This is a genomic window from Roseateles albus (genome assembly GCF_028595345.1).
Lineage (GTDB): Bacteria > Pseudomonadota > Gammaproteobacteria > Burkholderiales > Burkholderiaceae_C > Paucibacter_A > Paucibacter_A albus.
In genome coordinates this window covers 1-56572 of sequence record NZ_JAQQXT010000020.1, presented here as the reverse complement: position 1 = coordinate 56572, position 56572 = coordinate 1, and the positions used below count along the sequence as shown (strand labels likewise).

Genomic DNA, 56572 nt, shown 5'->3' with positions numbered 1-56572 from the left:
TCCACCAAGGCGCCCATCACGGTGGCGGCGTCGAGCGGATCGCCCGCTTGATACTGAGGCACTTGCGCCGCCACCAAGGTGGCAAACTCATCGGCGATGTCTTCGTGCACCAGCACGCGCGAGGGCGCGTTGCAGGACTCGCCTTGGTTGAAGAACATGCTGCCGGCCACGGTCTGCGCGGCGCGCTGAAGATCGTCAAAGTCCGGGAAGACCAAAAAAGCCGATTTGCCGCCGAGTTCGTTATAGACCCGCTTCAGATTCGAGCGGCCGGCGTATTCCAGCATCTTGCGCCCGACCCGGGTCGAGCCGGTGAAGCCAATCGCGTCCACGTCCATGTGCAGGGCCAAAGCCTCACCAGCCTCATGGCCGAAGCCGGGCACCACATTGAAAACCCCAGGCGGCAAGCCGGCCTCCATGGCCAGCTCGGCCAAGCGCAGCGCGGTCAGTGGGGATTTCTCGCTAGGTTTAAGCACCACCGAGTTGCCGGCGGCCAGCGCGGGCCCCAACTTCCAGGCCGACATGATCATCGGATAGTTCCAGGGCACGATGGCGCCGATCACGCCCATGGGTTCGCGCTGTATCAAGGCCAGTGCTGTCGGGCCAGTGGGCGCAATCTCGTCGTAAATCTTGTCGACCGCTTCCGCGTACCAGGCGATGCAGCGGGCTGCTGCCGGTACATCGACGCTGAGCGAATACTGGATGGGCTTGCCCATATCCAGCGTTTCCAGCAGGGCCAATTCCTCTTTGGCGGCCAGGATCAGATCGGCAAACTTGAGCAACACGCGCTTGCGCGCTGCGGGTGGGCGCCTGGACCAGCGGCCGTCATCAAAGGCGGCGCGGGCGGCGGCCACCGCCGCGTCGATATCGGCCCCTTGACCCCTGGCTACCGCCCCCAAGCTCTTGCCATTGATGGGCGAGATGCAGTCGAACTGCTCACCGCTCAGGCACTCGACTCGGCGCCCGCCAATGAAGGGGCGTCCATCGATTTTCAATAGGGCGGCGCGTTCATGCCAGTTGATGGAGGGTTTGCTCATGAATTTGCCTTTTGCTCTATTTAGAACTTCACCACCACCGACGCGCCAAGCAGGTTGTTGCTCTTAGAGAAGCTGCCGTCCTTGACCAACTCGAACACCGAGCGGTCGGCGCGGTCGTAGCGATACTCCAGCTTGAACGTGGTGTTGAGGTCGTAGAGGTAGTTGATGCCCAGTGCCAGCGCCATTCGATTGGCACCGCGCTCGGTGTCGGTCAGCAACAGATCGCCGGTGTCGCCGTCGCGGCCCGTCATGGTCGGGCCAATGCCGTTGCGTGCGTCGGCGCCGAAGCCCAAGAGGCCGCCGCCGTTCTTGCTGTTCTTCAGGTAGTCAAGCCGCCCGACGGTCTCGAACCTTGGGTTGAACTTGTAGGCCACCAGGCCCGACAGACCCCACCATTCGGAGTTGCGCAAGGCGCCGGTGTCCGGGTTGGGGCTGATCGAGGCCTGCTTTTGGCCACCGTAGCTGACCTGCCCCTGCATCGTCCAGTCGCCGCGAATGTAGTAGCCATCGACTTCGAACAGATTCAGCATGGTGCTGCCGGTGCCGCCTATGCCGTTGGCGGCCTTGCCATGCACGCCGGCAAATCCAAAGCCGTCAAACTCGCCCTTGGCATAGTCGACCCGGTAGGCAATCACCGGTGACTTCTCGCCCGCCGGCAGCATCGAGGCATTCAAATTGGCCAAAACTGCCTTGGTGATCCATTTGCCGCTGGTCACCTCAAGGCCGGCGCCGGTGTAGGCGGTGGGCAGGGTGAAGTCGAATAACAAGTTATGGGTGACTAGCTTGTTCAGCGTCGGCTGCAACATCTCATAGCCCGACCAATCCGGCATATGGCCGGCAATCAGGCGCGTCTGCAAGTCGCCCAAGGGTATCGACACGCTGGCTTCTTGGATCACGCTGCCGTTGCCAATCACCGCATCGGTGCCGCGGTTGGGTGACAGGGTCAGGTGCCAGCGCGTGCCGCCTTCGGTCTCCTTGAGCAGGTCAAGGGCGACCGTGCCGATATAGGAGTTGTCATAGTGGTAGCCGCCATTGGCCACATTGTTCAGGAACTGGAAACCTGCGCGGTTCTGATTGCGGTTATAGATATAGCTCGGGTCCATATAGCCGCTGATCTTCAGGTTCTTCAGGCCAAAGGCTTCCATGCTGTCTTCCAGCGCCTCGGTCTTGACGGCGATGCGGTTGAAGTCCTGCGCCTGCTGCGGAGTCATGCCCCATTGCGCGGTGGCCGGCGCTGCAGCCGTGGCGGCCGGCTTGGCTTCATTGGCCTTGAGCTTTTCTTCCAACTGATTGACGCGATCGCGTAAAGCGCGCAGCTCCTTCAGCAGTTCTTCATTGGTTTGCGCCAAAGCTGCGCTGGGATAGGCGCTTGCAATTGCCAGAGTCAATGCTGCGAATATTGGGAATTTCATCAGGTTCTCCGGTTTACATCTATCAAATTCGTCAGTGGTATTCATTGGCCGCATCATTGGCCGCACTCAGTTGCCACGTTGTGCCGCAGCCATCTCTGCGCTGCGGCGGCGCTCTGCCCGTGCAATCAAGTAACTCGCCAGCACCACGCCTATTGCCACCACCACGATGATGACGGTCGCCACCGCATTGATGCTGGGGCTGACACCCAGGCGGGCACGGTTGAAGATCACCAAGGGCAGGGTCGTCGAGCCCGGGCCGCTCAAAAAGGCCGACAGCACCACGTCGTCAAGCGACAAAGTGAAGGTCAAAAGCCAAGCCGAAAACATCGACTGCGTGATCATCGGCAGCGTCACCAGCAAGAACACCTGCAAGGGCTTGGCGCCGAGATCCATCGCGGCTTCTTCCAACTGCGGATTCAGTTCCGACAAGCGCGCCTGAATCACCACCGTCGCATAAGCCATGCCCAGCAGCAGATGGCCGAACCAGATCGTCAGCACTCCCTTGGGCAGGCTCCAGCCCAGGCTGGCCTCCATCGCGCGCTGCAGCGTCACCAGCATCAGCAGCAGCGACAAGCCAACGATCACCTCGGGCATCACCAGGGGCGCATTGACCATGCCCGCGAAAAGCGTGCGGCCCTTGAAGCGCTTGTACTTGACCAAGGCGAAGGCCGCAAAAGTACCCAAGAGCACCGAGGCGCAGGCGGTCGCAAAGGCAATCTCCATCGAGAGCCTGAGACCCGTCAGCATCTCGGTGTCGCTGCTCAACTCCCGATACCACTTCAGCGTGAAACCACCCCAGACCGAGGGCAGCTTGGAGTCGTTGAAGGAGTAGACGATCAGCGCCACGATGGGCAGAAAGAGGAAGGCAAAGCCCAACAGCAACCAGATTCGGCCAAACCAGATCGTCGCCTTGGGGCCGAGCAGCGCGCGTGTCACTCGCGCGTTAGCGGCTTGGGCGCTCATGATTTGCCTCCTGTGCCGGATTGACTTTCGGCTTGATACTTATTGAACAGCGCCAAGGGCACGATGATCAAGAGCACCATCACGACGGCGACGGCCGAGGCCATAGGCCAGTCGTTGTTGCTGAAGAACTCATCCCACAGCACGCGGCCAATCATCAGCGTTTGCGGGCCGCCGAGCAGCTCTGGGATGACGAACTCACCGACACAGGGGATGAACACCAGCATCGCCCCGGCAATGATGCCGGCCTTGGACAGCGGCACCGTGATGCGCCAAAACGCTTGCCAGGGCGTGGCGCCGAGGTCGCTGGCGGCTTCGAGCAAACGCAGATCCATCTTGGCCAAGTTGGCGTACAGCGGCAAGATCATGAAGGGCAGGTAGGTGTAGACCATGCCGATGACCAAGGAGAAGGGCGAGTTCATCAGCTTGCCCGCAGCCGGAATCATGCCGGCGGCCAGCAGCAGTTGGTCGAGCCCCAGACCGATGATGGCCTCGGACACCCAGCCATGCTCGCCCAACAAGCCCTTCCAGGCATAGACACGCAACAAGAAGCTGGTCCAAAACGGCAGCATCACCAGCATCAGCAAGGCCGGTTGCAGCGAGGTCTTGGCCCGCGCCATGAAATAGGCAAAGGGGTAGCCGATGAACAGGCAGCCCACCGTCGTGATGGCGGCGTACTTGAGGCTGGCCATATAGGCCTTGACGTAAAGATCGTCCTGGGTGATGAAGACGTAATTGCTGGTCTTGATGGCCAAGCGCCAGACACCGTCCGCATAACTGAGCAGATCCTTGAAATGCACTGTCTCCATCTCGGAGACGCTGATCTTCAAGACGATCAGAAACGGCAGGGCAAAGAAGGCCAGCAGCCAGGCATAGGGCAGTGCGATGACCGCGCTGCGGCCATTTATCCAAGCCTGAAACCAGCTTTGAAGAAACTTTGGGGTCCGCACGATCAAGGGCCTCAGTGCACCAGCACGACTTGTGCCGTGGGGGACCAAGAAGCCCAGACCTGCTGATCCCAGGTCAGCGGGTCGGCACGGTGACGTGCCAGGTTACTTTCACTGACTTTGATCATCTGCCCGCTGGGCAGCTGCAAGTGGTAGACGGTGAAGGCACCAAAATAGGACAGCTCACGCACCTTGGCGAGCACCTGATTGAACTCACCCTCGGGCTTTTCGCTGCTCAGGCGAATTTTCTCGGGTCGCAGCGCCACACCGACCGCCATGCCGGCCGTGCCGGTGATGCCGTGGCCGACATAATGTTTGCAATCAGCGCATTCGATGACGACATGGTCTGGCTCGTCGACGGCCAGCGTGCCTTCCATCATATTGACGTTGCCGATGAAGTCAGCGACGAAGCGGGTGGAGGGTGTCTCGTAGATATCGGCCGGCGCGCCGATCTGCATGATGCGGCCCTCGCTCATCACCGCGATACGGGTGGCCATGGTCATCGCTTCTTCTTGGTCATGCGTCACCATCACGCAGGTCACGCCGACGCTTTCGATGATGTTGACCAGCTCGATCTGCGTTTGTTCGCGCAATTTCTTGTCCAAGGCGCCCAGAGGTTCGTCCAGCAGCAGCAGTTGCGGCTTTTTGGCCAAGCTGCGCGCCAAGGCCACACGTTGCTGCTGGCCACCTGAGAGCTGATGCGGCTTGCGCTTGGCGAACTTGCCTAACTGCACCAGCTTGAGCATGGCCTCGACGCGGGCGGCGGTTTCCTCTTTGGGCAGGCCGTCGCGCCTCAAGCCGAAGGCAATGTTGTCCCACACGGTTAGATGCGGGAACAGCGCATAGCTCTGGAACATCATATTGATGGGCCGCGCATAGGGCGGCAGGCCGGCCAGGTCTTGGCCGTTCAAGATGATGCGACCGCTGGTGGGCGTCTCAAAGCCCGCCAGCATGCGTAAGAGCGTCGTCTTGCCGCAGCCTGAAGAACCCAGCAGCGCAAAGATCTCGCCCTTGGCAATGTCGATCGAAACCCTGTCCACGGCGACCGCGCCGCCGCCGAAGTCCTTCACCACGTTGTCGATTTGCAGATAGCTGCTCGTTGCCGTGGAGGCTGCTTGCGCTGCGTTGGCCATCTTTACAGCCCTGTTTTGAAGGATGTGTAGATGCGCGTCATCTGGCGGCGGATGTCGTTGTTGATCGCGTCCGGTGCAGCCATCTTTTTCAGATCGGCCTCGCTCAAGAAGACGCTGGGGTTGTTGGCCACCTCGGGCTTGACGAATTTTTTAGATTCCTTGTTCGGGTTGGCGTAGAACACCTTGTTGCTCAAGGACGCATGGACCTCGGGGCGCAAGATGTAGTTGATGAATTTATGCGCATTGCCGGGGCGCGGCGCGTCCGCCGGGATCACCATCACGTCCATGAAGATGATGCCGCCGGTCTTGGGGATCAAGGCCTGGATGTTCTGGCCGGTCTTGCCGTCAATGGCGCGCTGGCGGGCGATATTGATGTCGCCGGAGAAGCCCAGCGCCAGGCAGATCGAGCCATTGGCAAGGTCATTGATATAGCCGGAGCTGCTGAACAGGGTCACATAGGGGCGGATGGACTTCAACAGGGCGGGCACCTGCGCAAAGTCCGCCACCGACTTGGTGTAAGGCGGCTTGCCCAGATAGTGCAGGGCTGCGGGCACGACCTCGGTGGCCGAGTCCAGCATGCTGACGCCGCAGCTCTTGAGCTTGGACACGTACTCGGGTTTGAACAAGAGGTCCCAGGCGTTCTCGGGCATGGGCGTGCTGCCCAAAGCGGCCTTGACCTTGTCGACATTGATGCCGATGGTGGTGTATCCCCACAGCCAGTTGACGAAGAACTCGTTGCCCGGGTCCAACTTGGCCAACTGGGCCTGCACATCGGGGTCTAGATTCTTGTAGTTGGGGATCTGCGACTTGTCGATCTTGCGCAGCAAGCCGCCATCCGCTTGCAGCTTGGCCCAATAGCTGGACGGCACAACGATGTCATAACCGGTCTTGCCGGCAACCAGCTTGGCGTGGACGATTTCGTTATTGTCGAAATTGTCATAACGCACCTTGATGCCGGTTTCTTTCTCGAAGTTCTTGATCGTGTCTTCGGCGATGTAGTCGGACCAGTTATAGACGTTGAGGACTTTTTCTTCCTCCTGGGCCCGCGCGGCTTGCCCAAACATCAGGGCCAGGGCCGCAGCCCCAACAGAAGTGACGGTGCGAAGCGTGCTCAGTTTCATGGAAATCATCCTCAGCAATTGCAAATGAAAAGTGAATCTCTATCGCTTGACAGTCTAGGCACAGGCGGGTCGCTGCCCATCCGACTAAACCCGCAGATGTGGCGGGCGCGACACCATCGCCGCGCTCCAAGGTCTCGCCTGGTTCAGAGCAAGCCTGATTGACTCAACTCTTCCCAGGTCTGGTCCAGGCAACGCCTGATCAAGCCCATCATTTCGTCGATCTGCGTGCGTGTCATCACCAGCGGCGGTGCCACGATCATGCGGTCGCCCACGGCCCGCATGATCAGGCCGTTAGCGAAACAGTACTTGCGGCAGATCATGCCCACTTCCAACTCACTAGCAAAAGCCGTGCCTGTCGGCTTGTCCGGCGTCTTGCCCTTGACCAACTGAAGCGCGGCCATCATGCCGCAGCTCTGGGTTTCGCCGACCAGCGGGTGCTCGTTCAGCTCGGCAAAGCGCTGTGCCAGGTAGGGGCCGATATCGTCGCGCACATGCTCCACCACATGCTGCTCCCGCAAGAGCTTCAAGTTAGCCAGCGCCACCGCGCAGGCGGTGGGGTGGCCGGAATAGGTGAAGCCATGGTTGAACTCGCCGCCCTCTTCAATCAAGACCTTGGCCACGCGCGCGCCGACTAGCACGCCGCCCAGCGGGATGTAGCCGGAGCTGACACCCTTGGCAAAGGTCATCAGGTCGGGTTTGAAACCCATGGTCTCGCAGCCAAACCAGTTGCCGGTGCGCCCGAAGCCGCAAATCACCTCGTCGCTGACCAAGAGAATGCCGTATTTGTCACAGATGCGCTGGATCTCGGGCCAGTAGGTCGAGGGCGGCACGATCACGCCGCCGGCCCCTTGCACGGGCTCGCCGATGAAGGCCGCTACCTTGTCGGCGCCTAGGGCCAGAATCTTCTCTTCCAGCCAGCCAGCCGCCTTGAGTCCAAAGTCCTCGCGGCTCATGTCTTGGCCATGTTCGAACCAATGCGGCTGTTCGATATGGGAAATGTTCGGGATGGGCAGGCCGCCTTGTGCGTGCATGCCGCTCATGCCGCCCAAGGAGGCGCCGGCCATGGTGGAGCCGTGATAGCCGTTGATGCGGCCGATGATGATCTGGCGCTCGGGGCTTCCTTTCAGATCCCAGTAACGACGCACCATGCGCACAATCGTGTCGTTACCTTCGGAGCCCGAGCCGGTGAAGAACACATGCTCGAAGCCGGGTGGGCTGATCTCGGCCAGCACCTCGGCCAGCTCGATCGCCGGCATGGTGGCGGTCTGGAAAAAAGCGTTGTAGAAAGGCAGCTCGGCCATCTGCTTGGCAGCCGCCTCGATCAGGCTTTGCTGCCCATAGCCAACATTGACGCACCACAGGCCACTCATGCCGTCGAGGATTTTGTGGCCCTCGCTGTCCCAGAGGTAGATGTTGTCGGCCTTGCTGATGATGCGCGAGCCTTTTGCTGCCAGGCCTTTGAAGTCGGTGAAGGGGTGGAGGAAATGGCGGGCGTCTGCGGCCTGCCATTCTTGGGTTGTGCGGTTTGACTTGCTCATGGTGCTTCCTGTGCTGGGCTTGGCGTTGACTTAGACGTGCAGCAGCAAATGCTCACGCTCCCAAGGCGAGATCACTTTCATGTATTCCGCATACTCGATTTCCTTGACTTCGGAATACACGGTCACAAAAGATTCGCCCAGAATCGCGGCTAACTCTTTTTCTGCACGTAGAAGATTGAGCGCCTCGTGCAAGCTGCGCGGCAGCTGGAAGTCGCCCAGATAGGCGTCGCCCTTGCACTCGGGCGCAGGCTCGATTTTGTTTTTGATGCCCAGGTAGCCGCAGGCCAGGGTGGCGGCCAGGGCGACATAGGGGTTGGCGTCGGCGCCGATGACGCGGTTCTCGACCCGGCGCGCTGCCGGGTCGGCCAGCGGCGAGCGGATGCCGACGGTGCGGTTATCCGTGCCCCATTGAATATTGATGGGTGCGGCGGTAAAGCGGGCCAAGCGGCGGTAGCTGTTCACATAAGGCGCAAACAAGGCCATCGCAGCCGGGATGTATTTCTGCAAGCCGCCGATGTACCAGAAGAACTCTTTGCTGGGGCTGCCGTCCTCGTTGCTGAAGAGGTTGCGTCCTGTGGCCTTGTTGATCACGCTTTGGTGCACATGCATGGCACTGCCGGGCTCGCCCGCGATGGGCTTGGCCATGAAGGTGGCGAACATATCGTGGCGCAGCGCCGCCTCACGCACCGTGCGCTTGAAGAAGAACACCTCGTCGGCCAGGCCCAGCGGATGGGCGTGGAAGAAGTTGATCTCCATTTGCCCGGCACCGACCTCATGGATCAAGGTGTCAACATTGAGCTCCATCTTTTCGCAGTAGTCATAGACATCTTCGAACAGCGGATCGAACTCGTTGACGGCGTCGATCGAATAGGCCTGACGCGAGGTTTCGGCGCGCCCCGAGCGCCCCACAGGGGGCTTGAGCGGCTGGTTCGGGTCGGTGTTGCGCGCGACCAGATAGAACTCCAACTCGGGCGCCACGACCGGGTCCCAGCCTTCGGCTTCGAACAAGCCGCAAACACGGCGCAGCACCGAGCGCGGCGCAAACGGCACCAGCACGCCATGCCTGTCGTAGCAGTCGTGGATGATTTGCGCGGTCGGGTCTATCGCCCAGGGCACCAGGCGCGCGGTGGTCGGGTCAGCGCGCAAATGCATATCGCGGTCATTCGGGCTGATGACGTCGTAGTAGGGGCCTTCCTCGGGGAACTCTCCCGTCACGCCCATCGCCACCACCGCCTCGGGCAGGCGCATGCCGCGGTCTTCGGTGAATTTTTGGCGCGGCAATATCTTGCCGCGCGCCACACCGGTCAAGTCCGGCACCAGACATTCGATCTCGGTGACGCGCTGCTGGCGGAACCAGTTTTCCAGTTCGCTGAAAGTGAAATTGCTTCTATCGACCATGGTGTTTCTCCGACTTTTCTTGGGTTCCGCAGAGTGCGGGGAATGATGATGAAAAAGGCGTTGAAACTGGGCGCTAGGTCTCCGGGTCGCGCAAGGAGTCATGGCGCAGCGGATGGATCTGGTCCCGGTAGTCTCGGCAGGCTTGGCCGAAGGCTTGCAGCAATGCCATCGAATGCGGGTTTTGCGCCGCCTGCCATTCGGGGTGCCATTGCACGCAGAGCGCAAATTGGCTGCTGTCTGCCACCACGCTGAAGGCTTCCACCAAGCCGTCGGGCGCCACCGCTTCGATGCGCAGGCCCGGCGCCAAGGTTTTCACACCTTGGCCATGCAGCGAATTGACTTGAATGTGCGCGTGACCCAGCAGCGCCTCGAGTTGCCCGCCGGGCAGCACTTGCACCGGATGGGTGTCGGCATAAGCGATCTCATTCGGCTGCCCTTCGGGCGCGCGGTGGTCCTGCAGGCCGGGCTGCTCCTGCACCGCCTGATGCAAGCTGCCGCCCAAAGCAACATTGGTTTCTTGAAAGCCTCGACAGACCGCAAACAGTGGCAGGCCGGCGGCTACCGCACGGCGAATAAGCGGCAGCGTCAGCGCGTCGCGCTCGGGGTCCAGCGGCAGGGCGGGGTTGTGTACCGCCTCGCCGAAATGGTTCGGATGCACATTCGACGGCGAGCCGGTCAGAAAGATGCCGTCGGCCAGACTTAAAAGCTGCTCCAAGTCCTCCAGCGCCGTCGATGGCACGACCAGTGGCAGGCAGCCGGCCAGGCGCACGGCGTCGAGATACTTCTTGCCCGCGATATGAAAGGGGTGGCCATTCAGCGGCAAGTTGCAGGCCGGCACCAGCACGAGGGGTTTTGCCTTGGGTTTTGTGTTCGGGGGACTCAAAACATATCCTTCAATCGGTAGTAAGCCATGCCCAGCACAAGGGCCGGCATGCGCATCAGTTTGCCACCCGGAAAGCTGCGGTGGCGCAGTTTCGAGAAACAGTCAAAGCGGCCCGCATCGCCTCGTATGGCCTCGGCCACGACTCGGCCGGCCAAGCCCGTCAGTGCCAGGCCATGGCCCGAAAAGCCCTGCAGATAATAGACGTTAGCGTTGGGCCCCAGGCGGCCAAAATCGGGCGCGCGGTTCATGGAAATATCAACAAAGCCGCCCCAGACGTAGTCCAGTCCCAAGCCTTGCAGCTGGGGGAAGGTTGCCAAGATGCGCTGCTGCATGCTGCGCCGTAGGTCCCGCGGCGACGCGGTGCTGTAGCTGACCCGGCCGCCGTAGAGCAAGCGCTGATCGGCAGTCGGGCGAAAGTAGTCGAGCGCGAAATTGGTGTCGCAAACCGCCGCACGCGAGGGGATCAAGGCTTTCAGGCGGGCGGCGTCCAGCGGCTCGGTGCAGGCAATATAAGTGCCGACCGGCATGATGCGCTGACTCAAACTCGGCGCCAGATCTGGCGCGATTTCTTGCAGATAGATATTGCCCGCCAGCAATACTTGCGCTGCGCGCACCACGCCGTTGGCGGTGCTCAGGCGAACTTGCGGGCCATGCTCAAGCGCGGTCACCGCACTGTGCTCGTAGATCCGCACGCCCAAATCCCGCGCTGCTTGGCACAGGCCCAGGCAATACTTGAGCGGATGCAGATGGCCGGACTCGGCATCGAAACAGCCGGCGGCAAAGCGCGGGCTGGCTATCCAGTCCGGCAACTCTTTGGCGTCAATCCAGCGTTGGGCAAAGCCGTAGTTCTGCGCCATGGCCTCGACGCCGGCTTTCAACTCACCCGCCTTGCGGGCGTTGGTGGCCAAGCTCAGGTAACCGCTTTGCCATTCGCAATCGATGCCGAACTGCTCGCTGCGTTGGCGAATCATCTGAACGGCCTCAAGACTCATGGCCCAGATGCGCTTGGCTTCATCCAGCCCCAGCTGAGCTTCGATCGTGACTTGGTCGCAAGCCAAGCCTGCCAGCGCTTGCCCGCCATTGCGCCCCGAAGCGCCGCCGCCTACTTGGCCTGCTTCCAGCACCACCACGCTCAAGCCGCTGCTCGCCAGCTCGATCGCTGCCGACAAGCCGGCCAAGCCACCTCCGACGATGGCGACGTCTGCCGTTAAGGCGTCTTTGAGCGAGGGATAGGTCTCGAGCCGAGGCGCGGTGGCCGCGTAATAGCTGTCGCGTGCGAGATCGCGGTCTATGCTGAGTAGGCTCATATTGATGGAGCCCCCCGCCCGCGCCATACGCGGTCGGCCCCCCGGGTGGGCCAAGTCGTTCTTGGGGCGGCCCGGCGAACGACTTGCACGGCGCTAGGCAATCCCTTCAGCATGAATATCAAGCCGCGCGTTTCAAGGCACCGCGCACGGTGTCGATGATGTGGTCGATATGCTGTTTCTCGATGATCAGCGGCGGGCTCAATGCGATGGTGTCGCCGGTGGTGCGCACCAACACGCCTTTTTCCCAGCAGTCGAGAAAGATGGAGAAGGCGCGCTTGCCCGGCTCTCCCGGCAGCGGCGCCAACTCGCAGCCACCGACCAGGCCCATATTGCGAATGTCGATCACATTTGGCTCGCCCTTCAAGGAATGCAGGGCCTCGGCGAAGTAGCCTTGCATCTCGCTTGCGCGGGTCAGCAAGCCGTCTTCGGCATAGGTGTCCAAGGTGCCCAAGGCCGCCGCGCAGGCCAAGGGGTGGGCCGAGTAGGTGTAGCCGTGGAAGAACTCGATCAAGTGCTCCGGCCCTTGCATAAAGGCATCGTGGATGAACTGCTTGGCGAACACCGCGCCCATGGGCACGCAGCCATTGGTCAGGCCCTTGGCCACCGTCATCAGGTCCGGCGTCACGCCAAAGGTCTGCGCAGCAAACGGATTACCTGTGCGGCCAAAGCCGGTGATGACTTCATCGAAGATCAGCAAGATGGCGTGCTTGTCGCAGATCTCGCGCAGCCGTTGCAGATAACCCTGCGGTGGGATCAGTACGCCGGTCGAGCCGGCGATCGGCTCGACGATCACCGCCGCAATCGTCGAGGCGTCATGCAGCGCGATCAGGTTCTCCAGATCATTGGCAAACTCGGCGCCGTAGGCCGGCTGCCCCTGTGAGAAGGCATTGCGGGCCGGGTCATGGGTGTGGCGGATATGGTCAACGCCGCTGAGCATGGTGCCGAACATCTTGCGATTGCCGACCATGCCGCCGACCGAGATGCCGCCAAAGTTGACGCCGTGATAGCCGCGTTCGCGGCCGATCAGCCGGGTGCGCGCACCTTCGCCGCGCACGCGGTGGTAGGCGATCGCCATCTTCAGCGCGGTTTCCACCGCCTCGGAGCCGGAGTTGGTGAAAAAAGCCTTGTTGAGGCCGGCCGGGGTCAGTTCAACCAGACGCTCGGCCAGTTCGAAGGCTTTGGGGTGGGCCATCTGGAACGGTGGCGCAAAATCAAGTTCTGCGGCCTGCTTTTGAATGGCCTCGACGATCCGGGGGCGATTGTGGCCAGCGTTGACGCACCACAGGCCGGCAATGCCGTCCAGCACCTGGCGGCCTTTGTCGTCGGTGAAATACATGCCGTCGGCGCCGGTGATCAGGCGCGGCGCTTGTTTGAACTGCCGGTTGGCGGTGAAGGGCATCCAATAGGCATCTAGCTTGGCGTCTGAGTTGGCCTGTGGTTTGCTGGACATGGGCTCGACCTTGTTTGAGTGTGCGGGCTGTGTGCCCGAATACCTAACAGTCTAGTCAAGCGGCGACGCAATAGGTGAGCGCTTTGCCTGGGCGTAAACCCGATGTTTTGCAATCCGGCGTCATAATTTCGACATCTTTTGGTGAATTGTGCGAAATATGAGTTCTGAAGTGAAATTGGATGCGATTGACCGCAATATCTTGAACGAGCTTCAAAAGGACGGCCGGCTGCCCAATGTGGAGTTGGCGCAGCGTGTGCATTTGTCGCCCTCGGCCTGCCTGCGGCGCGTCAAGCACCTGGAAGATGCAGGCGTGATTGCCCAATATGTGGCCTTAGTCAACCCGCGCGCAGTGGGCAAACAAGGCATCAGCTACACCATCATCAACCTGGAGCGCATGACGACGGCGGCTTTAGCCGCCTTTGAGGGTGCGGTGCTGGCCAGCCCGGACATTCTCGACTGCTTTTACGTGGCCGGCACCAACGACTATGTGATCCGCTTCGCTTACAAAGACGCAGAGGACCTGGAGCGCTTTCACACCGATGTATTGATGCAGCTGCCCGAGGTGGCGCGCTCCAACTCGATGTTAGTGCTGCGCACGATCAAACGCACGACGGCGTTCAATCTTTAGACCGCTGATGCCAGGGCGGTGAAGTAGGTCAAGCCGGCCAGCGTGGCGGCCAGGGCCATGGCGGCGTCTTCCACGCGGGAGCTGCGGGCTTGGGGGGCATAGCTGCCTGCGACGCCAGAGCATGCGGAGATGTCCGCAGCTACTTTGCCTTCGCCCGCCATGGGCGAGACGAAGTAATGCTGCGATGTGGCGATGAAATTGCTCAGTGCGAACATGGTGGGGCTCCTTTTGTTGTTGGGGCCGGCCCGGCATGCTGAGGCAATTGCGCTGTAAGCATGCGGGCTGGCTGATCGCTCGGGTGCGTCATTGCTGCACCACTGCCCGCAGTTTCACGAAAATCAGTGAAAACCCTATGACAAAATCAAGGGAAAACCCTTATTTTTTCGCCAATCGTGAATTAATGCTGCTATGCAGCATCGCCATCGCCGGAATCAGTTGCACCGCCAACATGCTGGCAAAGATCAGCGCGCAACCGAGCAGGCCGGCAGGCCCCAATCGATCACCCATCAGGTAGTAACCAAACAGCGCGGCAAACAGGGTCTCGGACGACAAGATGATGGCCGCGTCGGCTGCGTGTGCGTAGCGCTGCGCCACCACCTGCGCGGTGAAGGCCACGCCCACCGACATCACGCCGGTATAGACCAAGGGCCAAAAAGCCGCTTGCAGCGCGGGCCAGCTGATCGGCTCGGTCAAGCTGGCCCAAGCCAGCGCCAGCACACCGCAGACGAAGAACTGGCCGCCGGCGACCAAAAAGGGCGCTTCCATCTTGTCGGCCACGCGGCCCACCAGCACCACATGAAAAGCCCAGGGCAGGGCCGAGCAAATCACCCACAAATCGCCCGCACCGATCTCCAGGCGCTCTGCGCCGGACAACAAAAATGCGCCGACCAGGCAAGTCAAGGCCGCCGGCCAAACCGACCAATGCGGCAAATGGCGCCACAACAGCCAACCCAATACGGGCACCAGCGGCACATAGAGCGCAGTCAAGAAACCGGCATTGGTGACCGTGGTGCTGACAATGCCGATCTGCTGCATCGCCGCGCCCAGCAGAAGCAGGCAGCCCAAGCCGGCGATCTTGGCGCCGTCAACCGGCCGCAATGGGGGTTGTTGGCGTTGTTGTCGCTGTTTGCGCTGCAGGCCGCGCCATTCCATCCACATCAAGGGAGCGACCACCAAGGTGCCAATCAAGAAGCGCACCCCTGTGAAGGCCATGGGCCCTAGATGCTGCATGCCCTGGCTTTGAGCCACAAAGGCAGAGCCCCAGATCAGGGCAATGACGACAAGAAGCAGATTGGCTTGGACACGGGACATGGAGGACAGCTCTTTGGGCGCAACCCGACATTATCGGGCAGGGGCTCAGCCCTGCGCCCAAGCGTCTAGATAGTCCAACTCTTCCTGGCTGAAGCCCGCTGCCGCACGCGCCCCGCGGTTGAAGGGGGGCCGCAGCCGTGGCGCTTCATAGCGAATCACCAACTCAGGGTAGAGCGTCACCGGGTCAAGCCCTTGCAACTCACACAAGTAGCGATACCAGTGATTGCCGATCAGCACATGGCCGACCTCCTCGCGCAGGATCACATCCAAGATCTCCACGGCCCGCTTGTCGCCAGCGCGCGCCAGCTTGGCCTGTAGCGGCGGGGTGGCATCCAGCCCCCGCGCCTCCAGAGTGCGCGGCACCAAGGCCATGCGCGCCAACACATCGCCGGCTGTGCGCTCGGCCATGGTCCACAGGCCGTCGTGGGCATCAAAGTCGCCATAAGAATGGCCCAGGCTCTGCAGGTGCGCGTGCAGCAAATTGAAATGCTGCGCTTCTTCGGCAGCGACCTTGAGCCAGTCCAGGTAAAACTGGCGCGGCATATCGGCAAAACGCCAAACCACATCGAGCGCCAAATTGATGGCATTGAATTCGATGTGCGCGATCGCATGTAGCAGGGCCGCTCGCCCCTCCACCGTGAACGGCGAGCGCTTGGGCACTTGAAGCGCCGACATTAGCTGCGGTTTGGCCGGCCGCCCCGGCACGCCCTCGGGGCGCACGAACTGCAAGCCCTCATCCAGCGGCAAGCCGGCCAGCACCTGCGCATACAGGGCCTGAGCGGCGGCGGCCTTTTCGGCCGGATCTTGCAAACATAAAACCTTCAGGGCCAGCGAGCGAGTTTCCATCCGCGAATTATCGGGGGGGCGCGTCGGCGCACTTAAAATCGACGTTTTTCGTCGGGGGTTGCATGGCCATCTATCAATTGGACGAACATAGGCCGGAGTTGGCCGACTCGGCCTGGGTGGCCGACAGCGCTGAAGTCATTGGCCGCGTCAGCCTGGGCGCTGAAGTGTCGGTCTGGTTCAAGGCGGTGCTCAGAGGCGATACCGAGCAGCTGACGATTGGCGCTGGCACCAATATCCAGGACGGCTCGGTCTTGCACGCCGATCACGGTTTTCCGCTGGTGCTGGGGCAAGGCGTGACGGTCGGCCATCAATGCATGTTGCATGGCTGCACGGTGGGCGACTACTCGCTGATTGGCATCGGTGCGGTGGTGCTCAACGGGGCGCGCATCGGCAAGCATTGCCTGGTGGGCGCGGGCGCCTTGGTGACCGAGGGCAAGGAATTCCCGGACGGCTCCTTGATCGTGGGCAGCCCGGCCAAGGTGGTGAGGGAGCTGAGCCCAGAGCAAATCGAAGGCCTCAAGGCGAGTGCTGCGCATTACATACAGAACGGCCGGCGCTATGCGCAAGGCCTGAAGAAAGTTGAATCAAATTCCCATGAGTGAACTGCATAAATTCTTGTTCGAAGGTCTGCCGGTGCGCGGTATGTTGGTGCGTTTGACCGACAGCTGGCGTGAGGTCTTGCAGCGCCGCGCGGGCGTAGGCGCGCATCCGCCCGAGCTGCGTGCCTTGCTGGGCGAAATGGCGGCGGCAGCGGTTTTGATGCAGTCCAACATCAAGTTCAACGGCGCTTTGGTGCTGCAGGTGTTTGGCGACGGCCCAGTCAAGCTGGCGGTGGCCGAGGTGCAGCCGGACCTGAGCTTTCGCGCCACGGCAAAAGTGGTCGGCGAGGTGCCTGCGGGCGCGCAGTTAGAGGCGATGCTGAATGTGCACGGCCAGGGCCGCTGCGCGATCACGCTCGACCCCAAGGACCGCCTGCCGGGTCAGCAGCCCTATCAAGGCGTGGTGCCCTTGCATGGTGACCAGAAAGAGCCGCTGCAAAAACTCTCCGAGGTCTTGGAGCATTACATGCTGCAGTCCGAGCAGTTGGACACCAAGATGGTCTTGTTTGCTAATGACGAGATCGCAGCCGGCTTGTTGATCCAGCGTCTGCCCATGCAAGGCGAGGGCAATCTGGAAGGTCAAGGTGCCCGTAATGAAGATGACATCGGCTTGTCCGATGCCTTCAATCGCATCAGCATCTTGGCCTCAACCTTGACCGCCGAGGAGTTGCTGGGCTTGGACGCCGAGACTGTGCTGCGGCGCCTGTTCTGGGAAGAGTCGGTACGTCGTTTTGAGCCGCTAACGCCGAAATTCGCCTGCACCTGCTCGCCCGAACGCGTCGGCCAAATGCTCAAGGGCCTGGGTCGCGAGGAGCTGGACTCTGTGCTGGCCGAGCGCGGCAATGTTGAAATTGGCTGCGAGTTCTGCGGGCGCCAATACCATTACGACGCGGTGGATGTGGGCCAGCTCTTCGCCTCGGACCTGGCGCAAGCAGGCGGCAGCGGTACGGTGCAGTAGCGCCTGTCCGTCAGCCATCAATAGCAACTAAGGGATTGACGGCTCTCGCCTTGACTGGCAATTTGACGAGCTTGCAAGGCGTGGCCTAACGCCTTGCCCACCTACAGGCCCGCCGTGGTCTTGGGAGAGCGCGATGTCAGATTCCAAAGGCGGCGGCATACCTTGGACCAGCGTGGCCGTGCTGGTGGCTTTCGTCGGCAGCACACAGCTGGTGCCCCATGCGTTCGAGCAGCTCCGGCCGGCCGAGAAGGAACGGGCACAAAGCTCGCTCAGTGCCGAGATGGAGGTGGACGCCCGGCTCTGGGAAGATCCTTTTGCCGCCTTGCGGCGCCACGAGCAGGAGCGCGCCGAGCGCTGCGAGCGCGTCGTCAAGACCTCGGGCATCGCGGCCTGCCGCAGCAGCTGGGAAGGCGTGCGGCGCCCCGAAGTGCTGCGCGATCGGCTCGACCGGGACGGCGACAAAGACGTCAGCGAGTCGCTGGTGGTCTTGGCCCTGGTGCCCGGCAATCCCTTTGTTGGCGCAGAAGAAGGGCGGCGACGGACGCGCTATGCCGTGTTGGCGGGTCTGCAAGCACAGGGTTATGTGCCGGACAATGCAGAGCGCATCGGCTTGCTTGAGTTTGACGTCCAGCGCCTGACCAGTGACTGCGAGGCGGCGCGGGCCGCGCGCCGGCATCAAGGTCTCAACGCGCCAGGGGAGCTTGCTACTGCGGCCTCAGCTCCGTCGGCTTCTGTGTCAACTGCCTCTACGGCGGCCGCGCCCGCCGCCATCAACGATCCCCCGGTCTGCCGCGAGTTGCGCAGGTCCGGCGCGCCCAAGCCCTCCGATAAGGCCAAGTTCACCGTCCCTTACGAGATGTTGGCCAAACGCAATCGCCACCGCGAAGCCGACACGACCGGGCCGCTGCGCCGCTTTGAGCAGGTGGCCTTGTTGTGGGTCGATGAGTCTGCGCTGCCTGACTCCAAGCTCGACGGGCTGGCGCGTATGGTGGACGCCATGTTCGGGCCTGAGTTGGTGGCCAACCGCGCGCCTTGCGTGAAGCCGAGCCGAACCCTGCCGCGCCTGGCCATCATCGGTCCCTCGTCCACCGACGCATTGCGTACTGCGCTGAGCGACCTGCGCCGAGCCAGCGAGGTCTATGCCAAGGACTCGAAGCCGGTTATTGAGGCCTTGGGTGAGCGTGCCCTTGGTTGCGAGTGCAAGGCCAGTGCAATGTTGACGGGAGGCAGTGCGGCGCTGTCTGTAAGCGAGGGCGATGGGCCAGGAGATGGCGCGGCGCAAAAACCGCAAGCGCTGCAAAGCAACAAGGCGGAGCCGCGGCTGAGCTGCCCCTTGCTCGCCGACCCTCGGCCGGCCCTGCAGGGCTATCGGCTCTTGGCCGGCGCCAAGATTTTCAACTCGGCCTCCACCGCCTCGAGCAATATGCTGGACGAGCTGCGTAAACAGGACCTGGACGCCTTTTTGAACGAAAAGTTCAACCGCATGCTGGGCGACAGACCGCCGGTGAAAATCGACTTTCAGCGCACCATCAGTACCGATAACGAGTTAATCAAACGCTTGGTGGCCGAGTTGCAGCTGCGCCTGCCGGCCAATGAGCAGCGCCGGCTGGTGGTGGTGGCGGAGCGCGACTCCATTTACTCGCAGTCCTTGGTCAATGAGCTGCAACACCGCTTGAAGGACTTTCACAACCTGAGTTTCGAGCCGGTCTATTTCTTTCGCGGCATTGACGGCGTGACAACCCGGGACGCCGGGCGTGAAGGCAATGAGCGAACAGCGGCCAGCAAAGCGACCGCCCTGGAATGGCCGGAAAGCCGTGATCAGCTCGACTATCTGCGCCGCTTGGCGGCTTCATTGAAGGACAGCGAAGCTCCGGGGCGAGCCGGGCCGATCGGGGCGATCGGCATATTGGCCAATGATGTGCACGACAAACTCCTGGTGATGCAGGCGCTGCACGACACCTTCTCGGACAAGGTGTTCTTCACCACCGATATGGATGCACGCTTTTTGCATCCGCGTGTGCAGGCCTTCACGCGCAATTTGATCGTCGCGACCAGCTTGCCCCTGGAGTTCTATCCGCCCAAGCCCGGCATCGTCGACTTGCAGGCCGGCACACCGCCGTTGCGGGACGTCTATCAAACCGCCAGCTATTTGGCCGCCCGGCGCGCCGCCTGCCGCAGCCAGGAGTGCTTGGACGAAGAAAAACTGGCTGCCCGAGATGCGTTGGACAACCCCTCGCTGTATGAAATAGGCCGCAATGGCGCCGTTCCCTTGAGTGGCTATGCCTTGTTGAACCAAACGGGCAGCACAAGCTCGGCGCGACTGATCGTGGCGGCATTGGTGGCCGGCCTGATGCTGATTGGCCTGCTGGTGTGGCCCTCGACGCCTGCCATTCGGCAGGCGCGCATCGCTTATCTGCGCCGGCCGCTGGCGCCCGACGCTTCAGCTATGCACATGCCGATGAATCTGCCGGCGGTGGTTTTGGTAGCTTTGCACGCAGCGCTGTGTGCCTATGTTTTTTGTTCGTTGATCGAATTGGTGCGGCCGCAGCAGATGAGCTTTGCCCAGACTTTGATTTTGTCGGCGCTGGCTGCTTTTGCCGCCTTGCTGGCGGTACTGCCCAGCTTGCTGGCGCAACAGCGCCATGCCGTCGCCTCCGTGGCCGAGCAAGAAGCCGGTGTCGACAAGCTCCATATTGCAGTGTTGGCTCTGATTGCCGCCGCCTGGGTTTGGGTGGCTTGGCCTGGCGCCGAAGCCAAGGTTTGTCTGGACTGCGAACCTGTGACTTGGTTGCAAGGTGTCAGCGCATGGCCCTCGCAGCTGATCCATTTGTTGGCGCTGATGACAATTCTTTGGACGCTGGATTTTGCTTGGTCCGACACGCTCAGACGCATGCACGAGGATTCGGCCTGGCTGCAGTTGCCGCGACCCAAGGCGCCGGGTGTGTCACGCATCGGCGTGCAAGGTCTGCTCAAGGGCTGGTTCAAGCAGGTCAGCATTTCCACTTGGCAGCGGCCCGGCGGCGCAAGCAATGATTTTTTGAGTTTGTGGACGCAGTACGGCGAGCGCGGCGACAGCCGGCCGCGCGCGGCGCGCACCATTGTTTGGTACTTGATCAGCGTGCTGGTGGTCACGATGCTGTTTTTCGGCCTGAGCGAAGGGCAGGTGCCCGAAGTACCGGTTCGCGGCTTGGAACATCGCCAGTTGGTGCGCGCGACCCTGTACGCCTGCTTGCTGCTCTTGCCTTTGCTGGTGGTGGCCGTGGCTGATGCCACCATGCTGGCCTTCCGCTTTATCGGCCACCTGAACTGCGGGCGCTCCGCTTACCCGCAGGCGACGATTGCACATTTCGCCCGGCAGCTGGGTGAGGCCCATGCACCGCTGTGGCAGCGCTTGTTTCCTGTTCGCTTGGAGGAGCGCCCGGGCAGCGCTGCGGCCGTGCCTGGCGCCGCACTGCCTCCGGCAGGCGCCTTCCACTGCTTGCTGGACGACTGGTTGGATGTGCAAGTGGTGGCGCGGCGCACAGCCTATGTGTCGCGCTTGGTGATTGGCCCCTTTCTTGTCCTGGCCTTGCTGGTGGTGGCGCGCAGCCGGCTGTTCGACAACTGGTCGCTGACGCCGGCGATCGCCGTGGCCATCAGTCTCTATCTTGTCTGGCTGATTGTGCTGGCCTCGCTGCTGAAGATTGCCGCGGAGAACACCCGCAAACGTGCATTGGCCAGCATGAATGCCGATCTGCGCTGGCTGGCCGGCAGTACGGCAGAGATGGCGGTCTTGGTGGAACCGTTCAAACGTTTGATCGCCTCGGTCGAGAGCAATCAAACCGGTGCTTTTGCCCCCTTGTTCGAGCAGCCCTTGTTGAAGGCCTTGTTGGTGCCCTTGGGCGGCGCCGGCGGTGCTCAGCTGTTTGACTACCTCTTGCTGGCGCGGTGATCCCGTTAGACTGAGATCCTGTTTCTAGGAGTGCGGCATGTTCGGCATCACCGATTACCCGGCCTTTGCCTTGGCCATCATTGTCTTTTTGATGATTCCCGGACCCGGCAACTTGGCCCTGATCACCTCGACCGGCAAAGGCGGCATTCGCGGCGGCATGGCGGCCACCCTGGGCGTGATTGCGGGGGATCAGATTTTGATGTGGCTGGCGGTGGCCGGGGTTGCTGCGCTGCTAACGGCGTACCCGAGCGCCTTTCAAGCGGTGCAGTGCTTGGGCGCGGCCTATCTGGCTTATCTTGGAGCGAAGATGATGCTGGCCAAGCCGGGTAGCGCGCCGCTGCTCAATATTCGGCCCCGCGACTACTTCAAACAGACGGTCTTGATCACCTTGCTCAATCCTAAGGCCATCATTTTCTATATGGCCTTCTTCCCCTTGTTTGTCAGCCCTACAAGGCATCAAGGCTTGCTGACCTTCGCGGCGATGGCGCTGACGATTGCCATGCTGACTTTTCTCTACGGCCTCGTGATGGTCTTGCTGACACATTTTTTGGCCGAGCGCATGCGCGCCAACCCGAGCATCAGCGTCTGGTTGAACCGTGTGGCCGGTGTCTTTTTGATCGGGTTCGGGGCGAAATTGGTATTGAGCAAATAGAGCTCAGCGGATTGAGAGCAGTTTGAAAGTGCGAAGACCATGCATATTGGCATCCTGACCGGCGGCGGCGATTGCCCAGGCCTGAATGCGGTCATCCGCGCGGTGACGCTGGCGCTGATCAATCAATGCGGCGCCCGCGTCACCGGCATTCGGCGCGGGTTTTTAGGCTTGCTGGACCGCCAGGTCTTGCCTCTGGATGCGGAGGCGGTCAGTGGCATCCTGGCGCAAGGCGGCACTATTTTGGGCACCCACAATCGCTGCGATCCCTTTCACTATTTTGCTGCGGGCGGGGCCGATGTATCCGCTGAGCTGATCGCTTATGCGCATGAACTGGGCCTGGACGCCTTGGTGGTCATTGGTGGCGACGGCTCGATGTCGATTGCCGATAAGCTCAGCCGCGCGGGTTTGCCCATCGTTGGCGTGCCCAAGACCATAGACAACGATTTGTGCTTGACGGACCGCAGCTTTGGCTTCGACAGTGCGGTCAGCATCGTGGCCGAAGCGCTGGATCGCTTGGAGACCACCGCTCGCAGCCATGGCCGCGTGATGATTGCCGAGACGATGGGGCGATATGCCGGCTGGATCGCGCTGGAGGGTGGCATGGCCGGTGCGGCCGATGTGATCCTGATTCCCGAGCTGCCCTACAGCGTTGAGGCGGTGGTTCAGGTCTGCCGTCAGCGCGAGCAGTCGGGTGCGGGCCACACGCTGATCTGCATCGCAGAGGGCGCCCATCCACGTGATGAAGCCATGGTCGTGAGCCAGACCCTGGCCGACAGCCCCGACCCGCTGCGCCTGGGCGGCGTAGGCGCGGTTTTGGCCCATCAGCTGCAGGCACTGTTGAGCAGCGAGGTACGCTCCACCTTGCTGGGCCATGTGCAGCGCGGTGGTTCACCGACCGCCTTTGATCGAATCCTGGCAACGCAGTTTGGCTGGGCTGCGGCGCAACTGATCAAGCAGGCTCGTTTTGGCCGCATGGTGGTGCTGCAGGGTGCTGAGATGCGAGACGTAGGGTTGGCCGAGGTGGCCGGACGCAACCGGACGGTGCCGCTGGATCACCCCTTGCTGCTGGCGGCAAAGGGCTTGGGCTTGTCTTTAGGCCAGGGGTGAATAGGCGCGCTGCAGCACCAAATGCTCGCACTCGGGCACATCGCAGTTCTCGCAAGCCCAGCGCCATTCGGGCTGTGCGTCCTGCCTTTCACTGAGTCGGCTGAATAGACCGCGTTTGGGGCTGGGTTTGGCCTTCAAGAGCGGCGTGATCACATTCAAGGCCGCATCGACCCGGGCCTGCTCAAGGCCGGTCACGACAGACCAAGCCAGGCCTGCGCCCAACAGGGCGCGTCGAATCAAGGCATCAACCGGCGCCCGCACCTGTGGGCCATCGCGCTGAATGCCGTCGGCTACCCAGGGCAAATCCAAGGCGGTCAGCAAGGTCAGCGCGCAGCGCTTGTGAAAGGCTTGCGCTTGAGCCAGCAGGCTGTCGTCCTGAAAAAGGTACTGGCTGTAGACGGCCGTCATCAGGGCCGTGGTGTCGCAGACAACGATATCGTTGACGCTCGCAGCGGCGTCTATGCGCGCTGTTTGCTCACTGGCAATGCCGTTTTGCTCGTCGGGGCGCGGTGTGCGGCCTGCCGCCTCGCACCAGCTGCGCAGCAGCTCGGGCACACTGGCGCAACGCAGTCCGGTGGCCTCGGTCAATCGCAGGGTCAGGTCTTGCGCCAGCAGCGACTTGCCGGTGCTTTCAGCGCCGACGATGGCGATCAGCAATGCGCTCATGCAGATTCAAGCAGGGCTGGGGCTGGCAGGAGCAAGACGCCGGGCCCAAGCGCGCCAGCCGGCCACCGACATCGGAATGAAGACCGCATACAGCAACACCGTCAGCCAATAACCTTTGTAGGCGAAGAGCGCCACACTGACGATATTGACCAAGACCCACACGCTCCAGTTCTCCTGGTATTTGCGTGCCAGCAGCCATTGACCCAAGAGGCTGGCCACGGTCGGAAAAGCGTCCCAAAAAGGCACTTGCGAATCGGTTTGATGCAGCAGAAAAAAGCCCAGCGCCGGCCAGGCCAACAGCGTTGCCAGCACGGCCATGGCCAGCCCTTGCGGGCTCAGGCGCCGCACCCGTAGCGCCAGGCCGTCCTCGCCCTTGCCGCGCAGCCATTGCCACCAACCCCAGAGCGCCAGGGCCGCGAATAGCAGTTGCAGAGAGGCTTCGCCGTAGAGCTTGCCGCTCCAGAACAAGACGAAGTAGAGCAAGGAGCTGATGATGGCCAAGGGCCAAGCCAGCATGTGCACCCGCATATTGCAGATCACCATCCAGACCGCCAAGGCGAATGCGATGATCTCGATCCAGGTGATGGGGCTGCCCAGCAACTCAAAAGCTGGCAAGAGCAAGGCTTGCAGCGGCTGTAACAGCGCGTCCATGGCGTTCAAGCGTCCAAAAAAACAGGGCCAGAAATCAGCGGCGAATCTGGACGAAGATCTCGTCGGGCTTGATCATGCCCAGCTCGAAGCGGGCTTTTTCTTCGACCATCTCCAGGCCCTCACGCAGATCGCGCAACTCGGCTTCGAGTTGCGCATTGCGCAGCCGCGCTTGCTCGTTGTCGGCCTGAGCCTGGGCCAGCACCCCGCGCAGATGAACGCCGCGCGGCAAGCTCCCTTTGCCCAACCAAAGTTGGGCCTGGATGAGCAGCAAGAACGCGGCGAGGAGGATGCTGATGACTTTCACGGCGGGAGTTTAGCCGACAAGCCCGCGCAGCTTTACCGAAGGTTGTAGAACGCAGCGCGGCCAGGGTAGTAGGCGATATCGCCCAGGTCTTCTTCGATGCGCAGCAGCTGGTTGTACTTGGCCATGCGGTCCGAGCGGCTCAGTGAGCCGGTCTTGATTTGACCGGCATTGGTGCCCACGGCGATGTCTGCAATGGTCGAGTCTTCGGTTTCGCCCGAGCGGTGCGAGATCACGGCGGTGTAGCCGGCGCGCTTGGCCATCTCGATCGCGGCGAAGGTCTCGGTCAAGGTGCCGATCTGGTTGATCTTGATCAGGATCGAGTTGGCGATGCCTTTGTCGATGCCTTCTTGCAAGATCTTGGTGTTGGTGACGAAGAGGTCGTCGCCGACGATCTGCACGCTCTTGCCCAGGCGATCGGTCAGCAGCTTCCAGCCGTCCCAGTCGCCTTCGGCCATGCCGTCTTCGATCGAGATGATGGGGTACTTGTCGACCCAGGTGGCCAGCATATCGGTCCACTCTTGCGCCGTCAGGCTCAGGCCTTCGCCGCTCAGGTGGTATTTGCCGTCCTTGTAGAACTCGCTGGCGGCGCAGTCCAGGCCAATGGCGATTTGTTCGCCCGCCGTGTAGCCGGCCTTGTCGATCGCTTCCAGAATCATCTGGATCGCGGCTTCATGGTTCTCGACGCTAGGTGCAAAGCCGCCTTCGTCGCCGACGGCCGTGCTGATGCCCTTGTCGTGCAGGATCTTCTTCAGTGCGTGGAACACTTCGGCGCCCCAGCGGATCGCTTCGCGGAAAGACGGTGCGCCAACCGGAATGATCATCAGCTCTTGCAGATCCAGGCTGTTGTTGGCGTGCGCGCCGCCGTTGATGACGTTCATCATCGGCACCGGCAATTGGCAAGCGCCCATGCCGCCGAAGTAACGGTACAGCGGCAGGCCCGACTCTTCGGCCGCGGCGCGAGCAACGGCCATGGACACCGCCAGCATCGCGTTGGCGCCCAGGCGACCCTTGTTGTCGGTGCCGTCGAGGTCGATCAGCGTGCGATCCAGGAAAGCTTGCTCGGACGCGTCCAGGCCCAAAACGGCCTCGGAGATTTCGCCATTGATGTGCTCAACCGCCTTCAACACGCCCTTGCCGAGGTAGCGGCTCTTGTCGCCGTCACGCAGCTCGATCGCTTCGCGCGAACCGGTCGATGCGCCCGACGGCACAGCGGCGCGGCCCATCACGCCCGACTCCAGCAACACATCGCATTCGACGGTTGGGTTGCCGCGGCTGTCCAAGATTTCACGCCCGACGATGTCAACAATGGCACTCATTCAAAGTCTCCGAAAGTTTCAAAAAAATAGGTTCGGGCGAATCATGCCAGCAGGCAGTTACCTGCGCTGAACAAGATCGCGCCTCGGCAATCAAGGGTTGAAGCTAGTTTCACGCGATGACTTCAACTCAAGCGCTGAAGTCATCCTCAAGCAAAGGCTGCGATTTGACGACGCGGTCAATCGCGACCAGCTGTTCCAACAGGGCGCGCATATGCTTGAGCGGTACGGCATTGGGGCCGTCGGACCAGGCCTCATTCGGGCATGGATGGGTTTCCATGAAGAGACCGGCCACGCCTGCACCTACGCCGGCGCGGGCCAGCACAGGGACCATCTCGCGAGCACCGCCACTGCTCGTGCCTTGGCCGCCGGGCTTTTGCACCGAGTGGGTGACGTCGAATACAACGGGCGCGCCGGTTTTGCGCATTTCAGCCAAGCTGCACATATCGGCAAGCAAGTTGTTGTAGCCAAAGCTAACGCCGCGCTCACAGGCCAGGAAGCGGTCTTCGGACAAGCCGGCTTCGCGCGCAGCGTCGCGGGCCTTGTCGATGACGTTCTTCATGTCCCAAGGTGCCAGGAACTGGCCCTTCTTGATATTGACCGGCTTGCCTGACTTGGCGACCGCCCGGATGAAGTCGGTCTGGCGGCACAGAAAGGCCGGCGTTTGCAGCACATCGACGACGCTGGCCACCTCATTCACCTGCGACTCGTCATGCACATCGGTGATGATGGGTAGTTGCAACTGCTTGCGCACCTCGTCCAGGATCTTCAGTCCTGCGTCTATGCCGACACCACGCTTAGTTGAGCCTGACGAGCGATTGGCCTTGTCGAAGGAGCCTTTGTAGATGAGCGGAATGCCCAAGGCCGAGCAGGCTTCCTTGAGCCGACCGGCTACCTCGATGGACATTTCCAGCCCCTCGATCGAGCAGGTGCCGGCAATCAGGAAGAAGGGACGGTCAATGCCGACCTCAAAACCGCAAAGCTTCATGGGCTAGATTCCTTCAGGCTACTTTGTGGTCCAAGGCAGCCTTGATAAAGGCGGTGAACAGCGGGTGGCCGTCCCAAGGCGTGGACTTGAACTCGGGGTGGAACTGCACGCCCACATACCAAGGGTGAACCGCACGCGGCAACTCGACCATTTCCGTTAGCTTTTCGCGCTGGGTGATGGCCGAAATGACCAAGCCGGCCTCACGCAGTTTGTCGAGGTAATGCTCGTTCGCTTCGTAGCGATGGCGATGACGTTCGCTGACCACTGGGCCGTAGATGTCAAAAGCCAAGGTACCGGCCGCGACGTCGGAGCTCTGCGCTCCCAGGCGCATGGTGCCGCCCAGATTGGACTTTTCGTCGCGCTTTTGAATGCTGCCGTCGGCGTCTTGCCATTCATCGATCAAGGCGATCACCGGATGCGGTGTCTCGGGGTCGAACTCGGTCGAGTTCGCACCAGCGAGGCCCGCCATATGGCGCGCGTATTCGATCGTGGCGACCTGCATGCCCAGGCAAATCCCCAGGTAGGGCCGCTTGTGCTCGCGAGCATATTGAGCCGCCAAGATCTTGCCTTCGACGCCGCGCTTGCCGAAGCCGCCGGGCACCAGAATGGCATCAAACTGAGCCAACTGGTCGATATTGGCCGCCGTCAGCAACTCTGAATCCACATACTCGATATTGACGCGAGCATGGTTGTGGATGCCTGCATGGCGCAGCGCCTCGTTCAGTGACTTGTAGGAGTCGCTGAGGTCGGTGTACTTGCCGCACATGGCGATCGTTATGTCCTTGGCCGGGTTCAGTACCTCGTGCACCAGGGTGTCCCAGCGCTTCAGGTCGGCTGATTTGGTGTTCAGTTGCAGCTTGGTGCAGATCAGTTGATCCAGCCCTTGCTCGTGCAACATGCGCGGCACCTTGTAGATGGTGTCCACGTCCCACATCGAGATCACGCCGTACTCGGGCACATTGGTGAAGAGCGAAATCTTCTCGCGCTCATCATCCGGAATGCGGCGATCGGCGCGGCACAGCAGCGCGTCGGGCTGGATACCGATTTCGCGCATTTTCTGAACCGTGTGCTGCGTCGGCTTGGTCTTGAGCTCGCCGGCAGCGGCAATCCAGGGCACATAGGACAGGTGCACGAAGGCAACATTGTTCGGGCCGGCCTTCAAGCTCATCTGCCGGGCAGCTTCTAGGAAGGGCAATGACTCGATGTCACCGACGGTGCCGCCGATCTCGACGATCGCGACGTCAACCGCATCGGCCGTGCCGACACCGGCACCGCGACGAACGAAGTCTTGGATCTCGTTGGTGATGTGCGGAATCACCTGCACGGTCTTACCGAGGTAGTCGCCGCGGCGTTCCTTCTCCAGCACCGACATATAAATCTGACCGGTGGTGAAGTTGTTGGCCTTCTTCATCCGTGTCGTGATGAAGCGCTCGTAGTGGCCCAGATCCAGATCGGTTTCGGCACCGTCTTCGGTGACGAACACCTCACCATGTTGGAACGGGGACATCGTGCCCGGATCCACGTTGATGTAGGGATCGAGCTTGATCAGGGTGACCTTGAGGCCGCGAGATTCGAGGATGGCAGCCAGTGAAGCCGATGCGATGCCCTTGCCGAGTGAGGACACCACACCGCCCGTGACGTAGACGTATTTGGTCATGTCGTGCAGCGTCTTTCAAAAACGCTGTGGTGGTAAAACGCGATTATAGAGGGGTGGAATCGCTGCTCTTGCGATCCGCTTGAATCGCTCCAAGCATTTGCAGTACCAGCGCGGCGGTCGCGTCCGGCTGTTCGAAGGGGAAGAGGTGCGTACCTTCCATCCAGGCGAAATGATTTTTGGCCAGCGCCTTGGAGGCGGCCGAGCCGGCTTGGCGCAGCTCCTCTGACTCGGTGCCCGCGACAAATCCGACCGGGCAATGCGGCGGATAGCGCCCAATCAAGCGACCCAGATGATGGGGCAGGGTGTCGTAGATGCGGGTTTCTTGCTCGCGCTTGAAGCGCAGCCGGGTCGTCCCGTCGCCACCGTCTTCGAAGCCGCTGTCGACATAGTCCTGCAAGACTCGCGGGTCCCAGCGGGCGAATTTATGCTTGGCGGCGAAATGCGTCAGCACCGCTTGCTTGTTTGGCCATTCGTGACGGCGCTGTCGCGACACTTTGCCGGGCGATACGCGTGAAATTAAGCCTGTCGCCTTGGCCAGTTGCAAGCCGCGCGCGCGCCAGCCGGCCACCAAGGGCGCGTCCAGCAAGACCAGACCTTGCGCCAATTCGGGCCGACGGCTGGCCGCCAGCAAGCTCAACATGCCGCCGAGTGAATGACCGACCAGCATCACCGGACCCGGGCTCGCCATCTGCGGCCGCACATCGCGTTCAATGAAATCGATCAATTGCTGGCGCAGATGCGGCCAATTATTGGTGACCGGATAGGCCGGGTCATGGCCGATGATGGGCAGCGCGTGGACGCTCCAACCGGCGCTGCGCCAGGCCTCGAACAGCAGGCGGTAGCAGCCGGCGCCGAAGCCGTTGGCGTGCGAAAAGACGATGGCCTTGCTCATGAACTCAGGAGGACTCTTTTCGACTCAGGCTCTTCAATTGATAGACCAGGGCCAGCGCTTCACGCGGGCTCAAGGTGTCGGGGTCCACATCATCCATCGCCAAATGCAAAGCGCTTGTCGCTTCGGTGACGGCCGTGGCCATAGTCGCGGCAGGCGCCGGCGCGAACAGATCGATCTGCGCGCGGCCTTCGCCAGCCTTGGCCTCCAGTGCCTCCAGGGTCGCACGCGCCTGGCGCACCAAGCTGGCCGGCATGCCGGCCAGACGGGCCACTTGCACGCCGTAGCTGCGGCTGGCCGGCCCCGGCTGGATCTCGTGCAAAAAGACGATGGAGTCACCGCTTTCGACCGCGCCGACATGGCAGTTGATCGCCTCGCGGTGCTTGGCCGGGAACTCGGTCAGCTCGAAATAGTGGGTCGCAAACAGCGTGAACGAGCGGCTTTTGTCATGCAGATGGCTGGCGATCGCGCCGGCCAGGGCCAGGCCGTCGAAGGTCGAGGTGCCGCGCCCGATCTCGTCCATCAAGACGAGCGACTGATCAGTGGCGCTGTGCAGAATTGCGGCACCCTCGGTCATCTCCAGCATGAAGGTGGATTGGGCGTTAGCGAGATCGTCGGCCGCGCCGATACGGGTGTGGATCGCGTCCATAGGCCCGAGCCGGCAGGCGTCGGCCGGCACGAAGGAACCGATCGCGGCCAGCAGGCTGATCAAGGCAACCTGGCGCATGAAAGTACTCTTACCGCCCATATTTGGGCCGGTGATCATCAGCATGCGGGTGCGGGCGTCGAGGTGGCAATCATTGGCCATGAACTCGCCGGCACCGGTTTCGCGCAGGCGCGACTCGACGACCGGATGGCGGCCGGCCGTGATGTCGATCGCCGGCTGGTTGACGAATTCGGGTCGGCACCAGCGCAGCGTTGCCGCCCGCTCGGCCAGGGCGGCCAGCGCATCCAGGCTGGCCAGCGCACGGCCTAGGCGAGTGAGTGGCTGCAACTCGGCTATCAGCTGATCCAACACCAACTCGAACAACAACTTTTCGCGTGACAAGGCGCGCTCCTGCGCCGACAAGGCCTTGTCCTCGAAGGCCTTCAGCTCGGGCGTGATGTAGCGCTCGGCGTTCTTCAAGGTCTGGCGGCGCTGGTAGTCCAGCGGCACTTTGTCGACCTGGCCCTGCGTGACCTCGATGAAGAAACCGTGCACGCGGTTGAATTGCACGCGCAGGTTCGGGATGCCGGTGCGTGCGCGTTCGCGTGTTTCCATATCGATCAAGAAGGCATCGCAATTGCCCTGAATGGCGCGCAGTTCGTCCAGCTCGGCGTCGAAGCCATCGGCAATCACGCCGCCGTCGCGCACCAGCACCGCGGGCTCGTCCGCGATCGCGCGGCTCAGCAACTCCTCGATATGCGGCGAGGCCAAGAGGCCGGTGGCCAGTTCGTCCAACAAGGCGCTGCCGGCAGGCACCAAACGTTGCAGCTCGGGCAAGACCTGCAAGGTCGCGCGCAGACCAGTCAGCTCGCGCGGGCGCACTTGGCGCAAGGCGATGCGTGCGGCGATGCGCTCCACGTCCGACACTTGGCGCAGCGCCTCGCGCAAGGGTTCGGGCGAGCCTTGCAGCAATGCATCAATCGCACCGTGCCGCGCCAGCGCTTCGGCCCGCTCGCGCTTGGGGTGCAGCAGCCAGTGGCGCAGCGCGCGGCTGCCCATGCCGGTGCGGCAGCTGTCCAGCAGTGAAAGCAGGGTGGGCGAGGTCTCGCCGCGCAAGGTGACGGTGAGCTCCAGATTGCGCTGGGTGGCGGGCGGCAGGTCCAGCAAGTCGCCGCTGCGCTGCACGCTCAAGCTCTTCACATGAGCCAAGGCGCGGCCCTGCGTGTGTTCGGCATAACTGAGCAAGGCAGCGGCTGCCGCCTGCGCGGCGCTCAGCTGCTGCGCATTGAAGCCGGCCAGGCTGGCGACCGCCAGCTGCTCGCACAGCTTGCGCGCCCCCAAGGCGGTATCGAACTGCCAGCTCGGCCGGTTGGTGATGGGTACATGGGCGGCCAAGACGGCGGCCGGTTGCTTCTCGCGGTCTACCAGCACCTCGGCGGGGCTTAAGCGCGCCAGCCAGGAGGGCAGCTCTTTGTCCGTGCATTCGGCCAGGCCCAATTGCCCCTGCGTCATCGACAGCCAAGCCAGCCCGAATGTCTTGCCCTGTGCCACCACGGCCAGCAAGACGGAATCCTGCTTGTCGGCCAGCAACTCGCTGTCGGTGACGGTCCCCGGCGTGACGACGCGCACCACCTTGCGCTCGACCGGGCCTTTGCTCGTCGCCACATCGCCGACTTGCTCGGCAATCGCCACCGCCTCGCCTAGCTTGATCAGCTTGGCCAGATAGCTCTCCAAGGCATTGACCGGAATGCCGGCCATCACAACAGGTTGCCCGGCGCTCTGACCACGAGCGGTCAGCGTGATGTCCAGCAGCGCATTGGCCTTGCGGGCATCGTCAAAGAAGACCTCGTAGAAGTCGCCCATGCGGAAGAACACCAACTCGTCCGGGTGTTCGGCCTTGATGCGGAGGTATTGCGCCATCACCGGCGTATGGGCGGAGAAATCCTGAACTTGGCTCATCGACTTTGGCTGCAGCTTTAAGAGGGCTCACGCAAAAATGCTCCAGCTAGGCTAGACGCCGCAGACAGTACGCTGAGTACGGCAAGGCGGAAGAACGAAGCTGGAGCGATTTTTCGTGAGCCCACATTGAAAAAGCCCTCGGCTGAGGGCTTTGAGGCGGTCTTGGGCCGGAGTTTAATCGGCTTGAGCGTCATCCGACTTGCGGATACGCACCGAGGCGCGCTTCTTGGGTTCGGCAGCAGCGGCCAAGGCAGCCACTGGACTTTGCTCGGTGCTGGCCGCAACGCCGGCTTCCACCTCTTCCTCAGCCTTGATCACGCGGGTGTAAGGCGCCAGGATGGTGACCAATTGGCCATAAATCTTAGGGCTGCCTGCCACCACTTCACGCTGATGCAGATAGTCGGACTCGCCGGTGAAGTTGCCGACCAAGCCACCGGCCTCGGTGATGATCAAGGAGCCGGCCGCCACATCCCAGGGCTGCAGGCCGGTCTCGAAGAAGGCGTCGTAATAGCCGGCCGCAACATAGCAAAGGTCCAAAGCTGCGGCGCCCGGGCGGCGCAGGCCGGCGCACTCGACCATCACCTCTTCGAACATCTTCATATAGCGCTTGAAGTTGTCGCCGCGGCGGAAGGGGAAGCCGGTGCCGATCAAGGCGTCGCTCATGCGCGTGCGCTTGGACACGCGCAGTCGGCGGTCATTCATGAAGGCGCCGCGACCCTTGGTAGCGTAGAAGAGATCGTTGCGGGTTGGGTCGTAGACGACGGCCTGCTGAATCACGCCGCGATGCGCGAGCGCGATCGACACGCAATACATGGGCAGGCCGTGGATGAAGTTGGTGGTGCCGTCGAGCGGATCGATGATCCAGACGAACTCGGAGGTCTTGTTGCCATGCTCGCGGCCCGACTCTTCGGCCAGGATGCCGTGGTCGGGGTAAGCGCCGAGCAGGGTCTCGATGATGATGTTTTCAGCAGCTTGGTCCACCTCGGTCACGAAGTCATTGGGCGCCTTCGTGTTGATCTTCAGGATGTCGAGGTCCATGGAGGCGCGGTTGATGATGGCACCGGCCGAGCGCGCCGCCTTGATGGCGACATTGAGCATGGGATGGAGGGAAGACTGCTGCGTCATGCGTAGAACCTTGACTTTGTGAGGTGGACTGGCGGAAAAAAAGAGCGGCACCCCAGTCGGCGATTAGGTCCGGACTAAGGATAATCCCGCATTTTAGCCGAGCCGAGGCATTTTCTCCAAATGCCTGCTCGGCCTGACCTGAGCGCAGCCCGTTGATATGACACGATTTGTCCTGATTCAAACCAGCCACCCCGGCAATGTCGGCTCCGCAGCACGCGCAATGAAGGTGATGGGCTTCTCGGAGTTGGTGCTGGTGCGGCCACGCTACGCCGATGTGCTGACCCAACAGGACGCCATCTCGATGGCCAGCAGCGCCAACGACATTCTGGAGAACGCCCGCATCGTGGAGACGCTGGAAGAAGCGCTGGACGGCGTCACTTTTGCCTGCGCCACCGCGATGACGCCGCGCGACTTCGGCCCGCCCGTGCGTGAGCCGCGTTCGCTGTTTACCGAGCTGGCGGCCTCGGAACACAAGTTGGGCCTGGTGTTCGGCTGCGAGCGTTTCGGCATGAGCAATGAGGACGTCTACCGCTGCCACGCGGTGCTGTCCATCCCGACCCATCCCGACTATGGCTCGCTGAATCTGGCCCAGGCGGTGCAGTTGCTGGCCTATGACTGGCGCCAGGCGCTCGGTGGCTTTGCGGTGACGGCGCGCACGCCCGACCCCAAATTGGCCGATGTCCAGGCGGTCAAAGGCATGTTGGACCATCTGCAAGCATCGCTGGAAACGATCGGCTATTTGGACCCGCTGGTGCCGAGGAAGCTGATGCCCAGACTCACTCAGCTGTTCAACCGCGTCCAGCTGAGCTTGGACGAGGTGCATATCTTTCGCGGCATCGCGCGGGCGATGGTGGAGCCGGCTCGGCCCGCCCGAGCACCCGACAGCGAAGATTGAAGCGCGCCGCTAAACTGGTCGACCCCTTCTTGCTTTTTTCACCCAAGCCCCCCCCATGTTCCAACGCCTGCGCGAAGACATTGCCTGCATTCTTGAGCGCGACCCCGCCGCTCGCTCAGCCTTCGAGGTGCTGACTTGCTATCCGGGCTTGCATGCCCTGGTCTTGCATCGGCGCGCCCATTGGTGCTGGCAGCATGGCTTCAAGTGGCTGGGCCGCTTCATCTCGCATCTGACGCGTTTTTTCACCGGGATTGAGATCCACCCCGGCGCGCAGATTTCACGCAAGGTCTTCATCGACCATGGCATGGGCATCGTGATCGGCGAGATGGCCGAAATCGGCGAGGGCTGCACGATTTATCAGGGCGTGACCCTGGGCGGCACCGCCCTGGTCAAAGGTGCCAAGCGCCACCCGACGCTGGAGGCCGGCGTCATAGTCGGCGCCAATGCCTGCGTGCTGGGTGGCTTCACGGTCGGCGCAGGAGCGCGCATTGGCTCAGGTGCTGTGGTGACCAAACCGGTGCCGGCGGGTGCGACCGCCGTGGGCAACCCGGCGCGCATCATCGAGGCCAAGATCGATGTCAAAAGTGAAGCCAAGTCGGCAGCGGCTGAGCGCTTCTCGGCCTACGGCGTCAGCTTGGGGGATGACCCGGTGGCGCAGGCGATGCGCGGCTTGATCGACAACGCGGCCGGGCATGACCACCAGATCACCTTGCTCTGGCAGGCCGTGTGTAAGCTGTCGGCGGCGACGAACTCCAAGGTCGGCGACTGCGTGCCGCAAGACGCTCAGCAGGACGAGGCCTTCGACGCCGCTGGTTTGAGCCGTTTGGTCAAATAGGCAAATCAGGCTTGGCTACGGGCCGGGCGCTGTGCCGACTTTGGGCGGAAACCGCGCACGATCTCGTCGCGCGTCTCCAGATAAGGCCCGCCGATCAGGTCTATGCAATAGGGCACGGCGGCAAAAATGCCGTCAACCAATTGCTTGCCCTCGGCATCTCTCAGGCCGGCCAAGGTTTCGGCAATCGCCTTGGGCTGACCCGGCAGATTGATGATCAAGGCCCTCTTCCTGATCACCGCAACCTGACGCGACAAGATGGCGGTGGGCACAAAGCGCAGCGAAATTTGCCGCATTTGCTCACCAAAGCCGGGCATTTCCTTGTCGGCCACGTCCAACGTCGCCTCGGGCGTCACGTCGCGCAGTGCCGGCCCGGTGCCGCCGGTGGTCAAGACCAAATCGCACAGGGACGTGTCGACCAGATCGCGCAGTGTTTGCGCGATCAAGGGCCGCTCATCGGGGATCAGCCGCGCTTCGAACTCGATCGGGTTGTGCAAGGCGCTGCTCAGCCAAGCTTGCAGAGCCGGCAAGCCTTTGTCTTCGTAAACGCCGGTCGAGGCACGGTCGCTGATGGAGACGATGCCGATGCGTACCGGCTCTACTGGCTTTGCGGGCTCGACGGGCTCACTCATCGGCGTCCTCATCTTTGTCGACGGCTTCGGCCATGTCTGTCTTGGGCGAGATACGCAGTTCTTCGGTCTTGATGAACTGGAACAAATCGCGGTAAGCCCGCCCCGAACGCTTCTCGGGCACAAGCGCGGCATCCTTGCGGGCGGCGCGCACGAGGCTGCGCAGCTGCTGCACATCGATGCCCGCATGCTCTTGAATGAAATCTTGAAGCGCCGCGTCCTCGGCCAGCAGGCGCTCACGCCAACGCTCGCTCTGGTGCAGGGCGAGGCTGTCCTTGGCGAAGCCGAGCTTGAAGTCGGCCACGGCCTGGCGCAGCGGCTCGGGGTCGACCCGGCGCATGAGCTTGCCGATGTATTGCATTTGCCGGCGCAGGCCCTCGTGAGCGGTGATCTTCTTGGCGTCCTTGAGCGCGTCGGCCAAGATTTCCGGCAGGTTTAAGGGGGCGATCCGGCTGGCGGGCAGCGTCATCAACTCTTTGCCCAGCTTTTGCAGCTCGGTCATTTCGCGCTTGAGCTGGCTCTTGCTGGGGCCGTCGAAATCGTCATCTTCGGTCGTGTTTTCTTCTTGTGTTCGCATGGCGGTTCTTGGGCAAAGTTCGGCGAGTGTTCTGGGCTGAGCCGAAAAGTTTCGGTAGCTTGCAGCGCAGTGGATAGCGTGTTTGGCGCGCAGCTTGCGCGCGCGGCTCGTATGATTGTCCCTTAGTTCTACAAATATTCGCAGGCAGGCTGAGCGTCTGCCCGCAGCACCAAGGCCGGCTGCTCCTCGTTCAGCCCTCAATTCCCTGACTCAATTCGGCACTCCCATCCATGTCAAAGCTCGCCAAGTCTTCCCCGCCTCCTACCGCATCGCATGGCACGCATGAGTCCGTTAGCGGCTTTGCTTATCAGGCAGAACAGTTTCAGCAGTTGATCGAAGACGTGTTGGCCGAGGCCAAGCACTTGGGTGCCTCTGACGCCGGCGCCGAGGTGTCCGAGGGCTGCGGTCTGTCGGTCTCGACCCGCATGGGCGAGATCGAAAACGTCGAGCGCAACCGCGACAAGTCACTCGGCATCTCGGTTTATGTGGGTCAGCGCCGCGGCAATGCCAGCACTTCGGATTTCTCCCGCAAGGCATTGCAGGACACCGTGCGCGCGGCCTTTGATATTGCCCGCTTCACGGCTGAGGATCCGGTCGCCGGCCTGCCCGACGCCGAAGACTTATCGCTTGATGCCTCGACTCGGCCGGAGTTGGATTTATTCCACCCTTGGGCGATCGATGCCCAGGCAGCGGCCGAAATCGCGCTGCGTTGCGAGGCGGCCGCTTTTGCGACCGACAAGCGCATAGCCAATAGCGAGGGTGCGGCGGTGTCGGCCCAGCAGTCACATTTTTATATGGGCAATAGCCGCGGTTTCCGGGGTGGTTACGCCAGTTCAAGGCATTCGATTTCGGTCGCTCCCATCGCCGGCCGAGGCGCGCAAATGCAGCGCGATGCCTGGTACAGCTCGATGCGCAGCGCCGCCGATCTGGCCACGCCCGAGAGCATAGGCCGCTACGCCGCCGAGCGAGCCTTGTCGCGCCTGAAGTCGCGCCGTGTGGCCACCGCCGAAGTGCCTGTCTTGTTCGAACCCACGGTCGCTGCCGGCCTGCTGGGTGCGGTCGTTCAGGCCACCAGCGGCGGAGCGCTCTACCGCCGCGCCAGCTTCTTGCTGGACAGCTTGGGCAAGCCGGTGTTGGCTCCACATATCGACATCCATGAGAACCCGCACGAGCTCAAGGGCAAGGGCAGCTCGCCGTTTGATGATGAAGGCGTGACGACCAAGGCGCGCAGCGTGGTCGAAGCCGGTGTGTTGCAGGGCTACTTTCTCTCGACCTACTCGGCCCGCAAGCTGGGAATGCGCACGACGGGACATGCCGGTGGCTCGCACAATCTGCAGATGAGTAGCCGTCTGACGGCGCCGGGCGACAATCTGAAGACCATGCTCAAGCGGCTCGGGCGCGGCTTCTTTGTGACCGAGTTGATGGGGCAGGGCGTCAATTACGTCAATGGCGACTACTCGCGTGGCGCCAGCGGCTATTGGGTGGAAGACGGCGAAATTGCTTTCCCCGTGCATGAGGTCACCATCGCCGGCAATCTGACCGAGATGTTCCAGAACATCATCGGCATTGGTTGCGACCGCTACACCATGGGCGGCAAGACGATTGGCTCGGTGTTGATTTCGAAGATGAAATTGGCGGGCAGCTAAGGTCGGTTTTAAGCGGCATTTCAGCTTGCCGTAAGTCGGCGCTAAGTTTGGCGACAAAGGCCCAAAAAGAGGCGGTGTTTGCACGGGTTTGCCCCTGTCAGCACCGCTTTTGTGCTCTCCTAGAATCGAGCTGCTATTTGTGCAGTCCCCAAACCTAGGAGTAACAAGATGGAGCGTAGAAACTTTGTTCGGCAAGCTGGTCTGGCAGGCGTGTTTGCCGCCGGCGTGGCCCCGGCTGTCGTGCATGCCCAGGCCAATATCCGTTGGCGCCTGGCCTCGAGTTTTCCAAAGTCCCTAGACACCATCTTTGGTGCGGCCGACGTCTTCGCCAAGAAGGTCGGCGAAATGACCGGTGGCAAGTTTCAGATTTCGACCCACGCCGGTGGCGAGTTGATGCCTGCTTTCGGCGTCGTTGATGCCGTCAAAGAAGGCACGGTGGAAATGGCCCATACGGCGCCTTACTACTTCCACGGCAAGGACGAGACCTTCGCGATCGGCTGCGCCATTCCCTTTGGCCTCAACAGCCGCCAGATGACCGCCTGGATGCTCGAAGGCAACGGCTTGAAGCTGATGCGTGAGTTCTATAAGCAGTACAACATCATCAACTTCCTGGGCGGCAATACCGGCGCGCAAATGGGCGGCTGGTACCGCAAGGAAGTCAAGAGTGTGGCTGACATCAAGGGCATGAAGATGCGTATCGGCGGCTTCGCCGGTCGCGTCTTGGAGCGCATGGGCGGTGTGCCGCAGAACATTCCGGGCGGCGAGATCTACCAAGCGCTGGAAAAAGGCACCATCGATGCGGCCGAATGGGTCGGCCCTTATGACGATCAGAAGTTGGGCTTCAATAAAGTGGCGCCCAACTACTACTACCCTGGCTGGTGGGAGGGCGGCCCGCAGCTGGACTTCTTCATCAACACCAAGTCCTTCGAGGCATTGACACCCGAGTACAAGGCGATTGTCGAGGCCGCCGCAGCGGTGGCTCACAACGATATGCAGGCCAAGTACGATGCCCGCAACCCGCCGGCTCTGCGCCAGCTGGTGCAGGGCGGTACCAAGCTGTTCCGCTTCCCCAAGGATGTGATGGACGCGGCCTTTAAGGAATCGATGGGCATTTACAGCGAGCTGTCGGCCAAGAATCCAAATTGGAAGAAGGTCTACGAAGACTACTCGGCCTTCCGTCGCGATCAAAACCTCTGGTTCCGTTTTGCGGAAGCCGGTTTTGACGACTTTATGCAGGCTCAAAAGCTCTGAGCTAACGAAGCTTCTTGCTCACAACCCCGTTGGTTTGACCGGCGGGGTTTTTTTGCGCCCGCAAATGGGAGGGGTACAGGCAAAAAAAGGCCACCGCAATCGCGGTGGCCCATGTTCAAAGCTGCAGGCTGCTTGTTTACTTCTTGCCTGTGTCAGCCTCAGAGGCTGGCGGATTGGCTGGGCCAAAGAGGGCGTTGCCATCCATTTCGGTGACGTCGGCTTTGTCGTTTTGGGGCTGCGCTTCAATCACGACATTGCTGCTGTCCACATCGGCCACCTTACCCAAGCCGCCCGAGACCAGGTTCGGGAAGGCAATGATCAAGCCCACCATGACGATCTGGATCATCACAAAGGGCACGGCGCCCCAGTAGATTTGGCCGGTCGTGACGGGGGCGATTTTCTTGCCCGTGAGCTTGTCGATGTATTCGGTCAGCGGTGCCACGCTGCGTAGGTAGAACAGCGCGAAGCCAAACGGCGGATGCATGAAGGAGGTCTGCATATTGACGCCCAGCAGCACACCGAACCAGATCAGATCGATGCCCAACTTTTCGGCCACCGGCGCCAGCAAGGGCACGACGATGAAGGACAGCTCGAAGAAGTCGAGGAAGAAGGCCAGCACAAAGATCAAGATGTTGACGAAGATCAGGAAGCCGATCTGCCCGCCCGGCAGCGCGCTCAACAAATGCTCAACCCATTTCGGTCCATCGACGCCCTGGAAGGAGAGGCTGAAGATGGTGGAGCCCACCAGAATGAAAACCACGAAGCAAGACAGCTTGGTGGTGGAGGTCAAGGCCTGCGTCATCAGCTTGTATGTGATGCGCCCGCGCGCGGCGGCCATCAAGAAGGCTCCCAGGGCACCCATCGCGCCACCTTCGGTCGGGGTGGCGATCCCTAAGAAAATCGTGCCCAGCACCAGGAAGATCAGGCCCAGCGGCGGGATCAGCACAAAGGTCACCCGCTCGGCCATCTTGGACAGCAGATTCAGACCCAGCAGCTTGTTCACCACCGAGGCCAAAAAGGCCACACCGACGCCCACCGACATCGCCACCACAATGGTTTCATCGGTCGGCATGCTGGTGATGACTTCGCCCTTGAAGTAACTGGTGATGTCAGCGTAGCGCTGGGCGAAATAGACAGCGATGGCGACCGAGGCCAGGGTCAGCAAGCCCAGCGAACGCAAGCCGCTCTTGCCATTGTCTTCACGGATGGAGCGAGCCTCCAGCGGTAGCGCTGGCACCCAGGTAGGGCGGAAGATGGCCACGCCGATGATGTGGGCGGTGTAAAGGCCGGTCAGGATGAAGCCGGGCAGGAAGGCGCCCTTGTACATATCGCCGACGCTCTTGCCCAACTGGTCGGCCAAGATGATCAAGACCAGCGAGGGCGGGATGATCTGCGCCAAGGTGCCCGAGGCTGCAATCACGCCCGAGGCAATGCGCCTGTCATAGCCATAGCGCAGCATGATGGGCAGCGAGATCAGGCCCATCGAGATGACTGAGGCGGCGACCACGCCAGTCGTGGCTGCCAGCAGGGCACCGACAAAAATCACTGCGAAAGCCAGGCCGCCGCGAATCGGGCCGAACAGCTGGCCGATGGTGTCGAGCAAGTCCTCGGCCATGCCGGAGCGCTCGAGTATCAACCCCATCAAGGTAAAGAAGGGGATGGCCAGCAGCGTGTCGTTCTTCATGATGCCGAAGATGCGCAGCGGCAGCGCTTGCATCAGCGAGGCCGGCAGCACATCGAGCTCAATGCCGATGAAGCCGAAGAACAGGCCGCAAGCACCCAGGCTGAACGCCACCGGGAAGCCCATCAGCAAGAAAACGATCAGGCCCGCGAACATGATGGGGGCCAAATTTTGGGCAAAGAATTCCATTCCCAGGCTCCCTTAAATTTTCTTTTGCTCGGCGGCCAAGCGGATTGCTTCGGCCAACTCTTCTTCGGCCGTCTTGGCCACGGGCTTCTTGGTCGGGTCGTCGATCAAGCCCTGCAAAAAGGCCAGTCGCTTGATCAATTCACTGAGGCCTTGCAGCATCAGCAGACCAAAACCGACAGGGATCAGGGCGTAAACAGGCCACAGAATCAGGCCGCCGGCGTTTGATGACATTTCGCCCGAACGCAAGGCCTGCAAAAAGAAGGGGGTGCCGAGGTAGAGGATGGTGGCGCAGACCGGCATCAGGAAGACGACGAAACCAAACACGTCGATCCAGGTTTGTACGCGCTTGGAGAAGCGCCCGACCACCACGTCGATGCGTACATGTTCGTTGTTCAGCAAGGTGTAGCCGGCGGCCAGCAAGAAGGAGGCCGCGAACAAATACCACTGCATCTCCAAAAAGGCGTTGGAGCTGTAGTTGAAGGCCTTGCGAATGATGGCGTTGACGGCGCTGATCACCGTTGAGGCGAGGATCAACCAAATGACCCAGCGGCCGATAAAACGGCTCATGCCGTCAATCAGCCCGGAAATTTTGAGTAGGGCGTGCACCTTGAGCTCCTGTGGTCTTGTACGAATGCGACAGCGCAGTCGGCACAGCTGCCGACGCTTGACGCAATGTATGAGCACAGGGCTGAATTGATCCTTAACAAGAGGGGTCTCCTAGGGCAAGTCCTAGGAGAGTTATCCCGGGGGCTTGGCGCCCAGGCCTGGGTGCCAAGCCCGCTGAGCTCAGCTGCTCAAGGCTTGTTTGACGGCGGCGGAAACCAAGGCCATATCGGCTTTTCCACTCAGCTGCGCCTTGACGGCAGCCATCACGCGGCCCATATCGGCAGCACTCTTGGCGCCCAGTTCGGTGACGATCGCGCTTACCGCTTGTTGGACTTCGTCGGCGTTCATGCGCTGCGGCAAGTAGACCTCCAGCACCTTGAGTTCGACGGCTTCTTTGTCGGCCAGATCTTGTCGGCCGCCGGCGGTGAACTGCGTGATCGAATCCTTGCGTTGTTTGATCAGCTTGTCGACGATGGCAATCACGCCGACGTCATCCACCACGATGCGCTCGTCGACTTCTTTTTGCTTGATGGCGGCCAGCAGACCGCGGATGGTGGTCAGCTTGTCGGCTTCTTTGGCGCGCATCGCGGCCTTCATGTCTTCGGTAATGCGTTCTTTCAGGCTCATGGCGAATCCTTGATCAATCGGTGCGGGAGGAATTGTGAACAGCAAATCGCTTCGTCAAAAGAAAAAGCCCGCTACAGCGTCCTGTGCGGGCTTTTTCTGGGTGCTTTGTACGCAGCAATCAAATTTTGTTTAATCACTGCGGGGCAATCAAGCCCGCACGAAGCGTCAGATCTCTAAAAGACGATCAGAACAGCTTCTTCGGCAGCTGCATGCTGCGAATGCGCTTGTAGTTACGCTTGACGGCCGCAGCCTTCTTGCGCTTGCGCTCAGCCGTTGGCTTCTCGTAAAACTCACGGGCGCGCAGGTCAGTCAGCAAGCCGAGTTTTTCAATAGTGCGCTTAAAACGGCGCAGAGCCACATCAAATGGCTCGTTCTCTTTGACGCGAATCGTTGTCATGAAAAGGTAGTTCCTTCAATATGCGCTCGGTGTTCGTCACTCACTTCATTCGCGCTGCTCATTAGTTACAGCTTTGAAATCGGTGTCTGAAACGGCTTATCCGGAAATCCGCTTCAGATAAGTTGCGAATCGACGCGCAGGGTTTGCCAGCAAAGACAGCGATTGTAGCCTGAATTTCACGCCTTGGAAACATTCTCGCCCAAGGATCTTGCGCAAGCCGCCGCGCTGGCCCAGGCCCACTGAAAGTTGTAGCCGCCCAACCAGCCGGTGACATCGACGACTTCACCAATGAAATACAGGCCCGGCACGCGTTTGCTCTGCATGTCTTGCGAGTTCAGCTCGCGCGTGTCAACGCCGCCGCGCATCACCTCGGCCTTGCGCCAACCCTCGCTGCCGCTGGGCGCCAGCTGCCAAGCCTGCAGCTGACTGGCGAGATTTTGCAGGTCACGGTCCTTGCACTCGGGCATGGTGCGGCTGCCGTCCAAGCCCAGGCGCTCGGTCCAGGCTTGCGCCAAGCGCTGCGGGAACAGGCTTGCCAACTCATTGCCGAGTTGTCGCCGTGATTCGGCTTTGGCCTCCAGGAGCTTGGCGGTCAGATCCACATCCGGTGCCAAATCGATCTGCAGGCTTTCGCCGTCTTTCCAGAAACTGGAAATCTGCAAAATTGCCGGGCCGCTCAAACCTCTGTGCGTGAACAGCAGATCTTCGAGGAAGCGGCCGCGCGCCTTGCCCTTGCCGGTGCTGACCATCACAGGTAGTGAGAGCCCAGACAGCGAGGAAAAGGGCGCCCAGGCCTCGGCGTCAAAGGTCAAAGGCACCAAGGCGGCACGTGGTTCGATGATGTTGTGGCCCAGGCGTTTGGCCAAACGCAAGCCCCAGTCGGAGGCCCCGATCTTGGGGATGGACAGTCCACCGGTGGCCACGACGACGGCCTTGGCTTGAACCACGCCGCGCGATGTTTCGAGCCTGAATCCCGCTACGGCTGCGCTGGCCTCGGCTGGTGCGTGGACATCGATGACGGTACAGGGTTGCCAGCGCTGCACGGCGCCTGCCTCGCATTCGCTCAGCAGCATCTGAATGATCTGCTCGCTGGAGTCGTCGCAAAACAGCTGACCTTTGTGCTTTTCATGAAAGCCAATGCCATGTTTTTGAACCAGCGCAATGAAGTCCTGGCTGCTATAGCGGGCCAATGCAGAGCGGCAAAAGGCGGGATTTTCTGAAAGGAAATTGGCCGGTCCAACATCCCGGTTGGTGAAGTTACAGCGCCCGCCGCCCGAGATGCGGATCTTCTCGGCCAAGCGCTCGGCGTGATCAATCACGAGCACGCGCTGGCCTCGCTGGCCGGCCATGCCTGCGCAAAAAAGCCCTGCGGCGCCGGCGCCAATCACGACCAAGTCAAAACTTTGCATATCTATTGAGCTTCAATCTGCGGTGCCCGGGTGGCACGCTGGGCGCGATTGTCCCGCAGGCGCATGTTTTGACGAATCGGACTTTGGTGAAATCAGGGCGAGCGAGCCAAGTAACATGGCATTTCTGAGTAAGCAGGGTGCATTTGGAACAGATAATTGCGATTCTGCGCGGCATGTTTCGAATCTTTTGCAAAGTATCGATAGCGTCGTGAATCTAGGGGGGAATGCAGTGTTTTTCTGATCGACCCCTTGCCCGCGCCTATCGCTGCCGCCTACATTTCCAAACAGCGGGTCAGCCGATCGATATCGGTGACTACTGGTTTTTGTTTGACTGAGAGTTCATGGACACTTCTTCCGATCCTTGTGACGAGTCACTGCCCAAAGCGGGCAGTTTTGCGCATTGGCTCAGCAGCCAGCCGGGGCTTTTGCCGGAGCTTGGGGGGGTGTTGTTGAGTCTGATTGAGCCGCTCGATTCATTCATTGCGGTCAAATCACTGGTCAATGGGCGTTATGTTTTTGCCAGCGCTGGCCTAGATCATGTGTTCGGCAAAGGAGCGGTGGCCGGCAGCACTGACAATGAATTGATGCGCTCGGATGAAGTGGTAGGCATCCGCCGGGTCGAGCAGTCGGTGATGGCGCAACGCGCTATGGTCGTCAGCGAGCATCGTCTGGAGTTGGCGGGGCGCAGGCGCGAGTTCACCGTCACGCGAGCGCCGCTGGGCAGCGAGCACCTGTTGTCGGTTTGGCGGGAGCGCACCGAAGAGCGCCACCGTGAGTCTCATTTGCAGCGAGCCTTGCAGCAAATTGAGCAGCAGCAAAAAACCATCGAGCAAATCCGCCGGGAACTGCAGCAAGGCAGTGGGCGCGATGATTTGTCGGGCCTCTATCTGCGTGCGCAATTTGACGACCAGTTGCTGCGCGAAATCGATCTTTCGACCCGCGAGCACCGGGAATTTGCGTTGGTCATCATTGCCTTGGACCCCGCGCCGGCAGCGGTCCAGGCCATGGGGGATGAGGCCAGTCAGCGTTTGCTCGAGGGCATGGGTCGAATGCTGCGCGCTAACACCCGATCTATGGATGCGGCTTGCCGCATCGCCGAAGATCGGTTCGCGGTCTTGTTGTCGGGCGTAGGCTTGGCCACGGCACATGCGCGGATGGAGCAGTTGCGTCGGCAATGCACGGCGCAAATCGTCGTGCTCAATGGCGTGGACATGGGCTTGTCCATCTCGATGGGCGTGTGCAGCTTCCCCCACACCGCATCCAAGCAAGAGGAATTGCTGGCGGCCAGTGAAGCGGCGGTACAAGAGGCTCAGCGTCGCGGCGGCAATCAGGTGGTGCTGGCCGCTATTCCCTTCGTCAGTTAGTGCGACGCCTCAAGTCGCGTCTTGCAACAACTCTTGCAAGCGCGCCCACTCGGCGGGGGTGACCGGCGTGATCGACAAGCGACTGCCGGGCTGCAAAACCTGCATGGTTTGCAGGACAGGATCGGCGCGCAGGGCAGTGCGGTTGATGAGCTTGGTCTTGCGCACAAAGGCGATATCGACGAGCACCCAGCGCGGCGCCTCCGGCTTGGACTTGGCGTCGTAATAGGCGCCTTGCGGGTCGAACTGGCTGGCGTCCGTATAGGGTTTGCTGGCAACGCGAGCGATGCCGGCAATACCGATCATTTCAGGCGCGGGGCAAGACGAGTGGTAGAACAGCACGCCATCGCCTAGCTGCATCTGGTCGCGCATGAAATTGCGCGCTTGATAGTTGCGCACGCCGGTCCAAGGCAAGGTTTGCGCGGGCGCGCGGCTCAGATCATCGATGGAGCACTCGGCGGGCTCCGACTTCATCAGCCAGTAGTTCATGAGGCAGAGCTCGACGCTGTGGGCGTGAGCTAAAAAAAAGGTGTCCACCGCGAACCATGAGCCGCATTCCTGAACCAGGGGTTCAGGTGGGCGAGGTCAGCCAAGCATTGGGTTCATCTGACGCGAGACGATCACGCTTGCTGGGCGATGTTCCAAGCCCTTGCTCATAGAGCATTGGTTCAAGGAAATATAAAGCTCACGCGAAGGCGGTGGACAGAGTGGATTCTACGGCCTGCACGCTGACAGTTCCGTGAACTCAGAGCAATTTCCCGTCGTGCTCAAGGGCTTCGTCGAGACGGCGCATCAGGCTTTCCAGATCGGGCAAGTTGTCGGCAGCGAGTGGCCGCGACTTGGCCTGTGCATTAGCTGCGGACGCGCCGCCTTCGGCCAATTGATAAGCCAGGTTCAGAGCGGCCAAAACTGCGATGCGCTCACGAGCCTTGACGCGGCCCGAGTCGCGGATCGCGCTCATCTCGCGGTCAACCTGAGACACGGCCTTGGCCAAAGCGGCCTCACCACCCTCGGGGCAGCCGAGCAAATAGCTCTGCCCCATGATGGTCACTTCCATTTGCTTCATTGGGAATTCTTTCCGGATTCACTGTCAACCGGCAAGCGCTCGAGCAAAACATCGATGCGTGCTCGGGCGGCGTTCAAGCGCGAACGCAGGCTGTCGCGCTCCTGGCTCAGGCTCTGCACTTGCTCTTGAAGCAAGGCATTGGTTCGTTTCAGTTCATCGTGTCGAATCAGGATTCGTTCGACACGATCTATCAGTTCATTGAGGCTTGGCATGGCGTCCGGCGGCGGCTAGGCAGGCGTCGATTGTAGGCGGCGACCGTGGTCGCACTGCAAAGCTACCGAGCAACTTCCACAGAGTGGCTGTCTAGCTTTGCAGATATAGCGCCCATGCAAAATCAGCCAGTGGTGGGCATCCACCATGAATTCGGCCGGGATTCGCTTGAGCAAGCCCAATTCCACAGCCAGTGGTGTCTTGCCTGGCGCCAAGCCGGTGCGATTGCTGACCCGGAACAGATGGGTGTCCACCGCCATGGTGGCTTCGCCGAAGGCGACATTGAGCACCACATTGGCGGTCTTGCGGCCCACACCCGGCAGCTCTTCCAGCGCCTCGCGCGTTCGGGGCACTTGGCCCTGGTGCTTGTCGATCAGGATGCGGCATGTCGCGATCAAATGCTTGGCTTTGCTGCGATACAGGCCAATGGTGCGGATGTACTCGCACAAACCTTCTTCGCCGAGAGCCAAGATTTTTTGCGGCGTATTGGCGACTGGGAATAAGCGGGCGGTCGCTTTGTTGACGCCAACGTCAGTAGCCTGCGCGGATAGCAAAACCGCCGCGAGCAACTCGAACACGCTGGCGTAGGCCAGCTCGGTTTGCGGCGAGGGGTTGGCAGCTCGCAGGGTTTGGAAAAATATATGGATCTGTTGGGCGTTCATGGCCGCAATTGTCCACCGCTGGCGTCAAAGGCCAAGGTCCAGAGCCTTCCTAAACGGTGGTCTGCGCAGCGGGGCTGGCGGCGGCCGCCAAGCCGTTGTCAAAATGCGCCCGCATCAAGCGCGCCGCAGCGTCGCCTTGGCGCTGCATCAAGGCTTGCAACAAGGCCCGGTGCTCCTGCAAAGACTCAGCCAGGCGGCCTTGCTTGAACAGCGAATGGTGGCGGTTGAGCTTCATCACCCGACGCAAGTCGGTGACGATTTGCTGGCGCCAGCGGTTGCCTTCGATCTCCAGCAGGCGCAGATGGAATTGCTCGTTAGCGGCGAAGAATGCGTCGCGCTCCTGGGCTTGTTGCTCCAACTGCTCATGCAGCAATTGCAGCTCGCCCAATTCGCTGCCTGTTGCATTCAGGGCGACGCGCGCCGCGGCATCGCTCTCCAGCAAGGCCAGCAACTGATAGGCCTCGCGCACATCACGCTCGCTCATCTCGGTCACATAGGCGCCGCGTCGCACTTTCATCGTGACCAGCCCCTCGGCCGCGAGGACCTTCAAGGCCTCGCGAAGCGGCGTGCGGCTGATGCCCAGCTCGGCGCAAAGCTTGAGCTCGTCTATCCATGCGCCGGGCTCCAGTTCGCGACCGAAGATTTGTTGGCGCAAGCGCTCCGCCACCTCTTGGTAGAGGGCGCGTGGGGCGAGCTTGAGCGGGGTGGTCATGTGGAAAAGAAGGGGGTGACTGTCAGTGTAGCGTCAATTCTGAATTTATAATTATGAATGATTGGCGCGCTATCATGCTGCGTCTGCAGGAGTCCTAGATGTCTGATGCCCCGAATTCCAAGTCCAGCGAGTTTCCTAAGGCCAGCTTGGCTGACTGGAGCAAGGCCGCCGCAAAGTCCGCCCCTGGGGGCGACGTGTCGGCGTTGAATTGGCACACGCCCGAGGGTCTGATGGTCAAGCCGCTGTACACGGCGGCCGACACGGCACATCTGCCGCACGCCGACACCTTGCCCGGCTTCGAGCCCTATTTGCGCGGCCCGCAGGCGACCATGTATGCGGTGCGGCCCTGGACGATTCGCCAATACGCGGGTTTTTCCACCGCCGAAGAAAGCAATGCCTTTTATCGCAAGGCGCTGGCCGCCGGCGGGCAAGGCGTGTCGGTGGCCTTCGATCTGGCCACCCACCGGGGCTATGACAGCGACCACCCGCGCGTCACCGGCGATGTCGGCAAGGCCGGCGTGGCGATCGACTCGGTCGAGGACATGAAAATCCTCTTCAACCAGATCCCGCTCGACAAGGTCTCGGTCTCGATGACGATGAACGGTGCGGTGCTCCCGGTGCTGGCCGGCTATGTGGTGGCGGCCGAAGAGCAGGGTGTCAGCCAAGACAAATTGAGTGGAACCATACAGAACGACATCCTCAAGGAGTTCATGGTTCGCAACACCTATATCTACCCGCCCGAGCCGTCGATGCGCATCATCGGCGACATCATCGAATACACGGCACAGAACTGCCCCAAGTTCAACTCGATCAGCATCAGCGGCTATCACATGCAAGAAGCCGGCGCCAATCAGGCGCTGGAGCTGGCCTTCACCCTGGCAGACGGCAAAGAATATGTGACGACGGCCTTGGCCAAGGGCCTGAGCGTCGATGAGTTCGCGCCGCGCCTGAGTTTCTTCTGGGCCGTGGGCATGAACTTCTATTTGGAGATCGCCAAGATGCGGGCCGCACGCCTGCTCTGGTGCCGCATCATGAAGGGCTTTGAGGCCAAGAACCCCAAGAGCTTGATGCTGCGCACCCACAGCCAGACCTCGGGCTGGAGCCTGACCGAGCAAGACCCGTACAACAATGTCGTTAGAACCACGATCGAGGCGATGGCAGCGGTGTTCGGCGGCACGCAGTCGCTGCACACCAACTCGCTGGACGAGGCGATCGCCTTGCCGACGGAGTTCTCGTCCCGAATCGCTCGCAATACGCAGCTGATCATCCAGGAAGAAACCCATATCACCAGCGTGATCGACCCCTGGGCCGGTAGCTACATGATGGAGTCGCTGACGCAGGACATGGCGGACAAGGCCTGGTCCATCATCGAGGAAGTTGAAGCGATGGGCGGCATGGTCAAGGCGGTGGACTCGGGCTGGGCCAAGCTCAAGATCGAGGCCAGCGCAGCCCAAAAGCAGGCCGCGATCGACTCCGGCCGCGATGTGATCGTCGGCGTCAACAAGTACAAGCTGGCCAAGGAAGATCCGATTGAAATTTTGGATGTCGACAATGTGCGGGTGCGTGACGGCCAAATTGAGCGGCTGAAGGCCATTAAGGCGAGCCGCGACTCAGCGGCCGTGCAGGCCGCTTTGAACGCGCTGACCGAGGCCGCTCGTTCGGGTCAGGGCAATCTGCTCGATCTCAGCATCAAGGCGATGCGTTTGCGCGCTACCGTGGGCGAGATCAGCGACGCGCTGGAGTTGGTTTATGGCCGTCACCGCGCCGATACCCAAAAAGTCAGCGGCGTCTATGCGGCAGCCTATGACTCGGCCGAGGGCTGGGCCAAGCTGCAAGAAGAGATTGCTGCTTTTGCCACGGAACAGGGTCGCCGGCCGCGTGTGATGGTCGCCAAGCTGGGCCAGGACGGCCATGACCGCGGCGCCAAGGTCGTGGCCACTGCCTACGCCGATCTGGGCTTCGACGTCGACATCGGCCCGCTGTTCCAGACCCCCGAGGAATGCGCCCGCCAAGCAATCGAAAACGATGTGCATGCGGTTGGCATCTCAACCCTGGCCGCCGGGCACAAGACCCTGGTGCCGGCCATCATTGCGTCGCTGAAGGCGCAGGGCGCCGACGACATCATCGTGTTTGTCGGTGGTGTGATTCCGGCCCAGGACTACGACATGCTTTATGAGGCTGGCGTCAAAGGCATCTACGGCCCCGGCACGCCGATCCCGGCCAGCGCCAAGGATGTGCTGGAGCAGATCCGCCTGAGTTTGGCCAGTCAGCCGGTCTGATATGAGCGACTACAGCTTGCAGCCGGTGCAAGTCGAAGACTTCGAGGCGATGCTGAGTTTGCGCATGGACGCCTTGCGCGAGAGTCTGGAGCGCCTGGGGCGCTTTGACTTGCAGCGCGGGCGCGATCGCTTTCAGGCTGCATTTGCGCCCGAGTTCATGCGGCATATCTGCTGCGGTGCGGAGCGCATCGGCTTCGTCACGCTGAAGCCCGCGGGCGCAAGCTTGCATCTGGAGCAGCTCTACGTGAAGCCCGAACAGCAAGGCCAGCGCGTCGGGGCCTGGGTGATCAGCTGGGTCAAGGACCGGGCCCGGGCGGCCAGGCAAGACGTGACCCTGTCGGCCTTGAAGCTCAGCGACGCCAATCGTTTTTATCTGCGCCACGGCTTCAAGCAAGTCGCCGAGAGCGAGTTCGATATCGATTACCGTTGGACTTGCGAGGTCGCTACATGAGTCTGGCTGCCGCTCTTTTGGCTGGGCCGAGCGCCGCTCAGCGCCGCGCGATCGCCAAGGCGATCACTCTCTTGGAGTCCACGCGGCCCGACCACCGACTGCAAGCCGACGCCTTGCTGACCGAGCTGCTGCCGCACACCGGCAAGTCTTTTCGGCTCGGCATCTCCGGCGTGCCCGGCGTCGGGAAGAGTACTTTCATCGAGGCCTTGGGTCTGTTTCTGATTGAGCGCGGCCACCGCGTAGCGGTGCTGGCGGTCGACCCGTCCAGCAGCCTCTCCGGGGGCGCCATCCTCGGCGACAAAACCCGCATGGAGCGGCTGTCGATGGATGAGCGCGCATTCATCCGCCCCAGCCCCAGCAGCGGCACCTTAGGCGGCGTGGCCGACAAGACCCGTGAGGCGATGTTGGTCTGCGAGGCGGCCGGCTTCGACATCGTCATTGTCGAGACCGTCGGCGTGGGCCAAAGCGAGACGGCCGTGGCCGGCATGACCGATATGTATGTGCTCTTGCAACTGCCCAATGCCGGCGACGATTTGCAGGCGATCAAAAAAGGCGTGATGGAGCTGGCCGATCTGGTCGTCATCAACAAGGCCGATTTGGATTGGGCCGCCGCGACCCGCGCGCAGGCGCAGATCGGCTCCAGCCTGCGCAACTATGGCCATTCGGGCCGGCAGGCCAGCCACCCGCACGTGTTACAAGTTAGTGCTTTGAAGTCCACGGGGCTGGCTGAGTTTTGGGCAGCGGTGGATCTGTACCGCCAGGAGCAGGTCACGAGCGGTGGGCTTGAGGCAAAACGCCGGGCCCAAGCGCAGGATTGGATGTGGGAACGCATACACAGCGGCTTGCGGCAACAGTTCGCTGACGCGCCTGCCGTGCGAGCCTTGCTGCCCGAGATCACTGCACAAGTTTTGCAAGGACAGTTGGCCGCTTCGACCGCTGCGAGGCAATTATTGAACCGATTTTTGGAGACGTTTAAACATGCATGACATCCAACAACGCCTGGAAGAAAAACGTGCTCAGGCTCGCCTCGGCGGCGGCGAGAAGCGCATCGCTGCGCAGCACGCCAAGGGCAAGCTGACCGCCCGCGAACGGCTGGAGCTCCTGTTTGACGAGGGCACTTTCGAGGAATGGGATATGTTCGTCGAGCATCGCTGCGTGGACTTCGGCATGCAGGACAACAAGATCCCCGGTGACGGTGTCGTCACCGGTTACGGCATGATCAATGGCCGCCTGGCCTTCAGCTTCAGCCAGGACTTCACTGTGTTTGGCGGCGCTTTGAGCGAGTCGCACGCGGAAAAGATCTGCAAGGTGATGGACCAAGCGATGAAGGTTGGCGCGCCTGTCATCGGCCTGAACGACTCGGGTGGCGCGCGCATCCAGGAGGGCGTGGCCTCGCTGGGCGGCTACGCCGATGTGTTCCAGAAGAATGTGTTGGCCAGCGGCGTGATCCCTCAGATCAGCATGATCATGGGCCCTTGTGCGGGCGGCGCGGTTTATTCGCCTGCGATGACGGACTTCATCTTCATGGTGAAAGACTCCAGCTATATGTTCGTCACCGGCCCCGAGGTGGTGAAGACGGTCACGCATGAGGAAGTGACGGCCGAGGAGTTGGGCGGGGCCGGCACGCACACCAGCAAGAGCGGTGTGGCCGACCTGGCCTTCGAGAACGACGTTGAGGCGATCCTGATGCTGCGGCGCTTCTTCAATTACCTGCCCTTGAATAACCGTGAAAAGGCGCCGACAAGGCCCAGCGGAGACCCCGGCAACCGGCTTGACCGATCGCTCGACACCCTGGTGCCGGACAACGCCAATAAGCCTTACGACATGAAGGAGCTGATCCTCAAGGTGGTCGACGACGGCGACTTCTTCGAGTTGCAGCCCGAGTATGCAAAGAACATCCTGACCGGCTTTGCCCGCATGGAAGGGCAAACGGTCGGCATCGTTGCGAATCAGCCGCTGGTCTTGGCCGGCTGCCTGGACATCAAGAGTTCCATCAAGGCTGCGCGCTTTGTGCGTTTTTGCGATGCTTTCAATATTCCGGTCATCACCTTTGTCGATGTGCCCGGCTTCATGCCTGGGACATCGCAGGAATACGGCGGCATCATCAAGCATGGCGCCAAGCTGCTCTACGCCTATGCCGAATGCACGGTGCCCAAGGTGACCGTCATCACCCGCAAGGCCTACGGCGGCGCCTATGACGTGATGAGCTCCAAGCATCTGCGCGGCGACGTCAACTTCGCCTGGCCTAATGCCGAAATCGCGGTGATGGGCGCCAAGGGCGCGGTCGAGATCATCTTCCGTGAAGACAAGGGCGACCCGGAGAAGCTTGCTGCCAAGGAAGCTGAATACAAAGCCCGCTTTGCCAACCCCTTTGTCGCAGGTGCGCGCGGCTTCATCGACGACGTGATTCAGCCGCATGAAACCCGCAAGCGCATTTGCCGCTCGCTGGTGATGCTCAAAGATAAGAAGCTGGAGAACCCGTGGCGCAAGCACGGCAATATCCCGCTGTGAAAGCCTGGCTGCTGGCTTTGGCTGTGATCGCCGCACCTGCTTGGGCTCAGAAAAAGGCCGCTGAATGCGTGGTCGAGCATGAGTCGGCCGGCGAGCAGGGCAGGGCCGGCGCACCCGACCCGGATGCCGCTGACGCTCGGGGCAAGCAAGAAGCTAAGGCCGCGTTCGAGCGCTGTGCATTGCGGCACTACGGGCCGAGTAGCGAGCCGCGCATCGAAGCCTGTGAAGCCGATTTGTTCAGCCTGCCGGTGATTTTGCTATTCCGAGTGGATGGGCAGTCACGTGTGGCGGCGCTTGCTGATTTGAAGCGTGAAGACGCGCATGAAGACGGTCGGGCGAAAGCGATGTTGGAGTTTGCCTATCAGGGGCGCGGACCGGCCAAGGACCAGGGGCCTCACTGGATGGCCGAGCGTGTCAGTGAATGGACCGATCGCTGCCTGTCGGGGCGGCTGCGGTTTTCTCAGAATTGAAGCGGGAGTTCAAGCATGTTTGACAAAATTTTGATAGCGAACCGTGGCGAGATCGCTTGCCGGGTCATCAAGACAGCCCGCAAGATGGGCATCAAGACGGTGGCCGTCTATTCCGAGGCGGACAAGGACGCGCTCCATGTCGAGCTGGCCGATGAGGCCGTGCTCTTAGGCCCAGCGCCCAGTCGCGAGTCCTATCTGGTGGCGGACAAGATCATTGCCGCTGCGCTGCAGACCGGAGCGCAGGCCATCCACCCCGGCTACGGTTTCCTGAGCGAGAACGAAGACTTCGCCCGCCGGGTCGAAGAAGCGGGCATTGCTTTCATCGGGCCGAAGGCGCATTCGATCGCGGCAATGGGCGACAAGATCGCGTCCAAAAAGCTGGCGAACGCCGCGCAGGTCAACACCATCCCCGGCCACAACGAGCCTATCCTGTCGGCCGAAGAAGCGGTGCAGATCGCCCAGGGCATCGGCTATCCGGTGATGATCAAGGCCAGCGCCGGTGGTGGCGGCAAGGGTTTACGCGTCGCCTTCAACGACAAGGAATGCTTTGAGGGCTTCACCAGCTGCCGCAACGAGGCGCGCAACAGCTTTGGCGATGACCGCGTCTTCATGGAGAAGTTCGTCGAGGAGCCGCGGCATATCGAGATCCAGGTCCTGGGCGACAGCCAGGGCCATGTGCTCTACCTGTGGGAGCGTGAATGCTCGATCCAGCGCCGTCACCAGAAGGTGATCGAAGAGGCGCCGTCGCCGTTTATCAGCGAGGCCACGCGCAAGGCGATGGGCGAGCAGGCAGTGGCCTTGGCCAAAGCGGTCAAATACCAAAGCGCGGGTACGGTCGAGTTCGTCGTCGGCAAGGATCAGAGTTTCTACTTCCTGGAGATGAACACGCGACTGCAGGTCGAGCATCCGGTGACCGAATGCATCACCGGGCTGGACCTGGTCGAGCAGATGATTCGCGTCGCCGCCGGCGAGGCCTTGGCCTTCACGCAGGCCGACCTGAAACGCGAGGGCTGGGCGATCGAATGCCGCATCAATGCCGAAGATCCCTTCCGCAACTTTCTGCCCTCGACCGGTCGCTTGGTCAAATACCAGCCGCCGGTGGCGACGATGGAATCCGCCGACCCGGCGCGGTACGGCGTGCGCGTCGACACTGGCGTGACCGAGGGTGGCGAGATCCCGATGTTCTACGACTCGATGATCGCCAAGCTGATCGTGCACGGCAAAGACCGTGCCGAGGCCATCGCCAAGATGCGCGAGGCGCTGAATGGCTTTGTGATCCGCGGCATCTCGAGCAATATCCCGTTTCAATCGGCGCTGCTGGCGCATGCCGACTTCCAGAGCGGCAACTTCAACACCGGCTTCATTGCCCAGCATTACGCCGCCGGCTTCCGGGCCGAGGATGTGCCGCATGAGGACCCCTTGTTCCTCGTCGCGCTAGCCGGCTTCATCCGCCGCAAGGCACGCGAGCGCGAGGCCGGCATCACCGGCCAGCTGCCTGGCCATGAAGTTAAGATCGAGCATGACTATGTGGCGCTGGTGTCGGAAGGCACGGCCGGCGAGCAGACTCGTCACGAGTTGCATATCTCCGAATTCGTCGGCCATCTGGGTGAGGCCTTAGTACGGGTCGGCGAGCAGAGCTTCCGTATCGTCTGCAACTCGCGTCTGAACGACATTCGGCTAACGGGCACGGTCAATGGTGAACCCTTCGTGGCCCAGGCCGAGCGCGGCGCGCCCAGGCAGCCGCTGGCCTACCGTTTACAGCACAACGGCTATGCGATCGTGGTCAATGTCTTGTCGCCGCGCGCGGCCGAATTGCAGTCCTTGATGCCCTTCAAGGCGCCGCCTGACACCAGCAAGTTCCTGCTTTCGCCGATGCCGGGTTTGCTGGTGCAGATCGCGGCCGAGCCGGGGCAAGTCGTGCAAGCCGGCGAGCGCTTGGCGGTGATCGAGGCGATGAAGATGGAGAACATCCTCCTAGCCACCCAAGACGTCAAGATCGCCGAGGTGTTGGCCAAGGTCGGCGAGAGCCTGGCGGTGGATCAACTGATTTTGAGGTTCGAATGATGATGGCTGATAGCGCCAAGCCCTACCGCATTCTCGGTGTCCAGCAAATCGCCATCGGCGGGCCCGACAAGCAGGCACTGCGCCGGCTTTGGGTCGACGTGTTGGGCCTGACGGTGATCGGCAACTTTGTCTCCGAGCGCGAGAACGTCGATGAAGACATCTGCGCCATCGGCAGCGGCCCGCACAAGATCGAAGTCGATTTGATGCAGCCGCTGGACCCGGACAAAAAGCCAGCCGTTCACACCACGCCGCTCAACCATGTGGGCCTATGGGTCGACGATCTGCCTATGGCCGTTGAGTGGATGACGGCTAACGGGGTGCGATTCGCCCCCGGCGGCATCCGCAAGGGCGCGGCCGGTTTCGACATTTGCTTCATCCACCCTAAGAGCAATGACGAGTTCCCAATTGGCGGCGAGGGCGTGCTGATCGAGTTAGTGCAAGCGCCGGCCGAGGTGATCGTAGCGCTGGCCGGAGCAGACGGAAATTGAATCAGGCACCCAGCCATGCTGAATTAGTCGGCCCTGCAAAACCCCGCCAACCCCCATGGCTACTGACATCTCGGGGTGAATGCCAATGGCCAGAACTCCCAAAAAGATATTCAATCGCTATTGATTTTTGGGAGTTCTGGAGGGTA

At 61.4% G+C, this 56572-nt stretch carries 52 protein-coding genes and 1 pseudogene (1 of these 53 cut by a window edge); 18 read left to right on the top strand and 35 right to left on the bottom strand.

The features are described from left to right. The 11 genes from PRZ03_RS22560 to PRZ03_RS22510 all read right to left on the bottom strand — a co-directional run. A protein-coding gene (locus PRZ03_RS22560) for an aldehyde dehydrogenase (RefSeq protein ID WP_273602365.1) crosses the window boundary here: on the bottom strand, positions 1 to 1034 show its 5' portion. Its footprint begins 457 nt before the window's first position; only the first 1034 of its 1491 coding nucleotides appear in the window; its start codon is at positions 1032 to 1034; its stop codon lies beyond the left edge, outside the window. Positions 1035 to 1054: 20 nt separating this feature from the next. Next, complete coding sequence (locus PRZ03_RS22555; protein ID WP_273602364.1) at positions 1055 to 2446, bottom strand: DUF3138 family protein; 1392 nt, start codon at positions 2444 to 2446, stop codon at positions 1055 to 1057. Between the two features lie 66 nt (positions 2447 to 2512). Further along, positions 2513 to 3409, bottom strand: coding sequence for an ABC transporter permease subunit (locus PRZ03_RS22550; protein WP_273602363.1), 897 nt, complete (start codon positions 3407 to 3409; stop codon positions 2513 to 2515). Next, the gene (locus PRZ03_RS22545; protein WP_263535318.1) at positions 3406 to 4356 is read right to left on the bottom strand and encodes an ABC transporter permease subunit; all 951 of its coding nucleotides are present in this window, start codon (positions 4354 to 4356) and stop codon (positions 3406 to 3408) included. The genes PRZ03_RS22550 and PRZ03_RS22545 overlap by 4 nt, the downstream gene beginning before the upstream one ends. Before the next feature lie 11 nt (positions 4357 to 4367). Beyond that, the gene (locus tag PRZ03_RS22540; protein ID WP_263535317.1) at positions 4368 to 5486 is read right to left on the bottom strand and encodes an ABC transporter ATP-binding protein; all 1119 of its coding nucleotides are present in this window, start codon (positions 5484 to 5486) and stop codon (positions 4368 to 4370) included. 2 nt (positions 5487 to 5488) lie between these two features. Next, on the bottom strand, positions 5489 to 6550 hold the full coding sequence (locus PRZ03_RS22535) for a polyamine ABC transporter substrate-binding protein (RefSeq protein ID WP_409993988.1): 1062 nt from the start codon (positions 6548 to 6550) through the stop codon (positions 5489 to 5491). Between the two features lie 200 nt (positions 6551 to 6750). Next, the gene (locus PRZ03_RS22530) at positions 6751 to 8145 is read right to left on the bottom strand and encodes an aspartate aminotransferase family protein (protein WP_273602362.1); all 1395 of its coding nucleotides are present in this window, start codon (positions 8143 to 8145) and stop codon (positions 6751 to 6753) included. 30 nt (positions 8146 to 8175) lie between these two features. Next, complete coding sequence (locus PRZ03_RS22525; RefSeq protein ID WP_263535314.1) at positions 8176 to 9543, bottom strand: glutamine synthetase family protein; 1368 nt, start codon at positions 9541 to 9543, stop codon at positions 8176 to 8178. Positions 9544 to 9616: 73 nt separating this feature from the next. Beyond that, on the bottom strand, positions 9617 to 10426 hold the full coding sequence (locus PRZ03_RS22520; RefSeq protein WP_273602360.1) for a gamma-glutamyl-gamma-aminobutyrate hydrolase family protein: 810 nt from the start codon (positions 10424 to 10426) through the stop codon (positions 9617 to 9619). Then, positions 10423 to 11733: an NAD(P)/FAD-dependent oxidoreductase gene (locus PRZ03_RS22515; RefSeq protein WP_273602359.1), complete on the bottom strand. Its 1311-nt coding sequence runs from the start codon at positions 11731 to 11733 to the stop codon at positions 10423 to 10425. The genes PRZ03_RS22520 and PRZ03_RS22515 overlap by 4 nt, the downstream gene beginning before the upstream one ends. A 118-nt stretch (positions 11734 to 11851) precedes the next feature. Beyond that, positions 11852 to 13183 carry an omega-aminotransferase AptA gene (locus PRZ03_RS22510; RefSeq protein ID WP_273602358.1) on the bottom strand — a complete coding sequence of 444 codons (1332 nt, stop codon included), beginning with the start codon at positions 13181 to 13183 and terminating at the stop codon, positions 11852 to 11854. A 157-nt stretch (positions 13184 to 13340) separates the two neighbouring features. On the opposite strand from PRZ03_RS22510, the gene PRZ03_RS22505 reads away from it, so the two are divergent. Then, the gene (locus PRZ03_RS22505) at positions 13341 to 13811 is read left to right on the top strand and encodes an Lrp/AsnC family transcriptional regulator (protein WP_263535310.1); all 471 of its coding nucleotides are present in this window, start codon (positions 13341 to 13343) and stop codon (positions 13809 to 13811) included. Here the strand turns inward: PRZ03_RS22505 and PRZ03_RS22500 are convergent. The 3 genes from PRZ03_RS22500 to PRZ03_RS22490 form a co-directional block, all read right to left on the bottom strand. Further along, positions 13808 to 14026, bottom strand: a complete 219-nt coding sequence (locus tag PRZ03_RS22500; RefSeq protein ID WP_263535309.1) for a hypothetical protein — start codon at positions 14024 to 14026, stop codon at positions 13808 to 13810. The genes PRZ03_RS22505 and PRZ03_RS22500 overlap by 4 nt on opposite strands. A gap of 160 nt (positions 14027 to 14186) precedes the next feature. Then, positions 14187 to 15122 carry a DMT family transporter gene (locus PRZ03_RS22495; RefSeq protein WP_273602357.1) on the bottom strand — a complete coding sequence of 312 codons (936 nt, stop codon included), beginning with the start codon at positions 15120 to 15122 and terminating at the stop codon, positions 14187 to 14189. Between the two features lie 45 nt (positions 15123 to 15167). Beyond that, positions 15168 to 15968, bottom strand: coding sequence for a ferritin-like domain-containing protein (locus PRZ03_RS22490; RefSeq protein ID WP_273602356.1), 801 nt, complete (start codon positions 15966 to 15968; stop codon positions 15168 to 15170). A gap of 62 nt (positions 15969 to 16030) precedes the next feature. On the opposite strand from PRZ03_RS22490, the gene PRZ03_RS22485 reads away from it, so the two are divergent. The 5 genes from PRZ03_RS22485 to PRZ03_RS22465 all read left to right on the top strand — a co-directional run bounded on the left by PRZ03_RS22485 (position 16031) and on the right by PRZ03_RS22465 (position 23215). Beyond that, positions 16031 to 16570, top strand: coding sequence for a gamma carbonic anhydrase family protein (locus PRZ03_RS22485; RefSeq protein WP_263535306.1), 540 nt, complete (start codon positions 16031 to 16033; stop codon positions 16568 to 16570). Beyond that, the gene (gene hslO, locus PRZ03_RS22480; protein ID WP_263535305.1) at positions 16563 to 17525 is read left to right on the top strand and encodes an Hsp33 family molecular chaperone HslO; all 963 of its coding nucleotides are present in this window, start codon (positions 16563 to 16565) and stop codon (positions 17523 to 17525) included. The genes PRZ03_RS22485 and hslO overlap by 8 nt, the downstream gene beginning before the upstream one ends. A gap of 133 nt (positions 17526 to 17658) precedes the next feature. Next, entirely contained in the window at positions 17659 to 21456 is a 3798-nt protein-coding gene (locus PRZ03_RS22475) for a hypothetical protein (protein ID WP_273602355.1), read from the top strand. A 37-nt stretch (positions 21457 to 21493) separates the two neighbouring features. Further along, entirely contained in the window at positions 21494 to 22108 is a 615-nt protein-coding gene (locus PRZ03_RS22470) for a LysE family transporter (RefSeq protein ID WP_273602354.1), read from the top strand. A 39-nt stretch (positions 22109 to 22147) separates the two neighbouring features. Beyond that, positions 22148 to 23215, top strand: coding sequence for a 6-phosphofructokinase (locus PRZ03_RS22465; RefSeq protein ID WP_273602353.1), 1068 nt, complete (start codon positions 22148 to 22150; stop codon positions 23213 to 23215). Here the strand turns inward: PRZ03_RS22465 and PRZ03_RS22460 are convergent. The 9 genes from PRZ03_RS22460 to PRZ03_RS22420 all read right to left on the bottom strand — a co-directional run bounded on the left by PRZ03_RS22460 (position 23201) and on the right by PRZ03_RS22420 (position 33413). After that, on the bottom strand, positions 23201 to 23881 hold the full coding sequence (locus PRZ03_RS22460; protein WP_273602352.1) for an ATP-binding protein: 681 nt from the start codon (positions 23879 to 23881) through the stop codon (positions 23201 to 23203). The two genes, PRZ03_RS22465 and PRZ03_RS22460, sit on opposite strands and share 15 nt — an antisense overlap. A 6-nt stretch (positions 23882 to 23887) precedes the next feature. Then, positions 23888 to 24532, bottom strand: a complete 645-nt coding sequence (gene pnuC / locus PRZ03_RS22455) for a nicotinamide riboside transporter PnuC (RefSeq protein WP_263535300.1) — start codon at positions 24530 to 24532, stop codon at positions 23888 to 23890. A gap of 34 nt (positions 24533 to 24566) precedes the next feature. Next, on the bottom strand, positions 24567 to 24836 hold the full coding sequence (locus tag PRZ03_RS22450; RefSeq protein ID WP_263535299.1) for a septum formation initiator family protein: 270 nt from the start codon (positions 24834 to 24836) through the stop codon (positions 24567 to 24569). A gap of 32 nt (positions 24837 to 24868) precedes the next feature. Then, entirely contained in the window at positions 24869 to 26152 is a 1284-nt protein-coding gene (gene eno, locus PRZ03_RS22445; protein ID WP_273602351.1) for a phosphopyruvate hydratase, read from the bottom strand. A gap of 127 nt (positions 26153 to 26279) precedes the next feature. Next, on the bottom strand, positions 26280 to 27137 hold the full coding sequence (gene kdsA, locus PRZ03_RS22440) for a 3-deoxy-8-phosphooctulonate synthase (RefSeq protein ID WP_273602350.1): 858 nt from the start codon (positions 27135 to 27137) through the stop codon (positions 26280 to 26282). Positions 27138 to 27150: 13 nt separating this feature from the next. After that, positions 27151 to 28794, bottom strand: a complete 1644-nt coding sequence (locus PRZ03_RS22435; protein ID WP_273602349.1) for a CTP synthase — start codon at positions 28792 to 28794, stop codon at positions 27151 to 27153. Positions 28795 to 28837: 43 nt separating this feature from the next. Next, the gene (locus tag PRZ03_RS22430; protein WP_273602348.1) at positions 28838 to 29686 is read right to left on the bottom strand and encodes an alpha/beta fold hydrolase; all 849 of its coding nucleotides are present in this window, start codon (positions 29684 to 29686) and stop codon (positions 28838 to 28840) included. A gap of 4 nt (positions 29687 to 29690) precedes the next feature. After that, the gene (mutS, locus tag PRZ03_RS22425; protein ID WP_273602347.1) at positions 29691 to 32288 is read right to left on the bottom strand and encodes a DNA mismatch repair protein MutS; all 2598 of its coding nucleotides are present in this window, start codon (positions 32286 to 32288) and stop codon (positions 29691 to 29693) included. Positions 32289 to 32462: 174 nt separating this feature from the next. Continuing rightward, positions 32463 to 33413, bottom strand: coding sequence for an inositol monophosphatase family protein (locus PRZ03_RS22420; protein ID WP_273602346.1), 951 nt, complete (start codon positions 33411 to 33413; stop codon positions 32463 to 32465). A 157-nt stretch (positions 33414 to 33570) separates the two neighbouring features. Here PRZ03_RS22420 and PRZ03_RS22415 point away from each other — a divergent pair, with 157 nt between their 5' ends. Both PRZ03_RS22415 and cysE read left to right on the top strand, forming a co-directional pair. Further along, on the top strand, positions 33571 to 34308 hold the full coding sequence (locus tag PRZ03_RS22415; RefSeq protein ID WP_273602345.1) for an RNA methyltransferase: 738 nt from the start codon (positions 33571 to 33573) through the stop codon (positions 34306 to 34308). 46 nt (positions 34309 to 34354) lie between these two features. Further along, a pseudogene (gene cysE, locus PRZ03_RS22410) lies at positions 34355 to 35143 on the top strand (serine O-acetyltransferase); the annotation flags it as partial. 5 nt (positions 35144 to 35148) lie between these two features. On the opposite strand, the gene mog reads toward cysE, so the two are convergent. Both mog and yjgA read right to left on the bottom strand, forming a co-directional pair. Continuing rightward, a complete protein-coding gene (mog, locus tag PRZ03_RS22405) occupies positions 35149 to 35772 on the bottom strand; it encodes a molybdopterin adenylyltransferase (protein WP_273602344.1) in 624 nt (207 codons plus the stop codon). Next, positions 35765 to 36346 (bottom strand): ribosome biogenesis factor YjgA, encoded by a 582-nt coding sequence (yjgA, locus tag PRZ03_RS22400; RefSeq protein ID WP_273602343.1) that lies wholly within the window; start codon positions 36344 to 36346, stop codon positions 35765 to 35767. Before yjgA ends, mog begins: the two co-directional genes overlap by 8 nt. Positions 36347 to 36576: 230 nt before the next feature. Here yjgA and pmbA point away from each other — a divergent pair, with 230 nt between their 5' ends. Together pmbA and PRZ03_RS22390 are read left to right on the top strand one after the other, a co-directional pair. Further along, entirely contained in the window at positions 36577 to 37992 is a 1416-nt protein-coding gene (gene pmbA, locus PRZ03_RS22395) for a metalloprotease PmbA (RefSeq protein ID WP_273602342.1), read from the top strand. A gap of 168 nt (positions 37993 to 38160) precedes the next feature. Beyond that, positions 38161 to 39243: a TRAP transporter substrate-binding protein gene (locus PRZ03_RS22390; protein ID WP_263535288.1), complete on the top strand. Its 1083-nt coding sequence runs from the start codon at positions 38161 to 38163 to the stop codon at positions 39241 to 39243. A 136-nt stretch (positions 39244 to 39379) separates the two neighbouring features. On the opposite strand, the gene PRZ03_RS22385 is transcribed toward PRZ03_RS22390, so the two are convergent. The 5 genes from PRZ03_RS22385 to PRZ03_RS22365 form a co-directional block, all read right to left on the bottom strand. Then, a complete protein-coding gene (locus PRZ03_RS22385; protein ID WP_273602340.1) occupies positions 39380 to 41113 on the bottom strand; it encodes a TRAP transporter large permease in 1734 nt (577 codons plus the stop codon). A gap of 12 nt (positions 41114 to 41125) precedes the next feature. Beyond that, positions 41126 to 41719, bottom strand: a complete 594-nt coding sequence (locus tag PRZ03_RS22380; protein WP_263535286.1) for a TRAP transporter small permease subunit — start codon at positions 41717 to 41719, stop codon at positions 41126 to 41128. Positions 41720 to 41899: 180 nt separating this feature from the next. Then, complete coding sequence (locus tag PRZ03_RS22375; RefSeq protein ID WP_263535285.1) at positions 41900 to 42346, bottom strand: GatB/YqeY domain-containing protein; 447 nt, start codon at positions 42344 to 42346, stop codon at positions 41900 to 41902. A gap of 184 nt (positions 42347 to 42530) precedes the next feature. Beyond that, positions 42531 to 42743 (bottom strand): 30S ribosomal protein S21, encoded by a 213-nt coding sequence (gene rpsU, locus PRZ03_RS22370; RefSeq protein WP_105262375.1) that lies wholly within the window; start codon positions 42741 to 42743, stop codon positions 42531 to 42533. Between the two features lie 176 nt (positions 42744 to 42919). Continuing rightward, on the bottom strand, positions 42920 to 44152 hold the full coding sequence (locus tag PRZ03_RS22365; RefSeq protein WP_273602339.1) for a BaiN/RdsA family NAD(P)/FAD-dependent oxidoreductase: 1233 nt from the start codon (positions 44150 to 44152) through the stop codon (positions 42920 to 42922). Positions 44153 to 44493: 341 nt separating this feature from the next. On the opposite strand from PRZ03_RS22365, the gene PRZ03_RS22360 reads away from it, so the two are divergent. After that, on the top strand, positions 44494 to 45516 hold the full coding sequence (locus tag PRZ03_RS22360; RefSeq protein WP_273602338.1) for a GGDEF domain-containing protein: 1023 nt from the start codon (positions 44494 to 44496) through the stop codon (positions 45514 to 45516). Between the two features lie 9 nt (positions 45517 to 45525). Here PRZ03_RS22360 and PRZ03_RS22355 read toward each other — a convergent pair whose 3' ends face one another. The 5 genes from PRZ03_RS22355 to PRZ03_RS22335 all read right to left on the bottom strand — a co-directional run bounded on the left by PRZ03_RS22355 (position 45526) and on the right by PRZ03_RS22335 (position 48163). Next, a complete protein-coding gene (locus PRZ03_RS22355) occupies positions 45526 to 46002 on the bottom strand; it encodes an EVE domain-containing protein (protein ID WP_273602337.1) in 477 nt (158 codons plus the stop codon). A gap of 256 nt (positions 46003 to 46258) precedes the next feature. Further along, positions 46259 to 46579: a cell division protein ZapA gene (locus PRZ03_RS22350; RefSeq protein ID WP_263535281.1), complete on the bottom strand. Its 321-nt coding sequence runs from the start codon at positions 46577 to 46579 to the stop codon at positions 46259 to 46261. Further along, positions 46576 to 46791: a cell division protein ZapB gene (locus PRZ03_RS22345; RefSeq protein ID WP_263535280.1), complete on the bottom strand. Its 216-nt coding sequence runs from the start codon at positions 46789 to 46791 to the stop codon at positions 46576 to 46578. The genes PRZ03_RS22350 and PRZ03_RS22345 overlap by 4 nt, the downstream gene beginning before the upstream one ends. 15 nt (positions 46792 to 46806) lie before the next feature. Next, positions 46807 to 47451 carry an endonuclease III gene (gene nth, locus PRZ03_RS22340; protein ID WP_273602336.1) on the bottom strand — a complete coding sequence of 215 codons (645 nt, stop codon included), beginning with the start codon at positions 47449 to 47451 and terminating at the stop codon, positions 46807 to 46809. Positions 47452 to 47500: 49 nt separating this feature from the next. Beyond that, positions 47501 to 48163 carry a GntR family transcriptional regulator gene (locus tag PRZ03_RS22335; protein WP_273602335.1) on the bottom strand — a complete coding sequence of 221 codons (663 nt, stop codon included), beginning with the start codon at positions 48161 to 48163 and terminating at the stop codon, positions 47501 to 47503. A 98-nt stretch (positions 48164 to 48261) separates the two neighbouring features. Here PRZ03_RS22335 and scpA point away from each other — a divergent pair, with 98 nt between their 5' ends. The 7 genes from scpA to PRZ03_RS22300 are packed head-to-tail and all read left to right on the top strand — an operon-like array spanning position 48262 to position 56426. Then, the gene (scpA, locus tag PRZ03_RS22330; RefSeq protein ID WP_273602334.1) at positions 48262 to 50442 is read left to right on the top strand and encodes a methylmalonyl-CoA mutase; all 2181 of its coding nucleotides are present in this window, start codon (positions 48262 to 48264) and stop codon (positions 50440 to 50442) included. Between the two features lies 1 nt (position 50443). Then, positions 50444 to 50893 carry a GNAT family N-acetyltransferase gene (locus PRZ03_RS22325; protein WP_273602333.1) on the top strand — a complete coding sequence of 150 codons (450 nt, stop codon included), beginning with the start codon at positions 50444 to 50446 and terminating at the stop codon, positions 50891 to 50893. Further along, on the top strand, positions 50890 to 51879 hold the full coding sequence (gene meaB / locus PRZ03_RS22320) for a methylmalonyl Co-A mutase-associated GTPase MeaB (RefSeq protein ID WP_273602332.1): 990 nt from the start codon (positions 50890 to 50892) through the stop codon (positions 51877 to 51879). The genes PRZ03_RS22325 and meaB overlap by 4 nt, the downstream gene beginning before the upstream one ends. Further along, entirely contained in the window at positions 51872 to 53404 is a 1533-nt protein-coding gene (locus PRZ03_RS22315; RefSeq protein ID WP_273602331.1) for an acyl-CoA carboxylase subunit beta, read from the top strand. The genes meaB and PRZ03_RS22315 overlap by 8 nt, the downstream gene beginning before the upstream one ends. After that, positions 53374 to 53874, top strand: a complete 501-nt coding sequence (locus PRZ03_RS22310) for a hypothetical protein (protein ID WP_273602330.1) — start codon at positions 53374 to 53376, stop codon at positions 53872 to 53874. Before PRZ03_RS22315 ends, PRZ03_RS22310 begins: the two co-directional genes overlap by 31 nt. A gap of 15 nt (positions 53875 to 53889) precedes the next feature. Next, on the top strand, positions 53890 to 55938 hold the full coding sequence (locus PRZ03_RS22305) for an acetyl-CoA carboxylase biotin carboxylase subunit (RefSeq protein WP_273602329.1): 2049 nt from the start codon (positions 53890 to 53892) through the stop codon (positions 55936 to 55938). 2 nt (positions 55939 to 55940) lie between these two features. Further along, the gene (locus PRZ03_RS22300) at positions 55941 to 56426 is read left to right on the top strand and encodes a VOC family protein (RefSeq protein ID WP_273602381.1); all 486 of its coding nucleotides are present in this window, start codon (positions 55941 to 55943) and stop codon (positions 56424 to 56426) included. The last annotated feature ends 146 nt before the right edge of the window (positions 56427 to 56572 follow it).

Bases quoted from the DNA above. Each gene is read 5' to 3' on its own strand.
- PRZ03_RS22555 (WP_273602364.1), bottom strand. From the start codon at position 2,446: ATGAAATTCCCAATATTCGCAGCATTGACTCTGGCAATTGCAAGCGCC.
- PRZ03_RS22550 (WP_273602363.1), bottom strand. From the start codon at position 3,409: ATGAGCGCCCAAGCCGCTAACGCGCGAGTGACACGCGCGCTGCTCGGC.
- PRZ03_RS22540 (WP_263535317.1), bottom strand. From the start codon at position 5,486: ATGGCCAACGCAGCGCAAGCAGCCTCCACGGCAACGAGCAGCTATCTG.
- PRZ03_RS22535 (WP_409993988.1), bottom strand. From the start codon at position 6,550: ATGTTTGGGCAAGCCGCGCGGGCCCAGGAGGAAGAAAAAGTCCTCAAC.
- PRZ03_RS22530 (WP_273602362.1), bottom strand. From the start codon at position 8,145: ATGAGCAAGTCAAACCGCACAACCCAAGAATGGCAGGCCGCAGACGCC.
- PRZ03_RS22525 (WP_263535314.1), bottom strand. From the start codon at position 9,543: ATGGTCGATAGAAGCAATTTCACTTTCAGCGAACTGGAAAACTGGTTC.
- PRZ03_RS22515 (WP_273602359.1), bottom strand. From the start codon at position 11,733: ATGAGCCTACTCAGCATAGACCGCGATCTCGCACGCGACAGCTATTAC.
- PRZ03_RS22510 (WP_273602358.1), bottom strand. From the start codon at position 13,183: ATGTCCAGCAAACCACAGGCCAACTCAGACGCCAAGCTAGATGCCTAT.
- PRZ03_RS22505 (WP_263535310.1), top strand. From the start codon at position 13,341: ATGAGTTCTGAAGTGAAATTGGATGCGATTGACCGCAATATCTTGAAC.
- PRZ03_RS22500 (WP_263535309.1), bottom strand. From the start codon at position 14,026: ATGTTCGCACTGAGCAATTTCATCGCCACATCGCAGCATTACTTCGTC.
- PRZ03_RS22495 (WP_273602357.1), bottom strand. From the start codon at position 15,122: ATGTCCCGTGTCCAAGCCAATCTGCTTCTTGTCGTCATTGCCCTGATC.
- PRZ03_RS22490 (WP_273602356.1), bottom strand. From the start codon at position 15,968: ATGGAAACTCGCTCGCTGGCCCTGAAGGTTTTATGTTTGCAAGATCCG.
- PRZ03_RS22485 (WP_263535306.1), top strand. From the start codon at position 16,031: ATGGCCATCTATCAATTGGACGAACATAGGCCGGAGTTGGCCGACTCG.
- hslO (WP_263535305.1), top strand. From the start codon at position 16,563: ATGAGTGAACTGCATAAATTCTTGTTCGAAGGTCTGCCGGTGCGCGGT.
- PRZ03_RS22475 (WP_273602355.1), top strand. From the start codon at position 17,659: ATGTCAGATTCCAAAGGCGGCGGCATACCTTGGACCAGCGTGGCCGTG.
- PRZ03_RS22470 (WP_273602354.1), top strand. From the start codon at position 21,494: ATGTTCGGCATCACCGATTACCCGGCCTTTGCCTTGGCCATCATTGTC.
- PRZ03_RS22465 (WP_273602353.1), top strand. From the start codon at position 22,148: ATGCATATTGGCATCCTGACCGGCGGCGGCGATTGCCCAGGCCTGAAT.
- PRZ03_RS22460 (WP_273602352.1), bottom strand. From the start codon at position 23,881: ATGAGCGCATTGCTGATCGCCATCGTCGGCGCTGAAAGCACCGGCAAG.
- pnuC (WP_263535300.1), bottom strand. From the start codon at position 24,532: ATGGACGCGCTGTTACAGCCGCTGCAAGCCTTGCTCTTGCCAGCTTTT.
- eno (WP_273602351.1), bottom strand. From the start codon at position 26,152: ATGAGTGCCATTGTTGACATCGTCGGGCGTGAAATCTTGGACAGCCGC.
- kdsA (WP_273602350.1), bottom strand. From the start codon at position 27,137: ATGAAGCTTTGCGGTTTTGAGGTCGGCATTGACCGTCCCTTCTTCCTG.
- PRZ03_RS22435 (WP_273602349.1), bottom strand. From the start codon at position 28,794: ATGACCAAATACGTCTACGTCACGGGCGGTGTGGTGTCCTCACTCGGC.
- PRZ03_RS22430 (WP_273602348.1), bottom strand. From the start codon at position 29,686: ATGAGCAAGGCCATCGTCTTTTCGCACGCCAACGGCTTCGGCGCCGGC.
- mutS (WP_273602347.1), bottom strand. From the start codon at position 32,288: ATGAGCCAAGTTCAGGATTTCTCCGCCCATACGCCGGTGATGGCGCAA.
- PRZ03_RS22420 (WP_273602346.1), bottom strand. From the start codon at position 33,413: ATGACGCAGCAGTCTTCCCTCCATCCCATGCTCAATGTCGCCATCAAG.
- PRZ03_RS22415 (WP_273602345.1), top strand. From the start codon at position 33,571: ATGACACGATTTGTCCTGATTCAAACCAGCCACCCCGGCAATGTCGGC.
- mog (WP_273602344.1), bottom strand. From the start codon at position 35,772: ATGAGTGAGCCCGTCGAGCCCGCAAAGCCAGTAGAGCCGGTACGCATC.
- yjgA (WP_273602343.1), bottom strand. From the start codon at position 36,346: ATGCGAACACAAGAAGAAAACACGACCGAAGATGACGATTTCGACGGC.
- pmbA (WP_273602342.1), top strand. From the start codon at position 36,577: ATGTCAAAGCTCGCCAAGTCTTCCCCGCCTCCTACCGCATCGCATGGC.
- PRZ03_RS22390 (WP_263535288.1), top strand. From the start codon at position 38,161: ATGGAGCGTAGAAACTTTGTTCGGCAAGCTGGTCTGGCAGGCGTGTTT.
- PRZ03_RS22385 (WP_273602340.1), bottom strand. From the start codon at position 41,113: ATGGAATTCTTTGCCCAAAATTTGGCCCCCATCATGTTCGCGGGCCTG.
- PRZ03_RS22375 (WP_263535285.1), bottom strand. From the start codon at position 42,346: ATGAGCCTGAAAGAACGCATTACCGAAGACATGAAGGCCGCGATGCGC.
- rpsU (WP_105262375.1), bottom strand. From the start codon at position 42,743: ATGACAACGATTCGCGTCAAAGAGAACGAGCCATTTGATGTGGCTCTG.
- PRZ03_RS22365 (WP_273602339.1), bottom strand. From the start codon at position 44,152: ATGCAAAGTTTTGACTTGGTCGTGATTGGCGCCGGCGCCGCAGGGCTT.
- PRZ03_RS22360 (WP_273602338.1), top strand. From the start codon at position 44,494: ATGGACACTTCTTCCGATCCTTGTGACGAGTCACTGCCCAAAGCGGGC.
- PRZ03_RS22355 (WP_273602337.1), bottom strand. From the start codon at position 46,002: ATGAACTACTGGCTGATGAAGTCGGAGCCCGCCGAGTGCTCCATCGAT.
- PRZ03_RS22350 (WP_263535281.1), bottom strand. From the start codon at position 46,579: ATGAAGCAAATGGAAGTGACCATCATGGGGCAGAGCTATTTGCTCGGC.
- PRZ03_RS22345 (WP_263535280.1), bottom strand. From the start codon at position 46,791: ATGCCAAGCCTCAATGAACTGATAGATCGTGTCGAACGAATCCTGATT.
- nth (WP_273602336.1), bottom strand. From the start codon at position 47,451: ATGAACGCCCAACAGATCCATATATTTTTCCAAACCCTGCGAGCTGCC.
- PRZ03_RS22335 (WP_273602335.1), bottom strand. From the start codon at position 48,163: ATGACCACCCCGCTCAAGCTCGCCCCACGCGCCCTCTACCAAGAGGTG.
- scpA (WP_273602334.1), top strand. From the start codon at position 48,262: ATGTCTGATGCCCCGAATTCCAAGTCCAGCGAGTTTCCTAAGGCCAGC.
- PRZ03_RS22325 (WP_273602333.1), top strand. From the start codon at position 50,444: ATGAGCGACTACAGCTTGCAGCCGGTGCAAGTCGAAGACTTCGAGGCG.
- meaB (WP_273602332.1), top strand. From the start codon at position 50,890: ATGAGTCTGGCTGCCGCTCTTTTGGCTGGGCCGAGCGCCGCTCAGCGC.
- PRZ03_RS22315 (WP_273602331.1), top strand. From the start codon at position 51,872: ATGCATGACATCCAACAACGCCTGGAAGAAAAACGTGCTCAGGCTCGC.
- PRZ03_RS22305 (WP_273602329.1), top strand. From the start codon at position 53,890: ATGTTTGACAAAATTTTGATAGCGAACCGTGGCGAGATCGCTTGCCGG.
- PRZ03_RS22300 (WP_273602381.1), top strand. From the start codon at position 55,941: ATGGCTGATAGCGCCAAGCCCTACCGCATTCTCGGTGTCCAGCAAATC.